This is a genomic window from Riemerella columbina DSM 16469 (assembly GCF_000374405.1).
Taxonomy (GTDB): domain Bacteria; phylum Bacteroidota; class Bacteroidia; order Flavobacteriales; family Weeksellaceae; genus Riemerella; species Riemerella columbina.
Window position 1 is genome coordinate 139,962 of record NZ_KB894217.1, and the last position, 57,671, is coordinate 197,632.

A 57,671-nucleotide genomic window follows, 5' to 3' on the forward strand; every position below is an offset into this window, starting at 1 on the left:
GCCCTCAGGAAGCGAAGGAACGAGATATTCAGGACAACGCGACTTGGAGAATCCATTGGCAGCTGTAATGATGGGATTGATTTATGTAAACCCAGAAGGTGTGGACGGAAAACCAGACCCACAGCGTACCGCTCACGATGTGCGTGAAACCTTCAAACGAATGGCGATGAACGATGAGGAAACCGTAGCCTTAACCGTAGGAGGACACACCGTAGGAAAATGTCACGGAAACGGTGATGCAGGAGCCTTACACCCAGAACCAGAAGCAGCAGGTGTAACCGACCAAGGTTTCGGTTGGATGAACCCTAACGGAAAAGGAAACGCAGAAGATACTGTAACCAGCGGATTAGAAGGTGCTTGGACAACCAACCCAACCCAATGGGATAATGGGTATTTGGATTTACTATTGAACTACGAATGGCAATTGACCAAAAGTCCAGCGGGAGCCCACCAATGGGAGCCTATCAATCTACCAGAAGAGAAAAAACCAGTGGACGCTTTCAACCCAAGCGTACGCAGAAATCCAATGATGACCGATGCCGATATGGCGATGAAAGTAGACCCTACTTACCGTGCCATTGCTGAGAAATTCTACAACGATTTTGACTATTTCTCAGAGGTATTTGCCCGTGCTTGGTTCAAATTAACGCATAGAGATTTAGGTCCAAAAAGCCGTTATTTAGGTGCAGATGTACCACAAGAAGATTTGATTTGGCAAGACCCAATTCCTACGGTAGATTACACCCTTAGTGCTGAGGAAATCAAGGAATTAAAAGAAAAATTATTAAACAGCGGACTTACGCGTACCGAGTTGATTAATACCGCTTGGGATAGTGCCAGAACTTTCAGAGGTTCGGATTACAGAGGAGGAGCCAATGGAGCGAGAATCCGTTTAGAACCCCAAAGAAGTTGGGAAGGCAACGAGCCAGAAAGATTGAACAAAGTATTGAACACTTTGGAGCAAATCCAGTCTTCATTGAGCAAAAAAATAAGCATTGCCGACCTTATCGTATTGGGAGGTTCTGCGGCAGTAGAGCAAGCTGCAAAAGAGGCAGGCGTAGAGGTAGAAGTACCATTCACACCAGGTCGTGGCGATGCTACGGCAGAGATGACCGACGAAGAATCATTCGAGTACTTAGAGCCATTGCACGACGGATACCGCAATTGGGTAAAGAAAAACTATGTGGTAACCCCAGAAGAAATGTTGCTCGACCGTACCCAATTGATGGGCTTAACCGCACCAGAAATGACCGTACTTATCGACGGAATGCGTGTCTTAGGCACCAATCACGGCGGAACAAAACATGGTGTGTTTACCGACAGAGAAGGCGTTTTAACCAACGATTTCTTCGTAAACCTCACCGATATGAACAACAAGTGGAACCCAACCGGCAAAAACCTTTACGACATCGTAGACCGTAAGACCGGACAAACTAAATGGACAGCCACTCGCGTAGATTTGGTATTTGGTTCCAACTCGATATTGCGTTCATACGCCGAAGTTTACGCCCAAGACGACAACAAAGAAAAATTTGTAAAAGACTTCGTAAAAGCGTGGGTAAAAGTAATGGACGCCGACCGCTTTGATGTAAAGAAATAAACAAATACTTTTGATTAATACCCAAAAACCATCTCACTCTGAGGTGGTTTTTTGCGTTTTGTTTTTCACTATACATTCTCAATTGTCCCTTGTTCATTGTCCATTATTTTTTGGGCGTGCCTCTCTGCCTTTTTTTTAGGAAAAGGCAGAGCGTCGGTCTACGGGCAGTCACTTCTCGGGCTTTTTTAGGAAAGCCCGAGAGAGTTCCAACAATGCCCTCCGCCCTCACGCGTAGCACCGAAAAAAACAACGAAAGAAATTTACAATTTCACAAAGAATAATTTCAGTAAGAACTTGGTTATTTGAATAAATAAGTTGTACCTTTGTTCCGCTTTTATGAAAAAAATATATTACATACTTATAATTTTTCTAATGACTATTCCTTTGAATAGGTTATCGGCATGTAATAATATTACCCCAACTAAAAGTGAAATTCCGTGTCATATAAATTCCAGCGAATCAGCTAACAAACAATCTTGTGATTCGCACGATAATGATAACAACACAAACCATTGTAATGGCAGTTGTAATAATAATTGTCATTGTCCTGCATCGGTAAATATTTCTATCCCTATTAACAATTTTACTACCCCTTTAAACTCGGTAGTTATTTATACAAAAGAAACAAATTGGGCATATCATAATAATATGCCTGAACCTGTTTATCTTCCCATTTGGCAACCACCCAAAATATAAGTTAAAACCTATCTATACAGCCATAGGTATATCCTGTTCACTACAAATAAATCTTCATTTGTAGACAATAACTTATATAATAATTTTAAAATTAAAAAAATGAAACCAATAATTAAATCTTTGGTAGCATTACTAATGCTATCCAACGCAGTATGCTATGCACAAAATATAAAAAATAAAAAGACAACAACTGTAAAAGTTTATGGAAATTGTGAAATGTGTAAAAGCAGAATAGAAAAAGCAGGAAATAAAAAGAGAGAAATCTTTATAGATTGGAACAAAGAAACCAAAATAGCTACTATTTCCTATGACAGTTTAAAAACAAATGAGAGCGAAATATTAAAAAGAATTGCTTTATCAGGGTATGATAACGAGCAATTTCTATCACCCAATCAGGCTTATGACAATTTACCAAACTGTTGCCAATACAATCGTGCAAAAAACTTTAGTTACAATAATTCAAATCACTCAGAGCACCATTCAGAGAAGAAAAATATCAAACAGAATGATTTGAAAGCAGTGTTTGATAATTATTTCAATTTGAAAGACGCCCTTATAGAATCAGATAAAGAATTAGTGTCCATTAAGGCTAAAGAATTAGGGAAATCATTAGAAAGTATAAAAATGAGTGAATTACAAACAGATATACATAAAGTTTGGATGAAAGTAATGGAAGCCTTAAAGACACAGACAAAAAGTATAGCTAATAGCAAAGATATACAAACACAGAGGATACACTTCATCTCACTTTCAGATGATATATATTCATTGCTAAAGACTGCAAAATATGAAGTACCCGTCTATCATCAGCATTGTCCTATGGCAAATAAAGGCAAAGGAGCAAATTGGTTAAGCACAGAAAAAGTAATTCAAAACCCCTATTATGGGAATACAATGCTTAGATGTGGAGAAACAGTAGAAACAATCAAATAGACAATGAGGGCGAAATGAAAGGTCATTTCGCCTACTCTAAAACAAAAAACAATGAAACATACATATAAAATTACAGGTATGACCTGCGAAAGTTGTGAGGCTAAAGTAAAATCAGCTTTGTTAATGGTAGAAAATGTAATATCTGTAGAAGTATCCAAAGAAAAAAATTTAGCAACTATTACAATGGACAAACATATACCATTGGCAAAATTAAAAGAAAGTTTAGCACCGAAATACAATATCATTGCAGAAGAACATAAAGAGAAAGCAGAAGAAGTAAAATCATGGTTACAAACTTACAAACCAATACTACTCATTTTTGCCTATATTTTTGGAGTTACTTTACTCATTCAGCTCAAAAACAAAAATATTGACTCGTTAGAATGGATGCGTCATTTTATGGCAGGATTCTTTTTAGTTTTTTCTTTCTTCAAAATGTTAAACCTAAAAGACTTTGCCAATACTTATCAGATGTATGATATTGTCGCAAAAAAAATTCCCATTTGGGCATATATCTATGCTTTCATAGAATTACTCTTAGGAGTTGCCTATCTTATTGATTTTAACCCCATAATTACCAATAGCAGTGCGCTTATCATTATGCTTATAAGTATTATAGGAGTAGTACAATCTTTATTAGATAAGAAAAAAATTCAATGCGCTTGTTTAGGAGCTGTTTTCAATCTTCCTATGAGTACCATTACAGTAATTGAAGATGGACTTATGATTGTAATGAGTGCATACATGTTATTTCAATTAACCTAAAAATAAAAGTAAAATGAATAATAAAGCACATAAAAGAATACTATCAATAGTAGCAATACTATTGATGATAACCACTAACATTTACGCGCAAAATGTAGTGCGTTATGAACTAACAGTTACAGACACCATCGTTAATTATTCAGGTGTAGAAAAAAGAGCAATTGCAGTAAACGGACAAATTCCAATGCCTACTCTCACCTTTACAGAAGGAGATATTGCAGAAATCGTAGTACACAATCAACTAAAAGAAAGTACTTCCTTACATTGGCATGGCTTATATGTCCCAAATAAAGAAGATGGCGTACCCTACCTTACACAAATGCCTATTGAACCCAACCATACATTTACCTATCGTTTCCCCATCACCCAAAATGGCACACATTGGTATCACAGCCATAGTGGAATGCAAGAACAATTAGGCATGTACGGCTCACTAATATTAAAGAAAAGGGAAAGCGACCCAACCTTTAGAAAAGGAATCGATGACTTACCACAAGTTCCCATAATCTTAAGTGAATGGACAGACATCAAACCCGAAAATGTACATAGAATGCTACACAATGCCAACGATTGGGGAGGAATTAAAAAAGGCTCTGTACAAAGCTACTCAGAAGCAATAAAAGCAGGACACTTCAAAACAAAATTAGAAAACGAATGGAAACGAATGTTAGCAATGGATGTAAGCGATGTATATTATGATGCCTTTCTAATAAATGGACTAAAGCAAAGCAGGCTATCACACCTAAAAAGTGGAGATAAAGTACGACTTCGTATAGCTAACGCAGGAGCATCATCATACTTTTGGCTTACCTATGCAGGAGGTAAAATAACAGTAGTAGCCAATGACGGGAATGATGTAGAGCCAATAGATGTAGACCGACTCATCATTGGAGTATCCGAAACCTATGACATTATAGTTACTATTCCAAAAGAGGGCTTAGCCTACGAACTTCTTGCTACACCCGAAGACCGTACAGGTTCTGCATCAATCTATCTCGGAAACGGCAAAATCCAATTAGAAAACAGACTTCCAAAGCTCAATTACTTTGAAGGTATGAAAATGATGAATAATATGATGAATTTAGATGGCAGTATGGACGATATGGGAATGAATATGAGTAATCAGAAAATGGATATGAACACCGTGATGTACCCCGAGATAACAACAAAAAAATCAAAACACACGAGCCATACACACAAAAACTCAGAAAATATCATCACCTTAAACTACGGAATGCTAAAAGCCACCAACCCAACCACACTTCCTAAAAATGCCCCCGTAAGAGAATTACGATTTGAATTAACAGGAAATATGAATCGGTATGTATGGAGTATGGATAATAAAGTCCTTTCCGAATCAGACAAAATACTAATTAAGAAAGGAGAAAATGTAAGAATCATACTATATAATAATTCTATGATGCGACACCCTATGCACCTACACGGTCATGATTTTAGATTACTCAATGGACAAGGAGACTACGCACCACTCAAAAATGTTTTAGACATACTACCAATGGAAACAGATACTATTGAATTCAATGCAAACTTAGAAGGCGATTGGTTTTTTCACTGCCATATCCTATACCACATGATGTCAGGAATGAATAGAGTATTTACCTACCAAGACCAAGCACCTAACCCATATCTGCCCGACAAAAAATGGGCTTATAAAAAACTACAAAAAGAAAGCAATCAATTTCACTTTATGTTTGAAAATGATTTTGCTACCAATGGCAACGATGGAATGATGATGATACAAAATACCCGTTGGAGTATAGGTACAGAATGGAGATTAGGCTATCACAAAGAACACGGATTTGAAGTAGAAACACACATCGGTCGGTATATAGGCGAAAATCAATTCTTTATGCCATTCATTGGCTTTGATTGGAGATACAGAAAACAAGACGGAGAAGTCGAAAAGAATATATTCGGTCAAGCCAATACAAAAGACCAACGAGCCGTAATAAGCATTGGAGCTGAATATATCTTGCCTTGGCTGATAACCCTACAAGGAGAGATATTCCAAGATGGGAAAATCCGTTTCCAACTAAAGCGAGAAGATATACCAATTACGCCAAGATTAAGATGGGCATTTATGCTAAATACTGACAAAGAATATATGTCAAGTTTCAAATACATCATAACCCGAAACATTGCTCTCTCTACACATTACGATAGTGATATGGGAGTCGGTATAGGGGCAACTTTCACTTATTAGAAAATATAATAAACAAAAAAGGTCTCTCAAACAGGAGACCTTTTTTCTACAATCATCTGTGGACATATATAAACAAATCGGAGCAATGCAAGAACGACTCGGAGCAATGCAAGAACGACTCGGAGCAATGCAAGAACGACTCGGAGCAACACAAGAATGGCTCGGAGCAACACAAGAATGGCTCGGAGCAACACAAGAACGACTCAGAATAATATAGAAATAGGTGTGTTTATAGTAGATATTAAATTTTTTTCATAAATTTACATCAATACTAATTTTAAAAACCAAATCCTATGAGAACAAGAAAATTATCAGAACTACAGTACCTCGAAAACTACCGAGTTTTATTTACCAATTTAGAGGAGGTAAAAGATTTAAAAACCGAATTAGTAGACTACGGCTACGACGATGCCAAAATCGCCGAAGGCAAAGCACTATTCGACCACACACAACAACTCTACGACCAAAACAAACAAGAAACCGCCGAAGAAAAAGAAGCCTACGCCCAATTTTCCGATGCGTTTAGTACCCTAAAGAAAGCCTACAGCAAGCATCGAAAAGTAGCCAAAGTCGCCCTAATGAAAAAGCCCGAACTTTGGAAAACCCTCGCCCTCGATGGCAGCCTATCCGCCGCTTACCTAAAAGCAATGCAAGAAATCAAAACCTTTTACCAGCAAGCCCAAAGCCACAGTGAAGCCAACCCCTTATTAGAAAAGTTTAAAATCAACAAAGAGGCAGTCGATACCCAAGTCGCACAAATTGAAAAAGTAGAAAACCTACGCGCCAAGTACGAAAAAGAAAAGGGCGAAAACCAAAACGCTACTCAACAGAAAAACAAAGCCTTTGCCGAGCTTTCCGATTGGGTGCGAGAGTTCTACGCCGTAGCTAAAATTGCTCTGGAAGACCGCCCACAGCTACTGGAAAGCATCGGCAAATTCGTAAGAAGTTAAAAAATCATTTAAAACCCATTTAAAAGGCCTTTCATATCTTTGCAAAGGTCTTTTTTAAATTAAAACCCATCAGAACAATAAAATAACTTATAGAAGTAAAAGATGCCCCCCCCAATCATAGACATCCACCGTGATTTACTAATTTACTTAACCGAATGAACTAAAGAACAACATCAGCCACAAAAATGTATAAACTTACTATCAAGACAATGGAAATAATGTTACAAAAAGAATATTACTTAGAAAATTCTAGAGTATTGCTAAAACCTTTATCCATAGAAGATGTAAATCATCTAGTGGACATTGCCATTAACGAACCCGAATTATGGAATTACACCTTAAGCAGACTCAACACCAAAGAAAAACTAACCGAATACATCGCAAAAGCCATCGCTGATAGAGAAAATGGAATCTCTTATGCTTTCAGCGTTTATGACAAGCAAAGTCAGGCTTATGCAGGATGTACAAGATTGTATGATATCAATTTTATTCACAAAACATGTGATATAGGCTTTACTTGGTACGGCAAAGACTTTCAAGGAACTGGGCTCAACAAAAACTGCAAATATTTACTGTTCGAGTTTACTTTTGAAAAATTAGTAATGGAAAGAATTCAGTTTAGAGCAGATAAAGATAATATTAGAAGTATAAATGCTATCAAAAGTCTCGGCTGCACAGAAGAAGGCATCCTTAGAAGTAATATGTATAAACCCGACGGAACCAGAAGAGATAGTATGATCCTGAGTATTTTAAAAAATGAGTGGAACTCTTGTGAGAAAGAGAAATTAAGAAATAAAATAGGAATGGGGAATTAATCTTCAATATTTTTTCTTGAAGGTCTAATAAGTATATAAATCTGAATTTGAGACATGAAGTTTTAACTTTTAGTTTTAATATCTTTTGAAGATTTCATAGGTTAGATTTAGCATAATATCAAAATTATTATTATATTTGTAATCAATAGATTTACGAATGAAACTCAATTTGCCAGAAAAATTATATTATTCCATTGGAGAAGTTGCTAAAGCATTTGATGTTAATACCTCTACCCTACGCTTTTGGGAAAAAGAGTTTCCTATTCTTAAGCCTAAAAAAAACAAGAAAGGGAATCGGTATTTTACCCCTAAAGATATAGAAAACCTAAAGATGATTTATCATCTAACCAAAGAAAAAGGCTACACTTTAGATGGTGCTAAAATTGCACTAACTACCAATGAAACGATTGGCGAAACGATAGAAATTATTGATCGCTTAGAATATGTAAAATCTGAGTTGCTAAAACTGAAAGAGGCCTTGATGGAAAAAGATCCAACTTAAAATGTAATGATATGAAACCCAAAGGTCCACAACTGCCTTTTAAAATCTATAAGAAACAACTTATAGGTTGGGGTACTATTGGGCTTTTGATTTTAGTACTTCAAATATTCTTTTATTTTTACAAAATCTATCAAACTACCGAAGTACCCAAAGTCACATTCGTAACAGAACCACAGGAAACTCAACCATTAAACTTAACCCCGTTCAATCCAAATGAACTCAATGCAGAAGACTGGAAAAACTTAGGGTTTTCAGAAAAACAAGTCCAAACCATTTTGAAATATAAAGATGTGGTGGGCGGTACATTCCAATCCAAAGCACAATTGGCAAAATGTTATGCCATTTCAACAGAAAAATTTGAAACACTTAGCCCATACATTCAACTACCAGAAGAACATCACTCAAAGTCCTATAGCACCTATCCACAGAAAGAATATGGTATAAAAGTGCATCAAGCATTTAACCCAGACCATTATCAAGTGAAAGATTGGATGGCATTAGGGTTTTCGGAAAAACAAGCCCAGTCTTTTATTAAATATAAAAACTATCTGGGTGGCAGTTTTATCAGTAAAGAAAAACTCAAGGAATGCTATACCCTTAGCCCAGAACATTACCGCAAATTAGAGCCTTATCTTATATTGCCAGATAAAATCCCTGAGCATGATACAAATTATAAAAAAAGTAATAATCCTCAATTTAAAAAGCAAAGAATTAATTATCAACCTTTTGACCCTAATCAACTAAGCTTAGAAGGATGGCAGGCTTTAGGGTTTTCCGAAAAGCAAGCCCAAGTGATTTTGAAATATAAAAACTACCAACTAAAAGGGCAAATTAAAACTTTGGAAGACCTACAAAAGTGTTTTGTAATTTCGGATGAAAAATTCTCAGAATTAAAACCTTATATTCAGTTAAACCCAATTACTAGTACAAAAGAAATGATAAAAACAGAGGTACCACAAGCCCCCAAAGTGGTTACCGACTTTTCAAAGGTGGGTATTAATGAAATCACTTACGACCAACTTATTGAATTTGGATTTTCACCAAAAGCCGCTAAAAGTTATCTTGGATTTCGTAAAATTTTAGGTGGTTTTGCCAAGCCTAACCAAATTTTTGACACCTATCATATTGATAAAAACTTAGCTCATAAATTAATTTTAACTTGTCCATTCGATGAAACCAAAGTCAAGAAATATAAACTCGCAACAGCACCCGAAGACTGGTTAAAAAAACACCCTTATTTTAAATATTATGCGGATAAAATCATCTATTATCGAATTTCTTACCCTGATGATAAAAAGATTTTAAAATTCATTAACCCTAAGCCTCAATATTTAGAAAAAATGAAATGGTATTTACAAGAAGATTAAATTTGTACATCTATTAAAAAAGAATTAATTTTACAGCCTATTTATTAAATCTTACAATGCAGAAGACATTTCAAATCGATTTCGAAGTTTTTGAAAACGAACACACATTAAACGATATTGAGCAACAACTCTTTAAAGCAGCTAAAGAAGCAAGAGCCAACGCCTATGCACCTTACTCGCAATTTTTGGTTGGTTGTGCTATTTTGTTAGAGAATGGCGAAATTATATCTGGAAGTAACCAAGAAAATGCAGCCTACCCTTCTGGACTTTGTGCCGAAAGAACTACAATTTATTGGGCTTCTGCTAACTATCCTAATGTAGAAATAAAAAAACTTTTTGTAATTGGAGCGCCAAAAGATGCTATTACTTCTACCGCTATTCCACCATGTGGTTCCTGTAGACAAAGCATTCTAGAGTATGAAGCTAAACAAAAAACACCAATAGAAATCTATTTTGCATCGGTAGAAGGCGAAATCTACAAAACCAAATGTATCAGAGATTTACTACCGTTTTCTTTCGATCAATCCTTTCTTTAACCTGAGTAAATTAAACCTCTAACCATCAATAGGTTTCAAGATTTTAAAAAACTTAATTTTCTCATTGTCAGTCAGAAAAAAAACAGTATATTTGCACCACTTTTTACGGATGATTTGAGCAAAAGTATTAACCCAAAATAACTAACATCTTCAAAACCCATTTTCCGTTTTAGCTCAAAAAAATGTGCGTTTTGGATACAAATTTTTAATTATGTCAGAACAGACAAAACAACAAGAAGAGGTTCTAATGAACCAAAATGTAGCTCCTGAAAACTTTGATTGGGATTCTTTTGAATCAGGTCTTAACGCAGAAGACAGAAGCGAAAAAAAAGAACTAGAGGAAATCTACAAAGGCTCTCTAAGCGACTTAGAAGAAGACGATGTAATCGTTGGTAAAGTCGTAAGATTAACAGACAAAGAGGCTATCGTAGATATCGACTTTAAGTCGGAAGGAGTAATCTCTCTAAATGAATTCCGTTACAACTCTGATCTAAAAGTTGGAGACGAAGTAGAAGTAATGGTAGACAGAAGAGAGGACAAAAATGGTCAGCTTCAATTATCTCACAAAAAAGCAAGAATGCTTAAAGCATGGGATAAAGTGAACCACTTCCACGAAACTGGAGAAGTAGTAAATGGCTATGTAAAATCTAGAACTAAAGGTGGTATGATTGTAGATGTATTCGGTATCGAAGCATTCTTACCAGGGTCTCAGATTGATGTGAAGCCTATTAAAGACTACGATCAGTATGTAGGTAAAACTATGGAGTTCAAAGTGGTAAAAATCAACCCAGAATTCAAAAATGTGGTGGTATCTCACAAAGCACTTATCGAAGCGGATATTGAAGATCAGAAAAAAGAAATCATCGCTCAGCTTGAAAAAGGTCAAGTTCTTGAAGGAACCGTTAAAAACATTACTTCTTACGGAGTATTCGTTGACCTTGGTGGCGTAGATGGATTAGTACATATCACCGACTTATCTTGGTCTAGAGTGAACCATCCTTCTGAAGTTCTAGAAGATGGACAAACTATTAAAGTGGTAATCCTAGACTTTGATGAAGATAAAACTAGAATCCAATTAGGTATCAAGCAATTGGAACCACATCCATGGGATTCTCTAGATGAGAATATGAAAGTGGGTGATAAAGTAAAAGGTAAAGTGGTAGTTCTTGCTGACTATGGTGCATTTGTAGAAGTTGCGCCAGGTGTAGAAGGCTTAATCCATGTATCTGAAATGTCTTGGAGTACTCATTTAAGAAGTGCTGGAGATTTCGTAAAAGTTGGAGACGAAGTAGAAGCTCAAGTATTGACTTTAGACAAAGAGGAGAGAAAAATTTCTCTTGGTATGAAGCAATTATCTGAAGACCCATGGACTAATATCCAAGATAAATACCCAGTAGGTTCTAAGCACACAGGTACTGTAAGAAACTTTACTAACTTTGGTGTATTCGTAGAGCTTGAAGAAGGTATCGACGGATTAATCTATATCTCTGACCTTTCTTGGACTAAGAAAATCAAGCACCCATCTGAATTCTGTAGCGTAGGCGACAAATTAGATGTTGTTGTTCTTGAACTAGATGTAGATGCTAGAAGATTATCTCTTGGACACAAGCAATTAACAGACAACCCTTGGGATAAATTCGAAACTAAGTATGCAGAAGGTACTGTACACACTGGTACTGCTACTGATGTATTCGATAAAGGTGCTCAAGTGAAGTTTGAAGATGCTGAAGTAGAAGCATTCTGCCCTTCTAGATTATTAGAAAAAGAAGACGGTTCTAAAATCAAAAAAGGAGAAGAAGCTGAATTTAAAGTAATTGAATTCAACAAAGAGTTCAAAAGAGTAGTCGTTTCTCACACTGGTCTTTTCCGTGAAGAAGAAAGAAAGAATGTAAAAGAATCTGCTTCTAAAGTGTCTTCTTCATCAGAAGAAAAGTCAACGCTTGGAGATATCGATGCTTTAGCAGAATTGAAAAAGAAAATGGAAGAAGGGAAATAATCTCGTCTAACATTTAATATATTAAAACCACTTCAATTAAGAAGTGGTTTTTTCGTTTTTAAGCCTCTGCAAAAAAATAAAATTGCTTAAATTTGTAACAAATTCTATATTACATCAACTAATATTTTAAAACAAATACTTATATAATGAAAAAAAGATTTTTTTCTTTAGCCATTGCCGCTTTTATAGGGTCTTGGCTAAATGCACAACAAATTAAATTTGAAGAATATGACCTTCCTAATGGATTGCATGTGATTCTTCATCAAGACAACTCAGTTCCTGTCGTTACAACTTCCGTAATGTACCATGTAGGGGCTAAAGATGAGCAAGAAGGTAGAACAGGCTTTGCACACTTTTTTGAGCACCTTTTATTTGAAGGTACCCCAAACATCAAAAGAGGAGATTGGTTTAAAGTTGTAACTTCTAATGGAGGAAGCAACAACGCCAATACCACTGGTGACCGTACTTATTACTATGAAACTTTCCCATCTAATAACGAACAACTAGGACTTTGGATGGAGGCAGAAAGAATGAGACATCCGGTAATCAACCAAATAGGCGTAGATACTCAGAGAGAGGTAGTAAAAGAGGAAAAAAGAATGAGAATGGACAACCAGCCTTATGGTAACCTTTTCGATAGTATCCTAAAAGCACTATTTAAAAACCATCCTTATAAGGGAACTACGATTGGTTCTATGGAAGACCTTAACTCTGCAAAACTAGATGAGTTTCAAAATTTCTTTAAAAAATATTATGTACCTAATAACGCTACATTGGTAGTAGCAGGAAACATCCAGCCAGAGCAAACTAAAAAGTGGATTAGCGAATACTACGGTTCTATTCCAAAAGGTGCAGAAATAAAGCGTAACTATAAAATGGAAACGCCTATTACCAAACCTGAAGAAGTAACGGTATACGATAATAATATCCAAATTCCTGCTTATATTTTTGCTTATAGAACGCCTTCTAACAAGATCAAAGATGCCTATGTACTAGATATGCTAGGTACTTATCTCAGTGGTGGTAAATCTTCTGTACTTTATAAAAAATTAGTAGATGAAGATAAAAAAGCCCTACAAGTACAAGCTGCAAATATTGGTATGGAAGACTATGGTGCATTTGCATTTTTTGCTTTGCCTATGGGGGACACTTCTAGAGATACTTTAGAAAAAGATATCAATGCTGAAGTGAAAAAACTTCAAACGAATTTAATTTCTGAAGAAGATTATCAAAAACTTCAAAATCAGTACGAAAATCAATTTGTAAATTCTAACTCTTCCATTGAAGGAATTGCCCATTCATTGGCAGATAGTCATGTACTAAAAGGAGATACCAACCTTATCAATAAGGAAATAGACATCTACCGTTCTATTACGAGAGAGGATTTAAGAGAAGCAGCTAAGAAATATCTTAATCCTAACCAAAGAGTTACCATCAACTATATGCCACAGAAAAAATAATATTGAATCATGAAAAATTTAAAATATATCGCTGCTGCATTCTTAATTTCAGGAATGATATCTGCACAAAAAATAGACCTTAACGCAATGCCAAAGCCAGGTCCTACCCCAACGATAAACATTGCTCAGCCAAAAACCTTTACCCTTAAAAACGGACTTACTGTAATGGTGGTAGAAAACCATAAACTACCGAGAGTGAATGTAAGTTTGTCTATGGACCACCCACCAATCTACGAAGGCGATTTAGTTGGTATCAGTGGAATTATGGCAGACCAGTTAGGTACTGGAACAACCTCCATGAGCAAGGAAGACTTTAATAAAAAAGTAGATTTCCTTGGTGCTAGATTAGGATTTAGCAGTAGTGGTGCTTATGCCAATTCACTTTCTAAATATTTTCCTCAAATCATGACTTTAATGTCAGATGCCATTATTAATCCTAAATTTTCGGCAGAGGAAGTTCAAAAATCTAAAGAAAGAACGCTAGAATCTCTAAAAGCAGATGAGAAAAACGCTAATGCTATTGCAAATAAAGTATCTGATGCTTTAACATATGGTAAAAACACAGCTAGAGGTGAGTTTGAAACAGAAGAAAGCATCAAGAAAATTCAACTGAAAGATGTACAAGATTTCTATAAAAAATACTACGCTCCAGATAATGCTTACCTAGTTATTGTGGGAGATGTAAAATTTGAAGAGGTGAAGCGCCAAGTAAAAAAAGAATTTAGTGCTTGGAAAAAATCTGGTGTTAAAATCACTGCTCCTACTCCAGCCAAAAATGTTGCTAAAACAGAGATTAATGTAGTTAATGTGCCAAACGCGGTACAATCTATCATTGAGGTGAACAATATTTCTAACCTCAAGATGAAAGATCCTTTATATTTTGCTGGTTCTATGGCTAACTACATACTTGGTGGTGGTGGTGAGGCAAGGCTATTCATGAACTTAAGAGAGAAAAACGGCTTTACTTATGGGGCATACTCATCACTTTCAACTAGTAAATACTCTCCTAAATTTTCTGCAGAGGCTAGCGTAAGAAATGAAGTTACAGATAAAGCTGTAATGGAGTTTATGAAAGAATTAAATGGCATTGCCATGGTAACACCAGAAGAGCTAAAGCGAACCAAAGCTAAGATGAAAGGTAGCTTTATTATGTCTCTAGAAAAACCTGAAACCATTGCAAGATTTGCATTACAACAAAAAATTCAGGATTTGCCAAAAGATTTCTATACCAACTATCTAAAATCTATTGATAATGTTACTGGAGCACAAGTTGCAAAAGTAGTAAAAGAAAATATTCTGCCGAACCAATCTAGAATTGTAGTAACAGGAAAAGCAACGGATATTGCTGATGGCCTAGAAAAATTAGGTTATACTGTAAAGTATTACGATGCCTATGCCAATCCAATCCAAAAGCCTACCGCCCAAAAAGTAGCTGCTGATGTAAATGTAGCCAGTATCGGGAAAAGGTACATAGATGCTATCGGTGGAAAAGCTAATATTGAAAAAGTAAATACTTTAACAACCAATGCCTCTGCCACAGTGCAAGGTATGCCTCTAGAAATGACCTTGGTACAAGCTAAAGGTGGAAAAATGATGATGGATATGAAAATGATGGGAAACACTATGCAAAAGATTGTATTTAACGGAACAGACGGCTACATCATGGCTCAAGGTCAAAAAATACCAATGCCAGAGGAAGCGAAAAAAGAAGCGGCTAAAAGTAAAGAAATCTTCCCAGAGTTAAACTTTGCTGATGGTGGTGATTATGCGTTAAAAGGTATTGAACAAATCAATGGTGAAGATGCTTATGCTGTAAAATCTGGGAAAACTACTTATTTTTATAGTGTAAAATCTGGGCTTAAAATCGGAGAAAATAAAACGGAGAAAATGGGCGATAAAGAAATGACCATCCCAACAGTATATTCTGATTATAAAGAAGTATCTGGAGTAAAACTACCATTTAAAATCTCACAAAATATGTCTGGTATGGACATTACTTTTGAAGTTAAAAGCTACGAAGTTAATAAAGCTAGTGATGCAGATTTTAAATAATAAATTTTAAACTTAATTAAACCGCCCAGTTATCAAAATTTTGATAACTGGGCGGTTTTGATTTAGCAAAATAACAGATTATTTTTGCATCTAATTAACATATAGTAGCTTTAGAGACTGTCATTTACCTACTTAAGATTACATATAAAGCACTGATAGAAATAAACAGCCACAGCAATACCGCTTGTAGCAATGGTTTTATACCTACGGTTTTTAATGCCTTTAAACTTAGTCCTGCACCGATAAGAAATAAAGTCAGGGTTAATCCTCTTTTGGAGAGTATTACAATCAGTTGATTAAATTCTGTCATGGCTGGGACGAAGGTATTAATCAACATGGCTACTACAAATCCAAATATAAAATAAGGAATTTTAATTTTTGGTTTAGGCAGATTTTTATCTCTAGTTTTTTGCTGCTGACGCCCCAAGAAAGCGTATCCTAGCGATAATGGAATAATCCATAACGCCCGTTCCAACTTAATAGTAGTCGCAATTTTAAGAGCCTCATTACCATATTTCTGTGCTGCTCCAACGACTGAACTGGTATCATGAATAGCTATGGCAGACCACAAACCAAAGTCTGCTTGGCTCATCTCAAGCCAATGTCCTACCAATGGAAAAATAAATAATGCCAATGAGTTTAAAATAAATATACTGGCTAGCGCTACGGAAGTTTCATTGTCATCAGAGTCTATAACGGGGGCTACCGCTGCAATAGCACTTCCACCACAGATGGCTGTTCCAGAGGAAATCAAAGTACTGGTCTTTTGTGGCACTCTAAGCCATTTTCCTAAGAAATAGCCTAATATCAAAGTCGTAGCAATAGATACAATGGTAAATAATAAGCCTTGTTTCCCTGCTTTAGCTGCTTCAATAATATTCATTCCAAATCCTAAGCCTATAATGGAATACTGCAATAAAAATTTCGTAAGTTTACCATTGTGCTTCATAAATGGGTGCCCTAGCAGCATACTGAAAACAAACCCTATAAATAATGCCTCTGGTGCATCTACAATAGGGGTACAGCAAAAAAGCCCTACAATAATGAATAGGATTTTTCTATATTGTAGAGTTACTTTATTTTCAAACATAATCGTATTTGGATTAGTCTAACATCACTTTATTTTGAACTTCTATCGATTCTTCGTGGATGGCTTTAAATATTTTTTCTATAAAATATTGTCCCATCCCAGTTTCTTCAGCTTTTTGAGCCGCATATTCGGTAATCACTTTCCAGCGTTCTGGTTGGAAAATAGCAATATTATTTTCTTTTTTTAGCGTTCCTATTTTTTCAGAAATTTTCATTCTATTGGATAGCAATTCCATCAACTGAAAGTCTAAATCCGAAATCAAAGCACGGTGTTTTTCCATTTCGTCTTTATAGCCAGAGATATCGGAAGTTCGCACTTGTAATCGAGCTATCATATCGCCAAGTACTTCTGGCGTTATTTGTTGAGCCGCATCACTCCAAGCTTTATCAGGAGTACAGTGGGTTTCAATCATCGCCCCTTCGTAGCCTAAGTTTAATGATTCTTGAGTAACATCAAACAGCCCTTCCCTATTCCCACAAATATGCGAAGGATCTACAAACATCGGAATATTAGGAAACTGATTTTTAAAGTCTAAAGCAATCTGCCAATTCGGAATATTTCTGTATTTTGTTTTTTGATAGGTAGAAAATCCACGGTGAATTACACCTATATTATGAATATCCTGCGCTACCAATCGCTCTACGGCACCTATCCAAAGCGATAAATCTGGATTAACAGGGTTTTTTACCAATACTGGTTTTTGCGTTCCTTTAAGAGCAATCGCAATTTCTTGAACTGTAAAAGGATTTACCGTAGAACGCGCCCCAATCCATAAAATATCCACATCGGCTTCTAATGCGGCATAGGCATGATGAGCGTTGGCGACTTCGGTAGCCGTTTTAAATCCAAATTCCTCTTTTACTTTTTTTAGCCAACTTAAACCAATGACTCCCACACCTTCAAAAGACCCTGGTTTTGTTCTCGGCTTCCAAATTCCAGCACGGAAGACTTCTACTTTTGGGGCATGCGTTTTAATGCGTTCTGCCGTTTCCAACATTTGGCTTTCGCTCTCTGCACTACATGGTCCGGCTATAATCATCGGCTGAGTAAATTCATTCAGCCATTCGTTTTTTAAATCTGTTAATGTCATGTATTTTATTAATTAAAATCGAAATTCATCATATCATTTAGGTCTTTTAGTAGCGGGTTTACTTTCATCATTTGCTTAAAAATCTCTCGCTTGGTATTACCTTTATTGATAATGATTTGTTGTTCATTTTTTTGATAGAAGAGTTGTATTCTATAATTTTTATATTTGTGTTTAAAGTGACTCAGGAAATCGTCCTTTACCTTATCAAACTCTACCCTTGCCGACTCCGAAATATATTCTAAAGTGATTTCATGCTCATCGGTTTTATGAAGTGTAAAGTTTTGAATGGCATGATAAGCCACAATATTTTCTTTTGATAACCGCTTAAGAAAAACCTTCCATTCATTCTCTACATCGGTATTGCTAAAATGACCGTCTGGTAAATCTTCCTCTACAATTTTATGGTCAGATTCTTCTTCTTTTTCAGTTTGGTTTAAGGCTTCATTAATGCTAAACAAAGATTGTACTTTAGCCTGTGCTATGGGTTTATCAGACACTTTAATCCGACTATGTGGCGCATCTTTTACAAGATTGATATGGTTCGTTTTATTCGATTGTGGTTCTGATGATGATTCTGCATGCTCTACCTTATGATTTGGCGGTAGTATTAAGAACTTTTTTTTTTAGAATCTTGAGTAGATTGCGTTAAACTAGACAGTTGCATCAAAGCAATTTCTACCGTCAGTCTTGGATTTTTAGAATTTTTATAATTGATATCGGCATGGTTGCAAATTTCAATGGCATCTACCAATTGTTGTGCCGACCACATTTGACTTTGTTCAGAAAACTTAGCTTTTGTATTCTCACCAATCTCTATTAAATCCAAAGTCATTGGATTCTGCGCCATCATTAAATCTCTAAAATGATTGCCCAATCCTGCTATAAAAATATGCGGATCAAATCCTTTTTTTACAACCTCATTAAAAGAAGTAAGGACTTGAGGAATTTCACCTTTATGTGCTAAATTTACAATGTTAATATACTGGTCGTAATCTAAAATATTTAAGATTTCCGCAGCCTTGGCTAGGGTAATATTCTTTTGGGTAAAAGTTACCAATCTATCAAAAATAGAAAGTGCATCTCTAAGGGCACCATCGGCTTTCTGAGCCACTAGGAATAAGGCATCATCTTCGTAAGCCACCCCTTCTTTTTCAGCAATATTCTTTAAATGATTTTGGATATCCTCAATGGTAATACGCTTAAAATCATAGATTTGACAACGCGATAAAATAGTCGGGATAATCTTATGCTTTTCCGTTGTCGCTAATATAAAAATAGCGTGTGCTGGCGGTTCTTCCAATGTTTTCAAAAAGGCATTGAACGCCGCAGACGACAGCATATGCACCTCATCTATAATATAAACTTTGTATTTTCCAATTTGCGGAGCATACCTCACTTGGTCGGTAAGTTCCCGAATATCATCTACCGAGTTGTTAGACGCCGCATCTAACTCAAAAATATTATACGCAAAGCCATCTTCACTGGTAGCCCCATCTTTCTCGTTGATTTTACGAGCTAAGATTCTAGCGCAAGTTGTTTTACCCACTCCTCTTGGACCACAGAATAATAAGGCTTGAGCCAATTGGTTTTCCTCTATGGCGTGCTCCAAAGTATCTGTAATATGTGATTGCCCCACAACAGTATCAAACTCTTGGGGACGATATTTTCGTGCAGATACAATGAAATTTTCCATTCGTCAAAAATAGGTAAAAATAGATAAACGATGCAAACTTTAATTAAAATTAACCGCTTAAAAATGCAATTTATTTTAAGCGGCTCAATTTATTATTACGAGTTACCAAAATTAGTTTTGTAATCCTGTAATGAAGCTTCTACCACTTTTTTAGCGTGTTCAGCACCATAAGTTTCATCAATTTTACAAGACGCCTCTTCGTAAGGTAAATTCTTGTAAGTCAAGAAATAATGCTTTAATCTTTGCACCTCTGCATCTGGCAATTCACTAATGTCTCGGATGTGTCCATAAGACTGGTCGCCTACCATCACGGCAATGATTTTATCATCCGCTTCGCCTTTATCAATCATTTTAAATCCACCAATTGGAATAGCGTCCATCAACAGATTTCCAGCGTGGATATGGTGAGAGCTAAGTACACAAATATCTAGTGGGTCATGGTCGCCCATTGTTACATCGGTAGCACCGCTTTCAATAGCCAGTTTTTTCACCTCTTCGTCGCAATAAGTTTGAGGGACAAATCCGTATAATGCGGGGATGATATTAGAAAACTTTTGCGGTCTATCCACTTTTAAATAGCCACTTTCCTTATCCACTTCATATTTAATCGTGTCCGAAGGTACAATTTCTACATATACCGTTACCACTTCTGGGGCTTTATCTCCAGCTGAAATTCCATGCCATGGGTGTGCTTTAAATTTTGGATTCATTTATTTAATGTTTTTGATTATTCTTAATTTCTTTTCTTAATAACTCTAATACTACTCCCACATGGTCTTCGCCTTCCATATAGTTCATGATGAAAATTGTTTTAAACTCGTCTAATGGTGTGGTAGTATTGAGATTTTCATAAGTTAATTTCAATCGTTTTATTACCTCATTTTTTACCATTACAATGGCATCCCAAGTATCTTTATTAAAATAAATTTGTTGAGAAATATTGTATTCAAATTCTTGATTGATAGACTTTTTCGTTAAAAACATAAACTCATGAGGGGCTAAATCCGCATCAAAATTTTTAATGATATTGGCGGGTTTTATACGCTCTAGAAAAATCGCCATGCGTTCATACGCTTGGGTGTTAATGACTGTTCCTTTTTGGGATAGCCTCCACTTCAACTCTTGCTCTTTAGTACGCATATAGAAATGTAGTCCTTGCCTCAATAAAATGAGAAAAGGAATTGCCAGTAATAAGGCAAAAGCATAAGGTAAATATGAACTATATATTGGCATTTTAAAGAAAAAATAGACGCAAATTTAAGAATTTAAATTGATTTTTGGAAAATTAAATTTTTAATCATCTCCAACTTGGAATTTTGCAGATAGGCATAGGTTTCCATTTTTGCACCAAAACGCTTGTAAAACATTTCTATTGAAGGAATATTACTCCCAAAACAACTAAATTCGGTATCCTCAATAGTATGTTGCAAAATATAATCTATAACCAAAGATGGAGCGTTGGATGAAATGGATTTATCATTAATAAAACCCAATAAATAATTTCGCCGACTACCACATAAAATCATAGCAACCGAGCATAGTTGCTGGTCTTTTTTCACCTCATAAATGTTAAGCCATTCCTGGTCATACAATCGCCTAAGAATTTCAAAATAATAAGATTTAAGCCGCTCTGTTTCTATGCCTAAAATATGTTGGTCAAAAAATGATTTATAATCGTTAATATTTTTGCCTTGCGATAAATTTAAACCTATATTATTTTTATCTTGAGGTCTTATATTTCGTCTTCTATTGGTAGAATATTGTTTTAAAACCTCCCTATATGGTGCTGATGGGATATAGTAATTTTTTCTTCTTTTTAATGAATTGGGCAATTGATTTTTAGCGTTAAATGCATAATAATATACATTGTAGTGTGTTTTTAAATCATGATAAAATGTTTCGTTCAACGACATATCATCCACTTTAGAAAAAACACCTAATTGCTGAATTAATGGTGGAAAAATCACGAATTTAAGACCTAACTTTCGCTTGATAGGCACAGGCATTACCGCCTCATAATTATTTAAAATAAGAAACTCCCAATTGTCGTGAGTGGTTTTTAAATACTCCAGTTCTGCTTGGAATTCATATTGTGCCGATGTCCTTAGACATTGGGTATAGCATACTGCATCTAAATTCTGGGTATCCACTTTTCTTATCATAACAACCCTTCATCTAAAAAACTAAAATACTGCTGCTTGGCAATGATGATATGGTCAAGCACTTTGATATTTAGAATCTGACCTGCCTTTACTATCTTTTGGGTAATGGTTTTGTCTTGTAGACTTGGCGTTAAACTGCCTGATGGATGATTATGCACCAATATGATTCCCGTAGCATAACGCTCGATAGCCAATTTAAACAGCAATCTTAAATCCACCACAGTTCCCGTAAGTCCGCCTTTTGATAAGGCTTCTTTATGAATTACCTGATTATTTTGATTCACTAACAATACCCAAAATTCTTCTACTAATAAATCCGAAAGCAAAGGTTGCATCAGTTCAAATACCATCTGGCTGCTTTTGATACTGGCGCGCTTTGGAAATTCTTGTAATGCTCTACGCCTTCCAATTTCTAGGGCGGTAGCAATGCTTATGGCTTTTGCTTCTCCTATGCCTTTAAACTTTTTTAAATCTTCAATAGAGGCTTCACTAAGCAGATGCCAATTGTATTCGTAATATTTCAAAATATCTCTTGCCAATTCTACTGCCGTTTGGGTTCTGTTGCCACTGCCCATAATAATTGCCAACAATTCCGAATCCGAAACCGCCCCCTTCCCTTTCGTGAGAAATTTTTCACGAGGTCTATCATCTTCGGAAAGGTGTTTTATAGACATAAGCGAATTTAATAAAGTGTGAAAATTAAATATTTAAATAATCATGCCATCTCTCATAACAAGTTTTCTGTCTGTACTATCTGCCAATGTATTATTATGTGTTACAATAACGAAAGTTTGATTGTATTTATCTCTTAAATCAAAAAATAATTGATGCAGTGCATCGGCATTTTTAGAATCTAAATTCCCAGTGGGTTCATCAGCAAAAATTACTTTTGGGTCGTTGATTAATGCCCTAATGACCGCTACCCTTTGGGCTTCCCCCCCTGAAAGCTGCTTGGGTTTATGATGTATTCTATCTATTATTTTTAAATCTTCAAAAAGTTGTGTGGCTTTATCTAAAAATGGTTTCTCATTTTTACCCGAAATTTTTATTGGCAACAATACATTTTCTAATGCTGTAAACTCTGGTAACAGTTGATGATTTTGAAATACAAAACCAATATTTTCATTCCTAAATTTAGAAATATCTTTATCTTTCATCGTTAGAAAAGACTGCCCATCTATACTGATGCTGGTTTTATAATATTGAATATCAGTGGGACTATCCAAGGTGCCTAAAATTTGTAATAATGTAGATTTACCCGCACCCGATTCCCCAACAATGGAAACTACTTCCGCAGGTTTTATTTCTATATCTACGCCTTTTAAGACTTCTAAATCGCCATAAGATTTATGGATATTTGTTGCTTTTATCATAACTTCAAAAATAGGATTAATTTTAGTTGTGTGCAAATACTCATACACAAAAAAAACCGCCCATAGAAATATGAACGGTTAAGATTTATCGTTTGATATTAAAATTCTATACAAATGGTAATTTTACCACTTTCGCAAGAAGGTTTTTATTTCTTACCTTAATGTAAACATCACTCCCTACTTTAAAATGAGGTTTATCAATATAAGCCAAACCAACGCCCACTTTTTTCATCGGACTCATGGTTCCAGAGGTTACTTTACCAATGGTATTGCCTTCCGCATCTACTATTTCATAATCGTGTCTTGGAATACCTTTTTCTTGCATTTCAAAACCTACTAATTTTCTAGTGATGCCTTCCGCTTTTTGTTGTGCTAAAAACTCTTTATCCACAAAATCCGTATCCAGTTTAGTAATCCAGCCTAGACCTGCCTCTAGTGGCGAAGTGGTATCATCAATATCATTACCATATAAACAAAATCCTTTTTCTAGACGAAGCGTATCTCTCGCAGCCAATCCACAAGGCAACAATCCAAATTCTTCCCCTGCTTTATTTAGGGCATCCCAAAGTTGTTCCGCCACTTCATTTTTAAAATAAATTTCAAAACCACCACTCCCCGTATAGCCAGTATTTGAGATAATGACTTCTGGAACACCATCTACTGTGCCCACAGCAAAATGATAATAAGGAATCTCCGAAAGATTAGTATCCGTTAATTTCTGAAGGGTTTCTACCGCTTTTGGACCCTGGATGGCGATTAGAGACATTTCATCTGAAGCATTCGTGAGTTTCGCCCCAAATTTATCATTGTATTTAGAAATATGCGCCCAGTCTTTATCAATGTTAGAAGCGTTGACAACGACAAAATATTTCTTATCGTTCATTTTGTAAACGATTAAATCATCTACAATACCGCCTTTGCCATTAGGTAAACAAGAATACTGTGCTTTGCCGTCTTCGAGAGTTTCTACATTATTAGAAGTAACATACTGAAGTAAATCTTTAGCTTTGTCCCCTTCGATAAAAAATTGCCCCATGTGAGATACATCGAAGATGCCTACCTTTTCTCTTACTACAAAGTGTTCTTCGGTTACGCCAGAATATTGCACAGGCATATCGAAACCTGCAAAAGGAACCATTTTTGCACCTAAATCTACATGCTTTTGATATAACGCCGTTTTTTTCATTTTTAAAAAGTTTTTATGATATTATGTTATTGAATTTAATTGTGTTCTATACGCCGATAAAATGATTTTAAACCATTCGGTATAATGCTCTGGATGCACTGCCATATCGTGTTCTAAAGTTTCTATCGAACAATATTTAACTTCGGAAACTTCATCTGGATTAAGGTTAAAATCCCCGTTGTATTCCCCTACGAAAACATAGTCCAATTCATGCTCCCAAAGCCCATCGCCTACATCGGCTTTATAAATAAAGTGAAATTGCTCTGTTAGTACTAGATTACTAATCCCAAGCTCTTCTTTTAGTCGGCGGTGTGCCCCTTCTAGATAAGTTTCGTTAGCTCTTGGATGTGAGCAAACCGCATTGGTCCATAGATTAGGGGAATGGTATTTAGTTGCGGCTCTTTTTTGTAGCAACATCTCCCCTTTATCATTGAATAAAAATACCGAAAATGCACGGTGCAGCAAACCATTTTCATGGGCTTGCATTTTGTCCATCAACCCTAAAATTTCATCGTCTGGGGTGACTAAAACTACTTGTTCTTTCATCCAATATATATTTTAGCGAAGATAACCATTCGCTCTTAATTCTTTATGAATTTCCGAGATATTTTCTGGAATTTCTCCACCTATAAGCCAATTCATATCCAAACCATGGTAAATGGTAGCTTTCATTAAATCATCATTTTTGGACATTTCCATACCCAAGACATTCAACGACTCTTTAAAATCGTATCTTTCGTCCTCATGCATTTTATCTATAAGTAAGAGAATTTTAAAAACCTTAGCAACAATATAAACATTAAGTTTTAGATTTTTACTTGCCGAAAACCTCAATAAATTTTCTCGGTTTTTTTTCAAGGTTTCTGTAAGCATAAAAATTAGCAACTCAATTTCTCCATATTTATCTTTAGTTGTTTTTAAATGCTCTGTAATTTCTCCACTCAAATCTCTTAGATTCATCAGTAACTCGCCTGGTGAATAGAAATATTCAGTAAAACGATTAATAGTTTTTAATTGTTTATTCTTCAAACGATCTCTCCTCTCTTCAACACTTTCATCACTAATTAATTCAAAATATAGTCTATTACATAAGACAAGATCCTTTTTCAGTAGCCTTAATATAAGTTTGGTTTTTTCTTTAGAAGGCAAAGCATCAATTGCTTCTTTAAATTCTTTTTCAAAAGTCATAATATTAGAAATATTTTAAATCCATTTCTGGCTTTATTTTCAAAAGCGTTTCGTAAATCAACTTAATGACATTTTGGACATCTTGTTGGTCCACCATCTCTACCGTAGTATGCATATAGCGAAGCGGTAGAGAAATCAATGCTGAAGGTACGCCACCATTAGAATGTGCAAAAGCATCGGTATCGGTTCCCGTAGCACGACTTGCCGCCGCTCTTTGGAACGGAATTTTTTTCTTTTTCGCGGTCTCAACTATTAAATCTCTAATGTGATGGTGTACACTTGGCGCATGGAAAATCACAGGACCATCGCCACATTTTTGGTCGCCTTCTTTCTTTTTCTCAATAAAAGGGGTAGAAGTATCGTGGGTAACATCCGTTACAATGGCTATATTAGGTTTTATCGTATCGGCAATCATATCCGCACCGTACAATCCCACTTCCTCTTGTACAGAATTAGTGATATACAAACCAAAAGGCAATTTCTTTTTATTTTCTTTAAGTAATCTCGCTACTTCCGCAATCATAAAACCACCAATACGGTTATCCAAAGCTCTACATACAAAATAGCGATCGTTGAGTTCAAAAAATGTATCGGTATAAGTAATCATGCACCCCACCGAAATACCTAAATCTTCTACTTCCCTTTTAGACCTAGCCCCACAATCGATAAAGATATTTTCAATCTTTGGCGTTGGCTCGTCTTGTTTTGTTCTAGTATGGATCGCTGGCCAACCAAACACCCCTTTTACAATACCTTTTTCCCCATGGATATTCACTACTTTAGAAGGTGCAATACTTTGGTCTGACCCACCATTTCTAATGACATAGATTAAACCTTCTTCTGTAATATAATTAACATACCAAGAAATTTCATCAGCATGGGCTTCAATCACCACTTTAAACTTAGCTTTAGGATTAATCACCCCATAAGCTGTACCATAGTGGTCTAGCCTTACTTCATCTACAAAAGGTTTGATATAATTGACCCATTTTTTCTGTCCTTCGTGCTCGTAGCCCGTAGGCGATGCGGTATTAAGGTAATCTTCTAAAAATGCTAAAGATTTTTTTTTGAATTTCATATGCGTAAGGTATAATTTTTGCTATCAGATTTAATTCTTTTTAAAGTGGTAAAAATAATGAAATTTAATATAATAACCTCAATTATTGCAGTGTTTTGTTTTACAGCAAATCTTTCTGCCCAAACCGGACAAGATACGATAGCCGTAAGTACCCTATCGCAATATCCAAAATCTAAACTCAAGAAAGATGAATTTGGTAATTGGTATTACTATGACGCTAAGCAACAAGCGAAAATATACGAAATAGAAGGAGAAACAGTAGTCGTGTTTGATGAAGTAAAGATTTTACATAAACCAAAATTTAATAACCAACTAGATAAAAATTATTATTTCTTTCTTAATAAAAAACTCAATCGCGTATATCCTTTATTTCTTACAGCTTTAGAACAATATCAGACGATAGAAAAACAAACTTCTCAAATGCAATATAAAGTAGAAATCAGAAAATTCACTAAGCAGAAACAACAAGAACTTGCTGCGGAATACGAATCTAAACTTCGAAATCTTACCACCTCTGAAGGTAGAATCTTTGCCAAACTAATGTGCCGTGCTACGGGAAAAACTGTTTATGAAATCATAAAAGAACTGCGCGGTGGGTGGAGTGCGTTTTGGTGGAATGTAAAAGGCGATATTGCCGATGTAGACATAAAAGAACCTTACAACCCACACAAATACCGCCACGACGAATATGTGGAATCTCTACTGCAATCTTACTGGAATAAAGGTTTGCTTCCCACCTACGAGGGTTACGAATCTTATGTCAAAAAATAAACTCGAAATTACATTTTTAATTTCTTAAAAATAAACTCAGGAATATTTCTGATAATCATCATAATTGCCCACCAAATTGGGCGTACATATATAGTGTTTTTCTGTTTTTTGTAGCCTTTATATATACAATCGGCGGCTTGTTTTGGCGAAGCCGTTAATTTAGGGTTTAATGGCAAGCCTTCCGTCATTTTAGTTGCCATAAATCCAGGTTTTACGGTCATCACATGAACTTTTCGATGATATAAATAATTCCTTAGTCCACTTAAATAAGCAGTCAACCCTGCTTTGGCACTACCATAAATAAAATTACTTTGTCGCCCTCTATCCCCTGCTACAGAGGACAAAACGATAATGTTGCCCACTCTTTTAGATGCCATTTTTTCTGCAAAATAGTTTAAAACTGGGACTAATTTGGCATAATTAATATTAATAATCGCTTCCGTGTTTTTATGACTGAGCAAGCCATCTTCAGTACCATTTCCTAGATATCCCGAAGCACAAAATAGCAAATCCGATTGGATATGTTCTAGTGCATGGAAATCCACAGTTTGCATTAAATCTAAATGAATAATTTCCGAAGATTGAAAATATTTAACATCAATATGTTTAGCAAATTTTTCTGTAGTTTCTACATTAGAAGTTAATAGATACAAATTCTTAAAGCGTTTACCCTCGGATAACACCTTCTCTACAAAAGCCTGAGCAACCTCAGAATTACTTCCTAATACAATCATGGTTCTTTATTTTACGACTCTCTTTTTAATAAATAATTGGCAAGCTCTATAAATGGAGTTTTATCCTCTTCTGGAAGGTTAATTTCCTTTAGATAATCTTGCCCTATTTGGTTGTGCTTTTGTATCAATCTAAGTACTTTTTCATCCACTTTGGTTCTTCGAAAAATCTTTTCTACCCCGTAAACTTTATCGATATTATCCGTTTTCTTAGAGTACCAATATTCTAGTTCCTTTCTTTCATCTTCGTTAGCATGTTCCAAAGCTAAAAGATAAAGCACAGTTTTCTTATTTTCAAAGATATCACCCGCGTGTTTTTTACCAAACTGCTCTTGATTTCCAAACACATCTAGGTAATCGTCCATAATCTGGAAGGCAATACCAATATGCTTTCCGAACTGATACAATGCTTCGGCTTCCTTTTCGCTAGCCCCAGCAATTAATGCCCCTATCTTGAATGAGGCGGCACTGAGTACCCCAGTTTTATAGGTAATCATCTTAATATAATCGTCGTAAGTGACATTAGAATCTGTTTCGAAATTCACATCCATTTGCTGACCTTCACAAAGGACACCACCAGTTTCAGAAAAAATGGTAATACATTTTTTAAACAATTCTGGTTCTAAATCCTCAAAAAACTGGTAGGCTTTTATCAATAATGCGTCACCAGATAAAATTCCTACATTAACGCCATGCAAAGTATGAATGGTCGGTTGTCCTCGTCTTAATGGGGCTTCATCCATGATATCATCATGAATCAAAGTAAAGTTATGAAAAAATTCAATCGCAAGAGCGGGTTTCATAGCCTTATTTAAATCGCCACCAAATAGTTCGCAACCCATCAAAACCATAATTGGTCTTAGGCGCTTTCCCCCATGAGAAATAATATAGTTAATAGGGTCATAAAGTTCCTTTGGCTGATTTAAAAATTCATTATTTTTAATGGCTTCTGCTACAAGCTCTTGGTACTGATCTAAGAATTTCATCATAATCTAAAAATAATTTTAGCCACAAAAATAGCGAAAATAGTTGAACTTTGGGTATAAAAATCTGATGTATAAAAGACCATAAGGAAAAAACTCTCCTACACCAACTTCAACGCAATTCTTTTCCTCGCTTCATCTACTTCCAATACTTTTACAGAAACGGGCTGATGGAGTTTTACAATATCATTGACATCGGCAACAAAACCATCGGCAAGTTGTGAGATATGAATGAGTCCACTTTCTTTGATACCGATATCTACAAAGCAACCAAAAGCCGTAATGTTATTGACAATACCTGGGACAATCATTCCTTCTTTTACATCGGAAAGGGATTTTACATTCGGGTCAAATTCGAATACTTTTACTTGTTGGCGTGGGTCTAATCCGGGTTTTTCTAATTCTTTTAAAATATCCTTAATTCCCAAGATTCCGATGGTATCGGTAGTATATTTTTCGGGTTGAATTTGCTGAATTTTGGCTTTATTGGCAATCAATTCTTCGGTTTGTAAGCCTAAATCTTTTGCCATTTTCTGAACAATTGCATACGATTCTGGATGCACTGCGGAATTATCCAACGGATGTTTGCCCTCTTTGATGCGAACAAATGCCGCCGCTTGTTGGTAGGCTTTTTCGCCCAATCGTGGAACTTTCTTCAATTGTTCTCTATTGGTAAAGGCTCCATTTTCCGAGCGATAATTGACGATATTTTCGGCTAATTTCTCCCCAATCCCCGAGACATAACTCAGTAACGACTGACTCGCCGTATTAAGGTTGACCCCAACAGCATTCACACAGTGCATCACGGTTTTGTCCAATTCTTCTTTGAGTTGCGTAGCATCAACATCGTGTTGGTACTGCCCCACACCGATACTTTTCGGGTCGATTTTTACCAACTCCGCCAATGGGTCACTCAGTCGCCTTCCGATAGAAACCGCCCCACGCACCGTAACATCGTAATTGGGAAATTCCTCACGAGCAATTTTACTCGCCGAATACACCGATGCTCCTGCCTCCGACACCACAAATACCTGTAAATTTCTATCAAATTGGATTCTTTTGATAAAAAATTCCGTTTCTCGGCTCGCCGTTCCATTTCCGATAGCAATTGCCTCAATGTTGTACGCATTCACCATCGAGCGGATTTTCTTCATTGCGATGGTTTGTTCCTTTTGTGGTGGATGTGGAAAAATGGTTTCGTTGTATAACAAATCCCCTTTTTCGTCCAAACAAACCACCTTGCAACCCGTTTTATACCCTGGGTCGATGGCTAAAATTCGTTTTTCGCCCAAAGGTGCTGCCAATAAAAGTTGTTTCAGATTCTCTGCAAAAACAGCAATCGCCTTGGTATCGGCTTTGGATTTGGCTTCGCTCAGCACCTCGTTGGAAATCGAGGGTTCTAACAAGCGTTTGTACGCATCTTTGCAAGCCTCTGCGATATAGTCGGCAGTTTCGTTATTGTTTTTGATAAAATTCTTCTCCAAAAAATCCAATACTTCATCTTTATCCACTTCCACTTTTAGTTTGATAAAGCCTTCATTTTCTGCCCGAAGCATCGCCAATAATCGGTGGGATGGCACTCTCGAAAGCGACTCATTCCAATCGAAATACTGTTGGTATTTTTGGGCTTCTTCCTCATTTTCTTTTCCTTTTTTGGTGATTTTGGTGACAATCATCGCCTTGCGTTGAAAGAGTTGTCGTAGGCGTCTTCGTACGAACAAATTCTCATTGATCCACTCCGCGATAATATCACACGCCCCTTGCAACGCCTCTTCAATCGTTGGCACCTCATCGGATAAATATTTCTCTGCTACTCGCTCAACATTATCATTGTTTTGAGCCATAATGATTTTCGCCAAAGGCTCTAAACCTCGTTCGCGAGCAGTATCGGCTTTGGTTTTTCGGCGTTTTTTATAAGGCAAATACAAATCTTCTAACTCCTGCAAATCAAAAGATTGTTGGATTTTTTGTTCTAATTCTTGGGATAACGCCCCTTGCTCTTCAATGGATTTTAGGATAGTTTCCTTTCGCTTTTGGATTTCTTCGTATTGCTTTTGTCCTTTTTGGATTTGCTCAATTGCCACCTCATCCAAGTTGCCTGTCATATCTTTTCGATAACGCGCAATAAAGGGAATTGTAGCCCCTTCATCGAGTAATTTTAGGGTGTTTTCAATCGACTTTTGTGGAAGTTGGGTTTGTTGTTGTAAGTATTGTGTAAGTGTCATTTTTTTGATTGTGGGTTTTGGCAAAGGTAAGAAGTTACAAAAGATTGTATGATATTTTGACTATTTGTAAAATGTATCTCTAATTTTTTCTTCCATTTTTTGAAACCAATACTCATCGCCCTCTAAATCTACTGCTATTTTAGCAAAAATACCCGAATACAAAAACAGCCAATAAACTAAATGCTTCCATTTAAAATCTTTAAAGCTAATAGAGAATGAATGTTTTTCTGTTATATTGGTTCCTTTTTCATTTTGGGTCAGGATTTTTGTAATGATATTTTTAACTCCCGATTGATGCCTTACTATTTGAAAATAATTGAAAGGTGTAATTTTAGTAATCTTATTCGAAACTACCTCTCCTTTACAATCTTCGCCTGTATGAATTTCCATCCATTTATTCCCTTTCTTCAGTTCAAAGTCCTCTCCTATTTCAGTATAATAGCAAGGTGACTTTGTGAACTCAACAGCATATTTCGGATGTACTAAGAAATCCCAAATCTCTTCTTGCGAATACGGACTCTGATAATCTACGACTATAGAAGTATATCCTTTTTTACAACTGATTTTTTTATTTTCCATAAAGTTTAAATTCTATTTCTTTCAAAAACAAAGATACTACTTCCCTCAAAAAAACCAAGCACCTCTACAAAAAGGTACTTGGTTGTATAATGGCTATCGTTTTACCACAATTCCCATGGCTTCGAGGTGTTGTTCATCGCTGAGAGTGGCTTTGGCGTAGGCGATAAGGTCGGCATAGTGTGGGTACAAATCATCAAAAGCTTTGTCGCGGGTTTCGGTGGCTTTTTGGGCTTCGGCAGTTTCCTTTTTCTGACTTTCTTTCAGGGTTGCTACCTCATTTAATAAGGTTTTTACCGCTTCCAAATCCGCTTCTTTGATGTTAATGGTCTTCACTTTTGCCAAGAACTCGGGTGTTTGTAGCAATTGTGCATAGAAATTGGAGACTTGCTGATACCACGCACTGTATGCTATTTTGCGTTTGCCGTTGAGATCTAATGCTGCCGTAGCTTTCACATCTTTTTTAAACAATATGCGACAAAGTGCCAAATGCGTTTTGTATTTGTCGTCAATTGCTTTGCGTTTCTCCTCCACCTTACTGGTTTCCTCGTACTGCTCGGCGTATTCCTTTTTTTGCTTTTGGTGTAAGGTTTCCAACTCGGTAACCTTTGATAGAAGTTCGTTGAGTTTGGCTTCATTATAGCCTAAAACGGCTAATTGCGGATTGATTTCGGCTAATTTAGCATTCGCAAAGGCGAGTTTCATTCGAGAAATCCATTCTTCAAGGCTTACTCGTTTTCTTTTGTTGTCTTTTTCTTCCATAATTATATTGTTTTTCAAGTTAAACATTTAATTTTCAATCTGTCAAATTTATTTTTTTTTCATTGAAAAACAAAACATTAAAAGCTATTTTTTAATCATTACCTGTTACTATTGGATTATTACAAGTCATCATTCATTTGTTACTGGTCATTATCCATTTGTTACTGGTCATTATCCATTTGTTACTGGTCATTATCCATTTGTTACTGGCAATAATAGATTAATGGCAGCTACCCGTCTTCCCTTATCCCGAGATACTTTACACAATCATAGAGGTTATGATTCTAAGGTCTTATCCATCGCCAAAAAGCGCCTCTACACTTAGTTCCTCTACATCGCCCATTTTTTTGAGGGTGGTAAAATCTAGGTTTTCCTTTTTACCTATCAATACCGTATTGTACTGGATTTGTTCTATATCTTTCTTATAAAACGCTGTAAGCTGCTCTAGGCTAAGCCTCTCTATCTCGTGGTAAATTGACTGGCGGATATCGCCATCTACTCCCCACTTTTTGTAGGCTTGGTGGGTAAAGAATAAATTCCTTCTGGACAACCGCTGTGCGGCAATCTGCTTTAGGGCAGCCTGTTTAGCATGATTAAACTGCAACGGTACTTGTGGCAAACTCGCTAATAAATCTTGCATAGCTTCTACGGCTTGGGCAAGTTTGTTGGCTTGTGTCCCTATATAATGGGTGATATAGTTGTGCCGACCCAAAACTGGTGGATAAGAATACGATACATAGGCAGAATACGCCAAAGACCGCGACTCCCGTATTTCTTGAAACACAATGGAAGACAATCCATGCCCAAAATACTCGTTGAATACATTGATAGTGCCTAAATCCTGAGGATTAAAGGATTGCCCACGCCCCAGCTTCATCAGCTCTACCTGCACCATATCATAATCGATAAAATAAACCTTTTGACTGGCTTCGGGTTCTGGGAAGATTTTTGGCACTGGTACAGAGCATATGGTTTCATTTGGCATTCTGGAAAGTCCAGTTTCAGCCATCAGCGTTTTAAAATGTTCTCGGTTTTGACCATAGAAAAAAAGGCTATAATCGTATTGTAACAGCGTTCTGGCTTTAGCAATCCATTCATCGGCTTGGGCCGTTTCTAAACGCTCTTGGCTAATGATAACCTCTCTAAAACGCGAGTCTTTGCCATATTTAGCATAATTAACCAATGCTACGCGTATTCTGTTTTTGTCTTTTTTGGCGACTTCCCTTGCTTGTAGCATCGTTTGCACCACTTGGCGGTAGATGCCCTCATCGGCTTTTACATGGTTTAGCCAATGGTTCATCAGTGCTATACCACGGTGCAGGTTTTCCTCCAAACCGCTAAGGCTTATAGAAGTTTGGTCTGTCCCTACGCGAATACTGTAACTAATGCCTACCTTGTAGAACTCCTGTTTTAGCGCCTCTGGGGTATAGTTATCCGTTCCCATATACTCAAAGAGCTGAAGCGCTACCCCCAGTTCCCTATCGTGGTCGGTACCCAAAGGAAAGAGGTAGTTCATCTGTGCGAGATTATTCTTTTTGTTCTTTACAAAATTGAGGGTTACCCCATCTACTACCTCTGTTTTTATTTCTTTATTAAAGTCTACAAACTCTGGTTGGATAGGCTCCGAAGGGGTTTCCAAAATAGCGGTTAAGAACTCGGATTGGTCTGTTTTGTTAAGACTAATAGGGGTAATCTGCGGTGGGTCTACATGCAGTAGTTTATCATTAATGCCTTTTTCCTTATACACAATGGCGTAATTGTCCTTAAAAAAAGATTGTGCAAATGCCACCACTTCTGCCTTGGTTATCTTTTCGTAATGTTCTATCTCGGTTAATTCTTCGCCCCAAGATTTATCTTTAATGTAAGTTTCGTAAAGGTTAGTAGCGAGTCCGTCGGCAGTTTCTAGTTTGCTTAGGCGGTTAGTTTTCATATCATTGATGATTGCCGTCATGAGCCAATCTGGAAACGCCCCCTCTTTTAAACGCTGGATTTGCTCTAAAAGTAAAGTTTTAGCCTCTTCCAAAGTTTGCTGCTCTTTCGGAATAATTGCCAAAGAAATATACCCATACGCCTTGAATGGAAGATGATATGCTGCCGCCCTCAGTGCCGTATGCTTTTGGTTGATGTTTAGGTCTATCAACCCCACCTCGCCATTATTCGATAGAATTTGAGCACAAAGGGTTGCCAATCTAGAATTTTGTGTACCATAACTATCCGTTCGCCACGCCAACTGTACCCTTGGGCTGGTAGGGCTTTTTACTGTACGCTCCACAATCGTGGTCATTGGTGGTTCTATGATAGGTGTTTTCTCTGGCAAAGGTTTGTATTGAAACTTTCCGAAATAGGTTTCTGCTAAACCGATGGTTTCCTCAAAATCCAAATCGCCCACCAAAACTAATGCATAATTGTTCGGCACATAGTACTCATTAAAATACTGATGAATGGCTACCATAGAAGGGTTTTTAAGGTGTTCCGCCTTGCCTAGAGTCGTCTGCTGACCATTCGGATGGTTGGGGAATAATGCTGCCATGAGTTCATAATTCACCAGACGATAATCGTTGTCTTGCGCTCTATTAAACTCCTCGTACACCGATTCTAATTCCGTATGAAACAAACGAAGGGCTAAGCCAGAAAATCGTTCGCTTTCAATTCTAAACCATTTTTCTAATTCGTTTTTGGGAATATTATTTTTATAAACCGTTTCGTCTAGCCAAGTATGGGCATTGGTGCCTGATGCCCCAAGGGAGGAAATTGCCTTATCGTACTCGTTGGCAATGGCATATTGCGCCGCCTCTTGAGAGACTTGGTCTATTGTTTTATAGATTTCTTTTTTCTTTTCGGGATTTTGTTCGGCTTTGTGTTGCTCAAACAAATCGGATAATTGTTCCAATAATGGCGCTTCTTTTTCCCAATTGGTAGTCCCCAACCGAGCCGTTCCCTTGAACATCATATGTTCTAAATAATGGGCAAGTCCTGTGTTGTCTTTCGGGTCGTTGTTGCTTCCCGTCCTTACAGGGATATAGGTTTGTATTTTTGGTGCCTCATGATTCTGGGCAAGATAGACTTTGAGTCCATTTTTTAAGGTATAAATCCGAACGCGGTTGGCATCGTTCTCGTAAGTTTGGTAGGTATAGCCGTGGTTGTCTGTATAGGTCTGTGGTTCGTTCTGCATAGGTACTTCTTTTTATGTAAATCAAAACGCCCTTCAATACGATATTGAAGGACTTTATATTGTGATTTTCCGAGCGCAAAGATAGTGAAATTATTATGGACGGAATTTATCAATTTCTTTCATCTTGGCTAAAAATTCTGCTCGTGCTGCTTTATGTTTGAGCATAGGTTCGGGGTAGTCTTTAGTGCCAAATTCTGGAATCCAGCGTTTCACATACGCACGGTTTTTATCAAATTTATCCAACTGCAAATCGGGATTAAATACTCTAAAATACGGGGCAGCATCTACCCCAGTCCCCGCTGCCCATTGCCAGTTGCCATTGTTCTGAGCCAAATCAAAGTCCAACAATTTATTAGCAAAATAAGCCTCACCCCATCGCCAGTCTATCTGTAAATCCTTAACTAAAAACGAAGCCACTAGCATCCTCACCCGATTGTGCATAAATCCCGTAGCGTTGAGCTCTCGCATCCCTGCATCTACTAAAGGAAAGCCTGTTTTGCCCTCACACCATGTTTTAAAATCTGCTTCATTATTTTTCCATTGGAATCCTGCGTATTTATCTCGGAAAGGTTGACTCACCACATTAGGGAAATGCCATAAAATTTGCATAAAAAACTCGCGCCAAATCAATTCCTTCAGCCATGTAAAATTGATTTTTTTAGCCTCTAAAACAGCAGTTCTTGGGCTAATGGTGCCAAACCTAAGATGGACACTCTGTTTGGAAGTGGCGTCTAGTGCAGGGATATTTCTTTTTTTATCATAATCCTCCAGTTGTTGATAAGGGATTTTTGGCGGCTGATAGTTTAGCTCCGTGCTTTTAAAGCCAATATCATCTAAAGTAAGGTGGCTGGGTTTTTCTGCCTTGTAGAGTTGGTCTAAGTGCTTTTCGGAAGGGTATTGCTGTATAAGGGTTTCGGATAACCGATTGAGCCATTGTTTAGAATAAGGCGTATAAACCGTGTACGGATTGCCGTCTGCCTTTAAGATTTCATCTTTGGCAAAAATCATTTGGTCTTTATAAGATTGAAACATGATGTTTTTACTTTCCAAAAAGTCCTTAACCTCAGTATCTCGTCTGATGGCGTAGGGTTCATAATCCTCATTACAAAACACAGAAGCGATTTTGTATTGAGATGTTAACTCTTTGAAAATTTCTAAAGGCTTTCCATAAAAATAATGAATATAAGGGTGCTGACTATTGAGATGCTCTAAGGCTTGGTAAATAAAATCGACTCTTCGGTCGTGCTGGTCTTCCAAATCATCTAAAATAGCGTTATCAAAAATAAAAATAGGTAGTACCTTATATCCCGAATCTAAGGCTTGAAATAAACCGTGATTGTCGTTCCATCTTAAATCTCTTCTGAACCAAAAAATACTGATTGGGGTGTCCATAGTTATATCAATTCGCCGATTTCTCTGATGCTGGATTTTTTATGATGATGGTATACCATAAAATGAAAATCGTTCATTTTTTTTAATAAGGTTAATAATTGTTTTTTTTCTGAAATCGACAATGTTGCTGAAAGTACCCTTGCCGTATGGGTAACCTCTTGAATAGACTCATTAAATAGTTGTTTGCCTTTGGGTGTTACACTAAGTCGTGTGGCTCTTTTGTCTTGTGGGTCTGCAAATTCCTCTACCAAACCACTATGGACTAAGCGTTTTATCATCATCATCCCCGTTTGTTTTTCGTGTCCATTTTTCGCTACCAATTCCATTTTGGACAAAGAATCATAAGCCATCAGTCGATAGAGATAAGTAAATTCTTCATTAAGCAAATCTGGAAAATCTGCCAATCCCCTACGAATCATTTGCTTGCTAAAACGATTAAGCAGTATCACCTGCTTGGCGATTTCATTTTCTAAATCATACACCTTTTGATTGGTTTCATCCAATAACACCGTGGGATTATCCTTTTGATAGGCTTGTTCATTAAGCCAATGCCTAAAATCTTCTAAAGAATTAGAATTACTCTGTTGATGAAATTCTGCGACTTTGTCAATCAAATCAGAAATGAGTTGATAATTCATGAGGGTTATTTTTTCGCAAATTTAGTAAAATAACCTTTACATCTGTTATAAATAGTATAATTGTTGACTAAAATAATAAAACCCGACTGCATTATCATTTGATAGGATAAAATTAAACAATGAAGCACCTCTGGTTTAAGCTAATTTTTCCGCGATATATTTGGCTGTTTTGGAATTTTTATCTTGGGCTAAATCCTCTGGCGTTCCAGAAAAAACCACTTCACCGCCGTGTTTTCCCGCTTCTGGACCTATGTCTATAATCCAGTCTGCCGATTTGATGATATCGGGCTGATGTTCAATAACAATCACAGAATGTCCTAGCTCTACCAACGCTTGTAATGAAGTGAGTAGTTTTTTAATATCGTGAAAATGTAAGCCCGTAGAAGGTTCATCAAAAATAAATAAGGTTTTGTCTTTGGTATTTCCCTTGACTAAAAACGACGCCAATTTTACCCTTTGAGCTTCGCCGCCAGATAGCGTAGATGAACTTTGCCCCAATTTCAAATAGCCTAAACCGACTTCCTGCAAGGGTTTTAGTTTAGTTACAATTTTATCTTGTTGATTATCCTCAAAGAATGCGATGGCTTCATCTACCGTCATATTCAGGACATCGGAAATATTTTTTTCATCAAACTTGACTTCCAAAATTTCGGATTTAAAACGCGTCCCTTTACAATGTTCGCATTCCAATTCTATATCCGCCATAAATTGCATCGAAATGGTAATAACCCCTTCGCCTTTACATTCATCACAACGCCCACCATCTACATTAAAGGAAAAATGTTTTGATTTTAATCCCATTGCTTTAGCCGTCCGCTGTTTAGAAAATAAATCTCGGATGTCATCATAGGCTTTAAGGTAAGTTACAGGATTAGACCTGGACGATTTCCCGATAGGATTTTGGTCTATCAATTCGATATGTTCTATGCTATTTTTAGGATAAGATACCTCATCATAATCGCCTTTTTTGCCGCCCATTCCCATCTGAATTTGAATATCATTGGCTAAAATATCCTTCATCAAAGTCGATTTACCTGAACCCGACACACCTGATACCACCACTAAACACTCTAAAGGTATCTCAACATCAATATTTTTAAGGTTATTTTGTCTCGCCCCTTTAATTTCGATAAAGAATTTCGGTTGCCGTCTTCTTTTAGGCACTTCAATTTCTAATCTTCCTGTTAGGTAATCCGAAGTTAAAGTATGCGCATCTTTTAAGGCTTTAAAGTCGCCTGCAAATACTAATTCACCACCCAAATAACCTGCCTCAGGACCAATATCGATAATATAATCGGCAGCCCGCATCACATCTTCATCATGCTCTACAACGATAACGGTATTTCCTAAATCTCTTAACTGTTTTAAAACTTCAATTAAATTTTCGGTATCTCTGGAATGTAACCCAATAGACGGTTCATCTAAAATATAAATAGACCCTACCAACGAACTTCCCAAACTGGTCGCGAGGTTGATACGCTGACTTTCCCCTCCAGATAAGGTGTTAGAAGTTCGGTTAAGCGTCAAATAACCCAAACCAACTTTTAGAAGAAATGTCAATCTTGTAGTAATTTCATAGACCAATCGCTTGGCTATTTCTTGTTCGTGTGGGGTTAGTTTTAAGCTTTCAATTAATGGCAATAATTCATCTAAAGGCAATTCTATAAGGGACTGGATGTTATGCCCGTCAATTTTTACCCATTCGGTTTCTTTTCTAAGTCTAAGTCCTTCGCAATCTGGGCAAATGGTTTTACCTCGGTAACGCGATAACATCACACGGTATTGAATTTTATACAAATTTTCCTCCAACATTTTGAAGAAATTATCAATACATGGAAAATTACGCTTACCAGTTCCTCGCCATAGAAACTGCTTTTGCTCTTTTGTTAATTCATAATATGGTTTATGGATAGGAAAGTGGTCTGCATTTTCCTTAATGAATTTTAGTTTCCATTCTCTCATGGTATCGCCACGCCAGCACGCTACGGCATCTTCATACACCGAAAGTTTTTTGTTGGGAATTACCAAATCTTCATCTATACCTATGACTTTTCCATAGCCTTCGCAAGTAGGACATGCGCCATAAGGGTTATTAAAACTAAAGAAATGAACATTAGGCTCCAGAAAAGTCATCCCATCTAATTCAAACTGGTTGGAAAACGATTGTACTTTTTCTGTATCTATATTTTTAAGGTTACAATATCCCCTACCTTCGTAAAATGCTGTTTGTATAGAGTCTGCTAGACGCTGTAAAAAAGCCTCGTCCTCTTCATAAGAAAATCGGTCAATGACCAGCTGAATATCCATCCCCTTTTCAGGAATAAAATTGAAACTTTCTAAATCTTCAATTTCGGCTAAATTACCATTAACCGATACTCTTGTAAATCCTGAAACTTTAAGACTATTTAATGTTTGTGAAAAATCTTCCACCTCGTAAGTGAGCGGTGCAGAAAGTAAAAATGGCGTGTTTGGATGTTGTTCAATAAATTCTATCACATTAGTCACCGAATCTTTTTTCACTTCCTTACCAGATTTGGGCGAATAAGTCCGTCCAATTCTGGCAAATAGCAATTTTAGATAGTCGTAAATTTCCGTAGAAGTCCCTACCGTAGAGCGTGGATTAGAAGAAATCACTTTTTGCTGTATGGCAATCGAAGGAGCCAACCCTTTGATATCGTCTACTTTTGGTTTTTCTAAACGCCCTAAAAACTGCCTTGCATAAGAACTAAGGCTTTCCACATATCGCCTCTGCCCTTCCGCATATATGGTATCAAACGCCAATGACGACTTGCCACTTCCCGATACGCCCGTAATGACGACCAACTTATTTTTAGGAATGGTGACATCAATATGTTTTAAATTATTAAGATGTACGTTTTTAACGAAAATATTCTGTTTGATATCCATAGGTAAAGCAAAAATAGGCTTACAAAATTAATATTTTATAGATTTAAGAAATAAGAAACTCTTCCAAACTTAAAGTCTGTTGCTCGCCAGAAACTAAATCTTTTACGCTTACCGTTTGATTTTCTATTTCTTGTTCGCCTACAAACACCATTTTGGGAATGCCTTTTTTCTCTGCGTAAGAAAATTGCTTTTTCAGTTTAGAAGATTCGGGATAAAGTTCTGCGGCAATGCCCTGCGTTCTAAGTTGTGTGATGATTTTCAGTGCGTAAAAGGCTTCTTTATCGCCATAATTTGCAAAAAGATAGTCGGTGTTATGTTCGGATTGTTCTGGGAATACGCCCAATTCTTCCATCACGAGGTAGATTCTATCTAATCCAAATGATATCCCAATCCCAGGGATATTTTTAACGCCAAAAACTTCGGTTAAATTATTGTATCGACCGCCGCCGCCAATAGAACCCATGGCAACATCGTTAGCTTTCACTTCAAAAATAGCTCCAGTATAATAGTCTAGTCCGCGCGCCAAAGTAATATCAAATACCAAATTCTCTTTGGAAACACCTAGATTAAGTGTATTTTCAAGGACAAATTCTAATTCTTCAATCCCTTTTTCGCCAATATCAATCCCTTTAAATTTTGATTTTAAATGGGCAATAGTTTCAAAGCTATCTTTAGAAGGGTCAAATAAAAAGTCTAATTTTTCTATAGCTTCATCTGAAATTTGCTTTTCTCTAAGCTCTTTAATCACGCCTTCTTTACCAATTTTATCCAGCTTGTCTAGAGCCACCGTAAAATCAATTAATTGATTAGAAATACCAGCATATTCAGCTAAACCAGTTAAAATTTTTCGGTTGTTGAGATGAACCGTTACGGGAATTCCTAAATCTGAAAAAGATTTTAAATACAATTGAATTAATTCTACTTCTTGCCAAAGGCTTTCGCTACCTACCACATCGGCATCACACTGATAAAATTCTCTAAATCTTCCTTTTTGTGGACGGTCGGCACGCCATACAGGTTGAATTTGATAGCGCTTATACGGAAAATTCATTTGCCCATGATTCATCGCCACATATCTAGCGAATGGCACCGTAAGGTCGTAACGAAGGGCTTTATCAGAGATTTTTTGCGTAAGAGCCGCAGTATCTTTTTGAACCAATGCTTCATCCGAAACTTTAGAAAGGAAATTTCCAGAGTTTAGAATTTTAAAAATTAAGCGGTCGCCTTCGTCGCCGTATTTCCCAGTTAAAGTCGAAAGGTTTTCAAAACTCGGTGTTTCCAAAGGGGAAAAACCAAACAATTCAAAATTGTTCTGTAAGACTTCAATGATATATCTTCTTTTATAAACTTCTGCTGCTGTAAAATCTCTTGTACCTTTCGCTAAATTGGGTTTCATATTGTAAGTTTAAAAGTGAATTAAAGCTTCAAAATTAAGATTGAATTGTATTTAATATTAAATTAATGGATATGTTTTTCGGCGTGGTAAGAACTTCTTACCAATGGTGAACTTTCCACATGTCTAAAGCCTAGACTTCTTGCAAAATCGCCATATTCGTCAAACTCTTCTGGGGTGATGAAGCGTTTAACGGGTAAGTGTTTTTTAGTCGGTTGTAGGTATTGTCCAAGGGTAATTACATCTACATCGGCATTTCTAATGTCTTCAATGGTTTGGAAGACTTCGTTTTTTTCTTCGCCTAACCCTAGCATAATTCCCGTTTTAGTACGGCGTTGCCCCGCAGTTTTTAAGTATTTTAAAACCTCTAAACTTCGTTCATATTTGGCTTGGATACGCACCTCTCTGGTCAGGCGTTTTACGGTTTCTATATTATGAGAAATTACTTCTGGCGCTACCTCTACCATACGATCGATATGTTTGGTAATCCCTTGGAAATCTGGAATTAGAGTTTCCATTGTGGTTCCAGGGGAAATCCTTCTTACCGCATTTACCGTTTCTGCCCAGAGGATAGACCCCATGTCTTTTAAATCGTCTCTATCTACGGAAGTAAGTACCGCATGTTTTATCTTCATCAGTTTAATGGAACGCGCTACTTTTTCGGGTTCATCCCAATTAACATCCATAGGCTTCCCAGTTTTTACTCCACAGAATCCACAGCTTCTGGTACAGATATTACCTAAAATCATGAAAGTAGCCGTCCCCTCGCCCCAGCATTCGCCCATATTAGGGCAAGACCCACTTTGGCAAATGGTATTCAGTTTATATTTATCCACCAAAGAACGGAGTTCTCGATAATTTTTCCCCGTAGGAAGCTTTACCCTAATCCATTTTGGCTTTTGTGTCACAGTATTCGTATCCATTAATGTATGTCTCGTCTTTTATTTTTTATTTTTAGATAGTAATTGTGCCAAAAGTTTTTTAGCCCGCATAATTCTAACCTTTGTATTAGAAATGGAAAGCCCCAAAGTTTCTGCCACTTCTTTAATGCTTTTTTCTTCAAAAAACCTTAGTCGAATAATCTCTTGATAATTAGCATCTAAAGAATCTATAATTTTAATAATGCTCTGTTCCTCTTCATCAGAAATTAATAATTCTTCTGGGGATTTCGCCCATTCGTTTTTGAAGTCTTCTATGTGTTCTGTAGTGGTCTCATTGGTTCTGTTTTTCTTGCGCCAATAGTCTATAATGGTATTTTGTGCAATGGTAAGCACCCATGTTTTAAACTGAAAATTGGGGTCGTACAAATCCAACTTTGACAACACTTTTGAAAACACACGCACGGTGAGTTCATCGGCTTCGGTTTCATACTTCACTTTCTTCATGACGAAAGAAAACACGCTTACCCAATAGAGATTAATCAATTTGGTTTGCGATTTTTGGTCCTTATGTTTGGCTTTTTCTATAAGGATTGAAAGGTCTTCTTTTGCCACAATCTACAAAAATATTTGACAAAGATAATGAAGAATTTTCAAGAAAAAAATTATCAGAGCAATATCTCAAGCTGTTGGGCATTTAGTTTGTTTAGTTTCAATTATTTATCTACTTTTGCCTTCTTAATATCAACTTTACCCTCATCTATTATGAATATAGGTTTTCTCGGTCCTGAAGCGTCCTTTACACAACTGGTCACTTGCTCATCATTTGATGGTACATCCTAAAAATCAATCGGTGGAACATATTATTTCGCATCCTCAGGCGTTAGCTCAAACTTTTCATTTTAGAATGGCACATTATCCCTCTTGTAGTACGCAAGATTATAGTTCCACCGCAGCGGCGGCAAAGTTGGTTTCAGAGCATTCCGATAAACCTTGGGCGGCAGTTGCCAATGCGTATGCGGCAAAATTATATGGGTTAAAGATTTTAAATTCGTCAATCCAAGATTTTGAGCAAAACCATACTCGGTTTATTGTGATTTCTAAACAACCAAAACAACTTTCTCTGAACTATGAAAATTTAGGGCAAAAAACCAGTCTTATGGTGACCTTACCCAGCGACTATGCAGGAGGTTTACATCAAGTGTTATCGGTATTTGCATGGCGTAGAATGAACCTTTCAAAAATTGAAAGCAGAACGCTAAAAACGGGATTAGGCAACTATTTTTTCTTTATTAATGTCGTAGGCGATTGGGGAAATATTTTATATCAAAATGCCATTGACGAATTGAAATCCCTTGGCGTTTCCGTTCGATATTTAGGAACTTACCTTGAGTATAAATTGTAACTATTGAATTAGAAGTTATAAATGAAGAATTATAAGTTATAAATCTGCTAATATAAAAAAGGAACATTATGGTCATCACTTTAGTTCTACTCATTTTGGATTTCTTTTTAGGAGGCTTTCCGAGAAGAAATGGTTGAGTGAATTTATTAAAATCATTACAAAATTGGCTACGCTGAACCTTCGGTTTCATCTATAATACAAAAAATATCCGTAATTTTGTCGTAATTAATCATGAGAAATAGTTGTTAAATATTTAAATTTTAGAAACTTAAAAATACAAATATTTCTCTTTTTATAATCGAACTCAGGTTATCAAATTCTATTTATAATGCCAGAAAATACCAAAGTCCGTAGGAGTCCATAGTGCGGCTCTTTGTCCGCAAGCTTTCAATCCATCATTCGCCCAAGTATTGCAAGTTTCTAAAAAACTATAACTGCCCTTGCCTTCATAGAACGCATCGTTGTCGCCATAGATAGCATCGGTAGGAATAGGAATAAAATGATTTTGGCTATCGCGCTCAAATTTATCCGATATAAATTGTACCAACTTTAAATACTGAGACTCACTCAGCATAATTTTTTTGCAGTCCTCCCCTTCTTTCATTTCAGGATAATAAGTGCAATGCATCGCCGATTCTCCCAACCAAAATGCGGCTTCTACCGCAGTAGAAAATTTTAAATCTGCCCATTCTGGCGTATCCAGATAAAACCCTTTATCTCCCCAACCTATTGCCAAATAAGGCATATTGGTAGTTCCAGATTTTGTGTTTTTATAAGGGATTAAAGGACGCCAATCCATTAACTTATTTTCGGTAGGGACTACCAAATCGGTATGGACGCCATTCGTATAGATATAAATTGGAATAGTTTGGGGTTCAGGGATTACTTCTTTAGGGACAGGAATAAGGGGCAATACCAGACCTAGTACCACATAAGTCAGCACCAAAGCCAATAGTCCTAAAATGGTTTTTATAATGAGTTTAAAAGCATTTTTCATCTGAATATTTTCTGGCTAAGATAATTCTTTTTCTTCAATTGCCTCACTGATGAAATTAATATTGCGTGTAAGCCCAGAAAATTTGGTTCTTTTAACGGGGGATTTTCTAAATATTTCCGAAAATAATTCTTGGGTTAATTCCTGCCAATCTTGCTTTTTATAAGTCTTAAGAAAGTGATTGGGTACAAATAGTGGTTGCTGGTGTGGCTTAGAAAACCGATTCCAAGGGCATACATCTTGGCAAATATCGCAACCAAACATCCAATCTTCCATATGGTCTTTAAAGGTACTTGGTAATTCGTCTTTGAGTTCAATCGTCGCATAAGAAATACATTTGCTGCCATCCACAATTTTATTGGATACAATAGCATCGGTAGGACACGCCTCAATACATCGGGTACATTGTCCACAGTGGTCAGTCGTGGGGCTATCTTCCACTAAATATAAATCGCAAATAATTTCTGCTAAAAAGAAAAATGAGCCATGTTTTTTGGTAATCAGATTGGCATTTTTACCAACCCAGCCAACCCCTGACCGTTTAGCCCAAGCCCTCTCTAATACAGGTGCTGAATCCACAAATACTCTAAAACCAAATGCCCCTATTTCCTCTTGAAGTTCTGCCACCATATCTCTTAAAATCTCTTTTATTACCTCGTGATAGTCTTTGCCATAGGCATATTTAGAAATTTTAAAATTATCTAGACTAGAAAGTTCTTCTTCAGGATAATAATTATAAGATAGCGAAATTACAGAACGCGAGCCTTCCACCAAAAGTCTAGGGTCTAGCCGTTTATCAAAATAGTTTTCCATATACGACATTTTGCCGTGGTAGCCTTTTTTGAGCCATTGTTCCAGCGGTTTTGCTTCTTCTTCTAAAAAGGTCGCCTTAGAAATACCACAAGATTGAAAACCAAATTGCTTGGCCTTCTGTTTGATGAGTTGTGTATGGTGTTCTGGTAAATTCACGATGCAAAAGTATAAATTTAATCCTAAAAAATTTTGTTATTCTTGATATCTCTGCTATCTTTACAGCAAAAATGATTATGATTGAAGGTATTTTAAAATCAGAAAACTACCATTTAATTGATGTAAGAGAAGAAATGGAACTGATGATGGATGGCGAAATAGATGGCGCCATTAATATTCCTTTAGGAAGTTTAGAAGAACGCAAAGATGAAGTAACGGCTCTAGATGGTGCCAAAATATTCTTTTGCAGAAGTGGTAATAGAAGTGGCAAAGCCGTAGAATTCTTTAAAGCCGAAGGTCTAGAGGATATTTATAATGGTGGAGGCTATGCAGAGCTAAAATCAACTTTAGAGCAGTTATAAAATAGGATAAATTATATCAAGCTAACTTAAAAAACATCGTTTATACGGTGTTTTTTAGTTAATACCATGGTTATGCAAAAATTAGTTTATAATATCAAAGAATTATCGGAAAGGATTAGCAACAACATCATTTTTATTCCCGCCCTATTTGGTATCGGTGGATTTGTATTAGGTATGGTGATGCGGGAACTTGAGTCGATGGGTATCTCGTCTTATCTGATTGAAAAGTTTCCATTTTTAGTCATCAATAATTATGATACGGCGACTACACTACTCAGTTATCAGTCGAGTGGAATTATTTCTATTATGGTATTTAGCTTCTCTATGGTGATGGTACTGCTGAATCAAGCGGCATCTAAATTTTCCCCTCGTGTACTGCCTGGTCTTATCTCTGTAAAAAAGCACCAATATATTTTGGGTTTATATTTACTATCGTTTTTTTACAACACTTTTACCATGATTGATATTAAACCTACATCTGACAAATATCAACTCCCAGGGTTTTCTGTATTATTAGGTATTGTCATTACTACGATGTGTCTGTTTGCATTTGTCTATTTTATTAACTCTATTTCGCAAGCCATTCAGCTCAATAATATTTTAGATAAAATTAGCCATGAAACCATTAACAAAATTGATGAACTATCTAAAGTCGATACTAACGAGCACGCTCCTTTAGAGATTGAAGGGGACTGGTTTAAAATTTCCAACCATAAAACAGGCTATTTCCGAAAACTAAAAGAAGAATTATTACTAGACTTTTGCAAAAAAAATGAGGTAAAAATGTTTATAAAACCTCTAGAAGGTACATTTCTAATCCCTGGTACAACTGCGATATTATGCAATAAAAAACTAGATAAAGACTTACAAGAAGAACTTGCCAATTGTTTGGAAATCAGCAGAGCGGGTGAAGATGTAAAAGAGAACTATTTGCTAGGGTTTAAACAAATTACGGAAATTGCAACGAGAGCCTTATCCCCTGGCGTGAATGATCCTGGCTCTGCAATTTCTGCGATTGATTACCTTACCGAAATGTTTGCTCATAGAATGCAAAGAGATGACGAACGCTATATTTATGACGAAAACAAAACCCCTTGGGCTAAAATTTCTATTGCCACTTTCGAGGAAACGCTATATCAAGTGATGATTCCCTTTAGAACTTATGGCAAAACAGATCTAAGCGTGAGCCAAAGACTGGTCATTATGCTTCAACAACTTTATGAACATCCCCATACAAACAAAAATTACAAAAAGATTATCAAAAATGAAATTGAAAATTTGAAACACGATGTGCTTGCCAAACTAGAAAATGAGCGGGATATTGCCTATTTTGAATCTTTATGTAATAATCTGTAAATCAAATATGATTATACATTTCATAAGATTTTGTATCTTTGAAGTATGAATCAATCTTACAAAGGAAAACTATTAATTTCTACACCCGACATCTCTGGTGATATATTTTCACGAGCGGTGGTGTTCATCACCAGCCATGATGAGTCTGGTGCTTTTGGATTTATTTTGAATAAAAAAGACCCAATAAAAACAGAAGAAATTCGCCATAAAATCAATCAAAACCTAGAAGTTTATACTGGAGGTCCTGTGGAACCGAATGAATTTTTCTATATGTTTAAAGGCTCACTCACAGATACCAAAACCATAGATTCTGATGAATATATTGTCACCAATAATAGTTCTTTAGTCACTGAATTGCTTAAAAAGGATATTTTTGAACATCAACCATTCAAAGTTTTTGCAGGCTATTCTGGTTGGGGTGCACATCAGCTAGACGCAGAAATCAATAATAAACTATGGACGGTAGTTGACCATTATAAAATCGACTTATCTGGAAAAATCCATGAAGAGCTTTGGAAAAATATCAAACAAAATCTTGGTGGTAGACACCTCATTTGGGCAAACACTCCAGAAGATCCACGATTGAATTAGAGGAAAAAAGAGTCATTAAAAATTCACACGACTGGCTTTATCAATTTACAATACAAGGTTTTATCATAATCAATATAGTTAAAACTAAACATAAATATTTAGATTCATTTAGGCTTTAAAATTATCAAAATTTATGTAGTTTTGCAAAATGTTAATAGAAGTTTTTAAATCTAAAATTCACCGTGTAAAGGTGACTGAGTCCGACCTTAATTATGTTGGAAGTATTACCATTGATGAAGACTTAATCGATGCTGCAGGATTGGTAGTGGGCGAGCGTGTCTATATCGTAAATGTGAACAATGGCGAACGCTTTGATACCTATGTCATCAAAGGAAAAAGAAAATCTGGGGAAATTTGCCTTAATGGTCCAGCCGCTAGAAAAGTTCAGAAAGGTGATATCATCATTATTATTTCTTATGCCCAAATGACCCCAGAAGAGGCAAAAAACTTTCAACCTAGAACTATTTTTCCAAACGAAGACACCAATCTTCTTACTTAAATAAGCCCGATGTCTAAATCTAAAAAGAAAAATGGTAAAACCATCATTACCATTATCGTATCTCTAATTTTTGCAGGGGTATTTATGTACCTGGCTACTAGAGGGCTACAATGGGAAGAAATTAAAAAATCGCTAGCTAAAGCCAACTATGCATGGGTACTAGGTGCTGCATTTTTTGGTATTTTGGCTTATTGGGTTAGAGCCATCAGATGGAATCTATTGCTTGAACCTATGGGCTATCGCATTTCTAACGCCAATGCCTTATGGTCATTATCTTTTGGATATCTAATGAATTTAACCATTCCTAGAAGTGGGGAATTGGCAAGGTCTACCGCATTATATAGTGTGGAAAAAGTACCTGTAGACCAGTCTTTTGGTACCATAATTCTAGAGCGTGTCGTTGATTTACTCTGCATGATGGTATTTCTCGGGCTTACACTATTATTTAAATACGATGCTATTATCGCTTTTTACCAAATGGCATCCGACCAAAAACAAGATACGCTATCTTCCCAAAATACTACTTGGCAGTGGGTAGTTTCTATCGTTTTGCTTGTTTTAGTATTACTATTTTTAGTATTTAGAAAAAAACTACAAGCCACTTCGATTTATAAAAAAATAGCGAATATATTGCATGGTATTTTAGACGGATTGAAATCTATCCTTAAATTGAAACAAAAAGTGAAATTTATCTTCCTCACAGTAGGAATCTGGGTGTGTTATTATTTGGCTACTTATTTGGTGTTTTTTGCTCTACCAGAAACCAGTCAACTTACCATTGTCGATGGTTTTTTTGTAGTTGTAGTAGGGACTTTAGGAATGATGGTTCCTGCTAGTGGAGGTATTGGGGCTTTTCATTTTGCATTAAAACTGGGCTTTATGGCCTTATTTTTTTCTATGGGACTTTCGCCAGAAGCTGGAGGTAATATAGGACTATCATACGCCTTTATTGCTCATACCATGCAATTGGTCATCATGCTCGTTATGGGTTTAATCTCCATTCCAATGTTGGCAAAATCAAGGCGGGTGACATTATAATGTTTTTCTAAAAAATATTTTCTAAAAATTTTTACCAATATCAATCATAATTGGAATAACTTTTGTTATTTTACCAAACTTTATATTCCATAAAATCTAAGTCTTATGAAAGAGGTAAAAATTCCTTTTATTATTAAACTTGCCATGGTATTGGTGAGCATTGTTATATTAGGTTATTTAGCAGTGCTAGGTCAGGCTATATTAGCTCCTCTATTTTTTGCGCTATTACTTGCCTTACTCTTTGTACCTTTTGCCAATTTTTTAGAACAAAAACTAAAATTTCCTAGAGCACTTTCTACCTTTTTCTCATTACTGATTATGCTCACAGTAATTTCTAGTATTGTTTACTTCTTTACTACACAACTAAGTGATTTTGCTAAAGATTTTCCAAGTTTGATGACCAATATTAATACAGCTTTCCATCAATTACAAACTTGGATTTCCGAAACTTTTAGCGTTAATCTAAATCAACAGATGGATTACCTAAACCAAGGTCTAGAAAAACTACTTTCATCCTCTGGGGTAATTTTAAGCACAACGGTAACGATGTTTTCCTCTATTATGGCATTTTTCCTATTTTCTGCCTTGTTTCTAATTTTTATTCTTAATTATAGACGCGTACTTTATGCTTTTATTGTTTCGGTATTTAATGAAAAACATTTTAGAAAAGTAAATGAAATTATCTTCGAGGTCCAGAAAATCATTAAAGATTATATCACAGGATTAGTCATTCAAATTATATTAGTCACCACATTTACAAGTATTTTATTAACTGTTTTAGGTGTAAAATACGCTTTATTGCTAGGTTTACTTACAGGACTACTCAATGTAATTCCTTATATCGGTATTGTTATTACAGGGCTTTTAGCCGCTTTGATTTCCTTTGCTACGGGAGGCGGACATACTCTAATGGTGTTAATAGGCTATGTGATTATCCATGCGATAGATGCCAACATTGTTCTACCATTAGTTATTGGTTCTAAGGTAAAAATCAATGCCTTATTCTCGTTCTTAGCGTTATTAGTTGGGGAACACCTTTGGGGAATTTCTGGAATGTTTCTCTGCATTCCGTTTCTAGCTATTATTAAAATTATTTTTGAGCGTGTAGAAGGCCTAGAACCGTGGGGTTTAATCTTAGGTGAAGATATTTCTAAAAGAAAAAGAAAGCGTAGAAGATATAAGATTACCAAAAATATTACTTTAGAAGAAAAAGAATAATTTTAGGTTATATTGCCAATAGTGTATACGCCCAATACATCAGTACAAACTGAAACACTAATCGCAACCATAATCCCCATTGGGGTAATTTACCTTCAAAAGAAGGTGTTAGCATATAGATATGCACCCATAAAAAAGCAATAAGTATCCATATAATACCCCAAACCACATAGTAACGCGTAGTTTGGAATAATAGACCGATGCCTAAAACAATTTCTGCCACACCACTTAGCAAAACCCAAAATTTTGGATTTTCGGATAATGGCGGCGGTAGTATCTTATAGTAGAATTTCGGTTTCACAAAATGCCAAATACCTGCTAAGGTATAGAGAAAGGCTTGTAAATAGAGGGATAGCTCCATTGAGGTTGTTTTTATGTTACAAAACTAGCTAAAAATTATCTGATCATTTTATTTTTAAACCAATATATTATCCCAAGCAATTTACCAAAATATCTATTCACTCCTTCCCTGCCAAATGATTATAATCTTTCAACACTATTTTTATAAAATCAATAGATGAAGTGCCTTGCTTAGGTTCTGTTTTTATTGTAGAAGAAATTTTATCTGCTAACTTATTTATTATAGTATTATCTTTTTGCTTTAAAGCGCGTTCAAGATTGGTTTTGATAATCTGAACATCCGAATCCGAAAGAAGCAATACATTTGGATAGGTGACTTTGTAATCATTTTCTATGTTCTCAAAAATAGTTTGATTAATGCTGATATTATTTTTCAGATTAATAACTGTAGTTCCACTTGCCAAACCTCCTAACCGCTGTCCTTTTTTACTAACAATAATGGATATAATGGCCACTACTCCACTGCTAAAATAAAAATCTACTAATGCAAAAAACCAACGGATAAAATAATCTGAAAAATGGGCTTGATAACCATCAATTTTCACCACTTTAGTTTTTGTAATTCGCCTACCTGGAGTCTGACCTTCCATGATAGATTCAAAAAATAAAGTATAGAAATACACCGGCGAAGTGATAATAGCAAATAAAGCAAAGTAAGAATAAGCATCAGAAGCTACGCTTATATCAATTGAATCAAATAGCCAAATTGCCAACAATAAATATGCTACCTTAATGAGTGTATCAATAAAAAAAGCTAATATTCTTAATGCTATACTCGCCTGCAGTAATTTAATTTTTACATTTTGGCTCGTATTTATTTGTATATATTCCATAAAAAATCCTAATTTTACGCAATTATGAGAGAGGTTGTATTTATCCGACAAAATAAGTCTAAATGGTTAGAAACCGAAAAAGTTATCTCAGGGAATATTCATAAAAACCCTGATGAACTCTCTTCTCTGTACATTAATCTTATTAATGATTTATCATACTCTCAAACTTATTATCCGAAAAGTAAAACGACGGAATACCTCAATCATCTCTCTTCGCAAATCTACCAAAAAATTTACAAAACAAAGCGTATTGAGCAGAATCGTTTTCTACATTTTTTTAAAACAGAAGTTCCTTTGTTAGCGTATCAATATCGGAAATATCTCTATTTTTCATTTATCCTATTTGCAATATTTACATTTTTTGGAGCGATCTCTACACATTACGATGAAGATTTTGTAAGGCTTATTTTGGGAGACAACTATGTGGACATGACTTTAGAAAACATAAAAGAGGGAAATCCTATCGCTGTCTATGGCACGGGAAGCAATTGGGCTACCTCTGTATTGATTATCAGAAATAACCTTTTCGTGGGGGCAAATATGTTTTTTTATGGTGTTTTTGCAGGGTTCGGAACATTGTATATTTTAATGAAGAACAGTATTATGCTGGGGAGTTTTCAATATTTTTTCCAAACGCAAGGGGTATTAGGTGAAAGTATGCGAGGAATTTGGATTCATGGTGCTTTTGAAATCAGCGGGATGATTATTGAAGCAATGGCAGGATTTATCTTAGGTGCTTCTATACTTTTTCCAAAAACTTATTCTAGACTTAATTCTTTTAAAATAGGTTTTAAGGATTGTTTTAAAATTTTTATAAGTACCATTCCATTTACCACTATAGCAGGAATTTTTGAAGGTTTTGTGACCCGCCATGCTTTAGATATGCCTTTAATATTAACATTATTCATTAGTCTAGGATCCTTTGGCTTTATATTTTTTTATTATGTAATTTATCCAATATTTGTCTATAAAAAACAACTGAAATATGCAGATTTATAAAAAACGAGATTTTGGCGCTTTAATTTCCGACACATTTTTATTTCTAAAACAACACGGAAAAAATTATTTTAAAAACTATTTAGTAATCAATGGAGGCTTAATGTTGCTATTATTAATCATTGCCGTTATAGGATTTAGAGATATTATATCTCAACTATACCAATCCAATATGAACAATGCAAATCAAATCTTTGAGCAGTATTTAGACCAAAATTTTGGAATTTTCATTACCATCTGTATATTAATTTCTGTGGTTGGGTTATTCGTATGGCTTATGAATTTTGCATTTCCCATTATATATTTAGATAAAATGGGAAAAGAAAAGCGAAGTGATTTTACCGTAAGTGAAATTGTAGAAGTTCTAAAGAAAAAAATGGGTAGAATTTTTATTTTCTTTCTCTTTTCGATGTTTATTTTGCTTCCTATGATGATGGTTGTGATGGGGGTTACTATTGCTTCAATACTATTGATTATCGGTTTTCTTTTGATATTTATTGTATACCCTACCATGGTGAACATTTTCAATTTCAATATGTTCGACTATCTTGTTACGGATAATGGCGTTTTTAAGTCTTTTTCTAATGCATTGAGTATTCAGTTTTCAAAGAAATTCTGGGTATATATGGCGACTACTTTGGTCATGTATATCATAATCCAAGTTATTGTTTCTGTATTTGCCATGGTTCCAGGAATGATGCTTGGTGTTCAAAGCACGGTATCTGCCAATACTTCTGATGACTTTTCAGTGTTAATGATTATTACATTGATTCTCTATGTTTTAAGTATGCTTGTTTCTATCATACTTTCTAACGCTATCTATATCTGTACAGGGTTAATGTATTTTGACGCTCGTACGGATTTACACCGAGAAGAATACTACAAGGAAATTGATGAAATCGGCAAATTATAATGAGATTAGCACTACTTTATATTAGTTTTTGGTTAAGTATAACTTGCTATGCTCAGGAGGCTCCAACAGAAGCGCCTCCACCTCCTATGGATTCTATAGTTTCTACTGTAAAAGAAGCAAGTAATGATACAAATAGTATTTCCACCGACTCTTTATTAAATAGAAATTACACTACGGATAACGAACTCAACCCTAGAGCTTTTGAGCCTAATTTCCAACAAAAATACCAAGGCGAGGAATATGATTATACCAAAACTAAAGCCCGCCGCTCTTTATGGGATCGTTTCATGGATTACATTAAAGAAACTATTAGCAGTTGGTTGGGTTATGATGAAATAAAACACATTAATAAATTTACAAAAAATATCGGCTATATACTAGCAGCTGTGGTAATAGCACTTCTCATCTATTTCTTATTCAAATATGGAAGAGATAAAGAAGGTAATTGGTTTTTTTCTAAAAAAGTTAAAAATATCAATCCCAAAGTCAATCCTTTGGAAGAAAACATCCACGAAATCAACTTTCAACAGACCATTGCCCAATACGAGCGAGAAAAAGATTTTCGCTCGGCTATTCGCTATCAGTTTCTTTGGTGTTTAAAGTTTCTTTCTGATCATCAAAAAATTGATTGGCATCAAAAAAAGACCAATTCGGACTATTTAAAAGAACTGAAAGGAAAAGACCTTGTAAACTTTGAAAAAGCCGTTTATATCTTTGACCATATTTGGTATGGCGAATTCCCAATTGATGAGGCTAAATACCAACAACAATTGCCTATTTTTCAACCCTTAAAATCCGTAGAAAATGAATAAGGCATTGAAAACATATGGTGTATTATTGGTAATAGTCTTAGTGGTGTTAAGCATTTTAGAACTGAATAAATCTAAAATGATTGATTGGTCGCTGAATTATAATATTGAGAAAAAATCGCCTTTTGGCTTATACATATTCGATAAAGAAGTAGACAGTTTACTTGGGGAACAATTGATAAGAACGGACGAAAACCCTTATACCTATTTAGAAAAGGATAGCCTACACACTCCTAAGAATTATTTTTCCTTAGAGAAAAACTTTACTGATGAGGGAATCAATTATCTTTTAAACGAAGTTGATAAAGGTAGCACTGCAATGATGTTTTTTTCCAGTAATCAGTTTTATCAAAAACTAACAGACTCTTTGGGCGTAAATTTGGATACAGACTATGGTATTAAATATGATGAGAACCTCCATTTTTATTTTACAGACAAAGCACTAGCCTCGGATAAAATCCTCTTATCCGAATCTCATAATAACTATTATTTTACAAGTTTTAATAAAGAGGCAAACATTCAAATTTTAGGCTATATAAAAGACGAAGTTGGTCATAAGAAGAAAGCAGTATTCATCAAAGTAAATTATGGAAAAGGAGCGTTTTACCTTTGTACCCAACCTATTCTGCTGACCAATTATTATCTGAAAGAGAAAGAAAATCAAAAGGCAATAGAAGGATTATTTTCCTATTTACCCAAACGCAAAACGGTGTGGTTTCAAAATAATTTGTCCAAACAATCTACCTCAGAGATGCGCTTTATTCTGTCTAACCCATCTTTAAGGTCAGCATGGTATTTAATATTGGTTGGGTTACTCCTCTTTCTATTTTTCCACGCCAAACGCCGCCAACGCATTGTGCCTATCATCGTTCCGAAAAAGAACAAATCGGTAGAGTTTGTCAAAAATATCGGAAATCTTTATCTTCAAGAGGGAAATCCGCAGGATATGGCAGAGAAAAAAATCACTTATTTCTTGAACAAAGTCCGTAATGAATTGTACATTACCACAGACCTTTCCGATGAAGATTTTGTACGAAGATTGCAACAAAAAACAGGAAAAGATACAGAAACTATCGAAAAGGCGGTGCAGAGAATGCGACTTATCCGAGCAAGGAAAGTTCGTATCACAGAAACTCAACTTATAGAACTGAATCAATTATTAGATAACATTTACCAATAATAATTATGGAACATTCATCAGAATTCAAATCTCGATTAGACCTCACGCAACTCAAACAGAGCGTAGAAAATATTAAAAGTGAAATCCGAAAAGTCATCGTAGGACAAGACGATATGGTAGAACACCTCATCGTCGCCTTACTTTCGGGTGGGCATACCCTACTCGAAGGGGTGCCAGGGGTGGCGAAAACGGTAACCGCCAAACTTCTTGCAAAAACGATAGATGTAGGCTTTAGCCGTATTCAGTTTACACCTGATTTAATGCCTTCGGATATTTTGGGGACTTCTATTTTCAACCTTAAAACCTCAGAATTTGAGTTTAAAAAAGGCCCTATTTTTTCGAATTTTATATTGATTGATGAGATCAACCGTTCGCCTGCGAAGACGCAAGCCGCCCTCTTTGAAGTGATGGAAGAACATCAAATCACAATGGACGGCACTCGCTATACGATGGAAGAACCTTTCTTTGTGATGGCAACCCAAAACCCGATTGAGCAAGAGGGAACTTACCGCCTGCCCGAGGCTCAGTTAGACCGTTTTCTTTTCAAGGTAAATGTGAATTATCCTACTTTGGAGCAAGAAATCGAAATCATCAAAAAACAGCACGAATCTAAATTTGAAAACAAATTAGAACCCGTGCAAACCATTCTCAAAGCCTCAGATATCATCGCTTACCAACGACAAATCAGAGATATTTTGGTAGAACCACATTTGATAGAATACATTGCCAAAATTGTGGTCAATACTCGCGAGAATCCATTCCTATACTTAGGGGCATCGCCAAGAGCCTCTTTGGCTTTACTAATTGCTTCTAAAGGCTTTGCTGCCATTCGCGGTCGTGATTTTGTTACGCCAGAAGATATCAAGCATTCGGCATTTGGGGTACTTCGCCACCGTGTGATGGTTTCGCCTGAGCGAGAAATGGAAGGACTCTCAACCGAAGAAATTATCCGACAAATTTTGGA

General features: G+C 36.0%; 53 protein-coding genes and 2 pseudogenes (2 of these 55 cut by a window edge). 26 read left to right on the forward strand and 29 right to left on the reverse strand.

All coding sequences use genetic code 11. The features are described 5' to 3' along the window. The 13 genes and pseudogenes from katG to C237_RS0100795 form a co-directional block, all read left to right on the forward strand. Positions 1–1,600, forward strand: a pseudogene (gene katG / locus C237_RS13550) (catalase/peroxidase HPI); it begins 569 nt to the left of the window's first position. Between the two features lie 795 nt (positions 1,601–2,395). Further along, on the forward strand, positions 2,396–3,229 hold the full coding sequence (locus C237_RS0100740) for a DUF3347 domain-containing protein (RefSeq protein WP_018674569.1): 834 nt from the start codon (positions 2,396–2,398) through the stop codon (positions 3,227–3,229). Positions 3,230–3,280: 51 nt separating this feature from the next. Continuing rightward, complete coding sequence (locus C237_RS0100745) at positions 3,281–3,994, forward strand: heavy-metal-associated domain-containing protein (protein WP_018674570.1); 714 nt, start codon at positions 3,281–3,283, stop codon at positions 3,992–3,994. Between the two features lie 13 nt (positions 3,995–4,007). Beyond that, positions 4,008–6,218 carry a multicopper oxidase family protein gene (locus C237_RS0100750; RefSeq protein WP_018674571.1) on the forward strand — a complete coding sequence of 737 codons (2,211 nt, stop codon included), beginning with the start codon at positions 4,008–4,010 and terminating at the stop codon, positions 6,216–6,218. Between the two features lie 58 nt (positions 6,219–6,276). Beyond that, on the forward strand, positions 6,277–6,435 hold the full coding sequence (locus C237_RS14420; protein ID WP_018674572.1) for a hypothetical protein: 159 nt from the start codon (positions 6,277–6,279) through the stop codon (positions 6,433–6,435). A 76-nt stretch (positions 6,436–6,511) separates the two neighbouring features. After that, the gene (locus tag C237_RS0100760; protein WP_018674573.1) at positions 6,512–7,168 is read left to right on the forward strand and encodes a PQLLE family protein; all 657 of its coding nucleotides are present in this window, start codon (positions 6,512–6,514) and stop codon (positions 7,166–7,168) included. A gap of 209 nt (positions 7,169–7,377) precedes the next feature. Beyond that, positions 7,378–7,983: a GNAT family N-acetyltransferase gene (locus C237_RS0100765; protein ID WP_033398506.1), complete on the forward strand. Its 606-nt coding sequence runs from the start codon at positions 7,378–7,380 to the stop codon at positions 7,981–7,983. 157 nt (positions 7,984–8,140) lie between these two features. Beyond that, entirely contained in the window at positions 8,141–8,485 is a 345-nt protein-coding gene (locus C237_RS0100770; protein ID WP_018674575.1) for a MerR family transcriptional regulator, read from the forward strand. Between the two features lie 11 nt (positions 8,486–8,496). After that, positions 8,497–9,852, forward strand: coding sequence for a ComEA family DNA-binding protein (locus C237_RS0100775; RefSeq protein WP_018674576.1), 1,356 nt, complete (start codon positions 8,497–8,499; stop codon positions 9,850–9,852). 56 nt (positions 9,853–9,908) lie between these two features. Next, complete coding sequence (gene cdd, locus C237_RS0100780; RefSeq protein WP_018674577.1) at positions 9,909–10,388, forward strand: cytidine deaminase; 480 nt, start codon at positions 9,909–9,911, stop codon at positions 10,386–10,388. Positions 10,389–10,599: 211 nt separating this feature from the next. Then, positions 10,600–12,384, forward strand: a complete 1,785-nt coding sequence (gene rpsA / locus C237_RS0100785; RefSeq protein WP_018674578.1) for a 30S ribosomal protein S1 — start codon at positions 10,600–10,602, stop codon at positions 12,382–12,384. Between the two features lie 146 nt (positions 12,385–12,530). Then, positions 12,531–13,844: a M16 family metallopeptidase gene (locus C237_RS0100790; RefSeq protein WP_018674579.1), complete on the forward strand. Its 1,314-nt coding sequence runs from the start codon at positions 12,531–12,533 to the stop codon at positions 13,842–13,844. 9 nt (positions 13,845–13,853) lie between these two features. Beyond that, positions 13,854–15,896, forward strand: coding sequence for a M16 family metallopeptidase (locus C237_RS0100795; RefSeq protein WP_018674580.1), 2,043 nt, complete (start codon positions 13,854–13,856; stop codon positions 15,894–15,896). A 124-nt stretch (positions 15,897–16,020) separates the two neighbouring features. Here C237_RS0100795 and C237_RS0100800 read toward each other — a convergent pair whose 3' ends face one another. The 13 genes from C237_RS0100800 to C237_RS0100860 all read right to left on the reverse strand — a co-directional run bounded on the left by C237_RS0100800 (position 16,021) and on the right by C237_RS0100860 (position 26,756). Continuing rightward, positions 16,021–16,986 (reverse strand): YeiH family protein, encoded by a 966-nt coding sequence (locus C237_RS0100800; RefSeq protein ID WP_018674581.1) that lies wholly within the window; start codon positions 16,984–16,986, stop codon positions 16,021–16,023. Positions 16,987–16,999: 13 nt separating this feature from the next. Beyond that, positions 17,000–18,076, reverse strand: coding sequence for a chorismate mutase (locus C237_RS0100805; RefSeq protein WP_018674582.1), 1,077 nt, complete (start codon positions 18,074–18,076; stop codon positions 17,000–17,002). Between the two features lie 8 nt (positions 18,077–18,084). Further along, positions 18,085–18,573, reverse strand: coding sequence for a hypothetical protein (locus C237_RS12585; RefSeq protein ID WP_018674583.1), 489 nt, complete (start codon positions 18,571–18,573; stop codon positions 18,085–18,087). A gap of 110 nt (positions 18,574–18,683) precedes the next feature. Next, positions 18,684–19,769 (reverse strand): DNA polymerase III subunit gamma/tau, encoded by a 1,086-nt coding sequence (gene dnaX, locus C237_RS0100815; RefSeq protein WP_018674584.1) that lies wholly within the window; start codon positions 19,767–19,769, stop codon positions 18,684–18,686. Between the two features lie 95 nt (positions 19,770–19,864). Then, positions 19,865–20,479 (reverse strand): inorganic pyrophosphatase, encoded by a 615-nt coding sequence (locus tag C237_RS0100820; protein WP_018674585.1) that lies wholly within the window; start codon positions 20,477–20,479, stop codon positions 19,865–19,867. A 4-nt stretch (positions 20,480–20,483) separates the two neighbouring features. Continuing rightward, entirely contained in the window at positions 20,484–21,002 is a 519-nt protein-coding gene (locus C237_RS0100825) for a DUF7935 family protein (RefSeq protein ID WP_018674586.1), read from the reverse strand. 32 nt (positions 21,003–21,034) lie between these two features. Then, positions 21,035–21,931, reverse strand: a complete 897-nt coding sequence (locus tag C237_RS0100830; protein WP_018674587.1) for a hypothetical protein — start codon at positions 21,929–21,931, stop codon at positions 21,035–21,037. Continuing rightward, on the reverse strand, positions 21,928–22,605 hold the full coding sequence (gene radC / locus C237_RS0100835) for a RadC family protein (protein ID WP_018674588.1): 678 nt from the start codon (positions 22,603–22,605) through the stop codon (positions 21,928–21,930). Before radC ends, C237_RS0100830 begins: the two co-directional genes overlap by 4 nt. Before the next feature lie 33 nt (positions 22,606–22,638). Then, on the reverse strand, positions 22,639–23,304 hold the full coding sequence (locus C237_RS0100840; protein ID WP_018674589.1) for an ABC transporter ATP-binding protein: 666 nt from the start codon (positions 23,302–23,304) through the stop codon (positions 22,639–22,641). Positions 23,305–23,410: 106 nt separating this feature from the next. Then, the gene (gene gcvT / locus C237_RS0100845; RefSeq protein ID WP_018674590.1) at positions 23,411–24,490 is read right to left on the reverse strand and encodes a glycine cleavage system aminomethyltransferase GcvT; all 1,080 of its coding nucleotides are present in this window, start codon (positions 24,488–24,490) and stop codon (positions 23,411–23,413) included. A 21-nt stretch (positions 24,491–24,511) separates the two neighbouring features. Beyond that, on the reverse strand, positions 24,512–25,036 hold the full coding sequence (idi, locus tag C237_RS0100850; RefSeq protein ID WP_018674591.1) for an isopentenyl-diphosphate Delta-isomerase: 525 nt from the start codon (positions 25,034–25,036) through the stop codon (positions 24,512–24,514). A 12-nt stretch (positions 25,037–25,048) separates the two neighbouring features. Further along, the gene (locus tag C237_RS0100855; RefSeq protein WP_018674592.1) at positions 25,049–25,678 is read right to left on the reverse strand and encodes a hypothetical protein; all 630 of its coding nucleotides are present in this window, start codon (positions 25,676–25,678) and stop codon (positions 25,049–25,051) included. Positions 25,679–25,682: 4 nt separating this feature from the next. Beyond that, positions 25,683–26,756: a M42 family metallopeptidase gene (locus C237_RS0100860; RefSeq protein WP_018674593.1), complete on the reverse strand. Its 1,074-nt coding sequence runs from the start codon at positions 26,754–26,756 to the stop codon at positions 25,683–25,685. Between the two features lie 57 nt (positions 26,757–26,813). On the opposite strand from C237_RS0100860, the gene C237_RS0100865 reads away from it, so the two are divergent. Beyond that, complete coding sequence (locus C237_RS0100865; RefSeq protein WP_018674594.1) at positions 26,814–27,527, forward strand: DUF4294 domain-containing protein; 714 nt, start codon at positions 26,814–26,816, stop codon at positions 27,525–27,527. Between the two features lie 8 nt (positions 27,528–27,535). On the opposite strand, the gene C237_RS0100870 is transcribed toward C237_RS0100865, so the two are convergent. The 12 genes from C237_RS0100870 to C237_RS0100925 all read right to left on the reverse strand — a co-directional run bounded on the left by C237_RS0100870 (position 27,536) and on the right by C237_RS0100925 (position 43,799). Continuing rightward, positions 27,536–28,261 carry an SDR family NAD(P)-dependent oxidoreductase gene (locus tag C237_RS0100870; RefSeq protein WP_018674595.1) on the reverse strand — a complete coding sequence of 242 codons (726 nt, stop codon included), beginning with the start codon at positions 28,259–28,261 and terminating at the stop codon, positions 27,536–27,538. An 11-nt stretch (positions 28,262–28,272) separates the two neighbouring features. Then, on the reverse strand, positions 28,273–29,244 hold the full coding sequence (locus C237_RS0100875) for a polyprenyl synthetase family protein (RefSeq protein ID WP_026315405.1): 972 nt from the start codon (positions 29,242–29,244) through the stop codon (positions 28,273–28,275). 98 nt (positions 29,245–29,342) lie between these two features. Beyond that, positions 29,343–31,466 (reverse strand): Tex family protein, encoded by a 2,124-nt coding sequence (locus tag C237_RS0100880; RefSeq protein WP_018674597.1) that lies wholly within the window; start codon positions 31,464–31,466, stop codon positions 29,343–29,345. Positions 31,467–31,526: 60 nt separating this feature from the next. Further along, positions 31,527–32,045: a hypothetical protein gene (locus C237_RS0100885; protein ID WP_018674598.1), complete on the reverse strand. Its 519-nt coding sequence runs from the start codon at positions 32,043–32,045 to the stop codon at positions 31,527–31,529. A 93-nt stretch (positions 32,046–32,138) separates the two neighbouring features. After that, on the reverse strand, positions 32,139–32,804 hold the full coding sequence (locus tag C237_RS0100890) for a PQLLE family protein (protein WP_245539681.1): 666 nt from the start codon (positions 32,802–32,804) through the stop codon (positions 32,139–32,141). Positions 32,805–33,096: 292 nt separating this feature from the next. Beyond that, a complete protein-coding gene (locus C237_RS0100895; RefSeq protein WP_018674600.1) occupies positions 33,097–35,976 on the reverse strand; it encodes a M16 family metallopeptidase in 2,880 nt (959 codons plus the stop codon). A 93-nt stretch (positions 35,977–36,069) separates the two neighbouring features. Continuing rightward, positions 36,070–37,368, reverse strand: coding sequence for a cryptochrome/photolyase family protein (locus C237_RS0100900; protein ID WP_018674601.1), 1,299 nt, complete (start codon positions 37,366–37,368; stop codon positions 36,070–36,072). A gap of 2 nt (positions 37,369–37,370) precedes the next feature. Continuing rightward, positions 37,371–38,006 (reverse strand): MarR family winged helix-turn-helix transcriptional regulator, encoded by a 636-nt coding sequence (locus tag C237_RS0100905; protein WP_018674602.1) that lies wholly within the window; start codon positions 38,004–38,006, stop codon positions 37,371–37,373. Positions 38,007–38,141: 135 nt separating this feature from the next. Continuing rightward, positions 38,142–40,913: an excinuclease ABC subunit UvrA gene (gene uvrA / locus C237_RS0100910; RefSeq protein ID WP_018674603.1), complete on the reverse strand. Its 2,772-nt coding sequence runs from the start codon at positions 40,911–40,913 to the stop codon at positions 38,142–38,144. Between the two features lie 43 nt (positions 40,914–40,956). Then, positions 40,957–42,309, reverse strand: coding sequence for a histidine--tRNA ligase (gene hisS, locus C237_RS0100915; RefSeq protein WP_018674604.1), 1,353 nt, complete (start codon positions 42,307–42,309; stop codon positions 40,957–40,959). Between the two features lie 62 nt (positions 42,310–42,371). After that, a complete protein-coding gene (gene lipA / locus C237_RS0100920) occupies positions 42,372–43,229 on the reverse strand; it encodes a lipoyl synthase (RefSeq protein ID WP_026315407.1) in 858 nt (285 codons plus the stop codon). Positions 43,230–43,247: 18 nt separating this feature from the next. Then, positions 43,248–43,799: an RNA polymerase sigma factor gene (locus C237_RS0100925; RefSeq protein WP_018674606.1), complete on the reverse strand. Its 552-nt coding sequence runs from the start codon at positions 43,797–43,799 to the stop codon at positions 43,248–43,250. 199 nt (positions 43,800–43,998) lie between these two features. On the opposite strand from C237_RS0100925, the pseudogene C237_RS12590 reads away from it, so the two are divergent. After that, positions 43,999–44,589: pseudogene (locus C237_RS12590) on the forward strand (prephenate dehydratase domain-containing protein); the annotation flags it as partial. Positions 44,590–44,908: 319 nt separating this feature from the next. Here C237_RS12590 and C237_RS0100935 read toward each other — a convergent pair. Together C237_RS0100935 and queG are read right to left on the reverse strand one after the other, a co-directional pair. Further along, positions 44,909–45,586: a TIGR02117 family protein gene (locus C237_RS0100935; protein ID WP_018674608.1), complete on the reverse strand. Its 678-nt coding sequence runs from the start codon at positions 45,584–45,586 to the stop codon at positions 44,909–44,911. Positions 45,587–45,601: 15 nt separating this feature from the next. Next, the gene (gene queG, locus C237_RS0100940) at positions 45,602–46,552 is read right to left on the reverse strand and encodes a tRNA epoxyqueuosine(34) reductase QueG (RefSeq protein ID WP_018674609.1); all 951 of its coding nucleotides are present in this window, start codon (positions 46,550–46,552) and stop codon (positions 45,602–45,604) included. Positions 46,553–46,629: 77 nt separating this feature from the next. Between queG and C237_RS0100945 the strand changes: the two genes are divergently transcribed. From C237_RS0100945 to C237_RS0100970, 6 genes are all read left to right on the forward strand, one after another. Beyond that, positions 46,630–46,914 (forward strand): rhodanese-like domain-containing protein, encoded by a 285-nt coding sequence (locus tag C237_RS0100945; protein WP_026315408.1) that lies wholly within the window; start codon positions 46,630–46,632, stop codon positions 46,912–46,914. A gap of 72 nt (positions 46,915–46,986) precedes the next feature. Next, entirely contained in the window at positions 46,987–48,270 is a 1,284-nt protein-coding gene (locus C237_RS0100950; RefSeq protein ID WP_018674611.1) for a DUF2254 domain-containing protein, read from the forward strand. A gap of 45 nt (positions 48,271–48,315) precedes the next feature. Next, positions 48,316–48,861: a YqgE/AlgH family protein gene (locus C237_RS0100955; RefSeq protein ID WP_018674612.1), complete on the forward strand. Its 546-nt coding sequence runs from the start codon at positions 48,316–48,318 to the stop codon at positions 48,859–48,861. A 148-nt stretch (positions 48,862–49,009) separates the two neighbouring features. Then, complete coding sequence (gene panD, locus C237_RS0100960) at positions 49,010–49,360, forward strand: aspartate 1-decarboxylase (RefSeq protein WP_018674613.1); 351 nt, start codon at positions 49,010–49,012, stop codon at positions 49,358–49,360. Between the two features lie 9 nt (positions 49,361–49,369). Beyond that, positions 49,370–50,398, forward strand: coding sequence for a lysylphosphatidylglycerol synthase transmembrane domain-containing protein (locus C237_RS0100965; RefSeq protein WP_018674614.1), 1,029 nt, complete (start codon positions 49,370–49,372; stop codon positions 50,396–50,398). Positions 50,399–50,503: 105 nt separating this feature from the next. After that, the gene (locus C237_RS0100970) at positions 50,504–51,616 is read left to right on the forward strand and encodes an AI-2E family transporter (RefSeq protein WP_018674615.1); all 1,113 of its coding nucleotides are present in this window, start codon (positions 50,504–50,506) and stop codon (positions 51,614–51,616) included. Between the two features lie 7 nt (positions 51,617–51,623). Here C237_RS0100970 and C237_RS0100975 read toward each other — a convergent pair whose 3' ends face one another. Next, positions 51,624–51,977 carry a DoxX family protein gene (locus C237_RS0100975; RefSeq protein ID WP_018674616.1) on the reverse strand — a complete coding sequence of 118 codons (354 nt, stop codon included), beginning with the start codon at positions 51,975–51,977 and terminating at the stop codon, positions 51,624–51,626. Between the two features lie 97 nt (positions 51,978–52,074). Further along, positions 52,075–52,809, reverse strand: a complete 735-nt coding sequence (locus C237_RS0100980) for an RDD family protein (protein ID WP_018674617.1) — start codon at positions 52,807–52,809, stop codon at positions 52,075–52,077. Positions 52,810–52,833: 24 nt separating this feature from the next. Here C237_RS0100980 and C237_RS0100985 point away from each other — a divergent pair, with 24 nt between their 5' ends. The 5 genes in view from C237_RS0100985 to C237_RS0101005 are tightly spaced (at most 5 nt apart) and all read left to right on the forward strand, a layout consistent with a single transcriptional unit that may run on beyond the window. Further along, entirely contained in the window at positions 52,834–53,808 is a 975-nt protein-coding gene (locus C237_RS0100985; RefSeq protein WP_018674618.1) for a stage II sporulation protein M, read from the forward strand. Continuing rightward, positions 53,795–54,718, forward strand: a complete 924-nt coding sequence (locus C237_RS0100990; RefSeq protein WP_018674619.1) for a hypothetical protein — start codon at positions 53,795–53,797, stop codon at positions 54,716–54,718. Before C237_RS0100985 ends, C237_RS0100990 begins: the two co-directional genes overlap by 14 nt. Continuing rightward, complete coding sequence (locus tag C237_RS12595) at positions 54,718–55,530, forward strand: DUF4129 domain-containing protein (RefSeq protein ID WP_018674620.1); 813 nt, start codon at positions 54,718–54,720, stop codon at positions 55,528–55,530. The genes C237_RS0100990 and C237_RS12595 overlap by 1 nt, the downstream gene beginning before the upstream one ends. Then, positions 55,523–56,707: a hypothetical protein gene (locus tag C237_RS0101000; protein ID WP_018674621.1), complete on the forward strand. Its 1,185-nt coding sequence runs from the start codon at positions 55,523–55,525 to the stop codon at positions 56,705–56,707. Before C237_RS12595 ends, C237_RS0101000 begins: the two co-directional genes overlap by 8 nt. A 5-nt stretch (positions 56,708–56,712) precedes the next feature. Continuing rightward, a protein-coding gene (locus tag C237_RS0101005) for an AAA family ATPase (protein ID WP_018674622.1) crosses the window boundary here: on the forward strand, positions 56,713–57,671 show its 5' portion. The gene runs 22 nt beyond the window's last position; 959 of the gene's 981 nt are visible here — the first part of the coding sequence; its start codon is at positions 56,713–56,715; its stop codon lies beyond the right edge, outside the window.

Coding starts and splice junctions, on each gene's coding strand:
- C237_RS0100890 (WP_245539681.1), bottom strand. CDS start 32,804: ATGGAAGAAAAAGACAACAAAAGAAAACGAGTAAGCCTTGAAGAATGG.
- C237_RS0100935 (WP_018674608.1), bottom strand. CDS start 45,586: ATGAAAAATGCTTTTAAACTCATTATAAAAACCATTTTAGGACTATTG.
- gcvT (WP_018674590.1), bottom strand. CDS start 24,490: ATGAAAAAAACGGCGTTATATCAAAAGCATGTAGATTTAGGTGCAAAA.
- C237_RS0100825 (WP_018674586.1), bottom strand. CDS start 21,002: ATGCCAATATATAGTTCATATTTACCTTATGCTTTTGCCTTATTACTG.
- C237_RS0100745 (WP_018674570.1), top strand. CDS start 3,281: ATGAAACATACATATAAAATTACAGGTATGACCTGCGAAAGTTGTGAG.
- C237_RS0100760 (WP_018674573.1), top strand. CDS start 6,512: ATGAGAACAAGAAAATTATCAGAACTACAGTACCTCGAAAACTACCGA.
- uvrA (WP_018674603.1), bottom strand. CDS start 40,913: ATGGATATCAAACAGAATATTTTCGTTAAAAACGTACATCTTAATAAT.
- C237_RS0100905 (WP_018674602.1), bottom strand. CDS start 38,006: ATGAATTATCAACTCATTTCTGATTTGATTGACAAAGTCGCAGAATTT.
- C237_RS0100950 (WP_018674611.1), top strand. CDS start 46,987: ATGCAAAAATTAGTTTATAATATCAAAGAATTATCGGAAAGGATTAGC.
- C237_RS0100830 (WP_018674587.1), bottom strand. CDS start 21,931: ATGATAAGAAAAGTGGATACCCAGAATTTAGATGCAGTATGCTATACC.
- C237_RS0100980 (WP_018674617.1), bottom strand. CDS start 52,809: ATGGAATATATACAAATAAATACGAGCCAAAATGTAAAAATTAAATTA.
- C237_RS0100805 (WP_018674582.1), bottom strand. CDS start 18,076: ATGACATTAACAGATTTAAAAAACGAATGGCTGAATGAATTTACTCAG.
- C237_RS0100895 (WP_018674600.1), bottom strand. CDS start 35,976: ATGCAGAACGAACCACAGACCTATACAGACAACCACGGCTATACCTAC.
- C237_RS0100965 (WP_018674614.1), top strand. CDS start 49,370: ATGTCTAAATCTAAAAAGAAAAATGGTAAAACCATCATTACCATTATC.
- C237_RS0100775 (WP_018674576.1), top strand. CDS start 8,497: ATGAAACCCAAAGGTCCACAACTGCCTTTTAAAATCTATAAGAAACAA.
- C237_RS0100990 (WP_018674619.1), top strand. CDS start 53,795: ATGCAGATTTATAAAAAACGAGATTTTGGCGCTTTAATTTCCGACACA.
- rpsA (WP_018674578.1), top strand. CDS start 10,600: ATGTCAGAACAGACAAAACAACAAGAAGAGGTTCTAATGAACCAAAAT.
- C237_RS0100865 (WP_018674594.1), top strand. CDS start 26,814: ATGAAATTTAATATAATAACCTCAATTATTGCAGTGTTTTGTTTTACA.
- C237_RS0100795 (WP_018674580.1), top strand. CDS start 13,854: ATGAAAAATTTAAAATATATCGCTGCTGCATTCTTAATTTCAGGAATG.
- C237_RS0100975 (WP_018674616.1), bottom strand. CDS start 51,977: ATGGAGCTATCCCTCTATTTACAAGCCTTTCTCTATACCTTAGCAGGT.
- C237_RS0100970 (WP_018674615.1), top strand. CDS start 50,504: ATGAAAGAGGTAAAAATTCCTTTTATTATTAAACTTGCCATGGTATTG.
- C237_RS0100885 (WP_018674598.1), bottom strand. CDS start 32,045: ATGGAAAATAAAAAAATCAGTTGTAAAAAAGGATATACTTCTATAGTC.
- C237_RS0100770 (WP_018674575.1), top strand. CDS start 8,141: ATGAAACTCAATTTGCCAGAAAAATTATATTATTCCATTGGAGAAGTT.
- lipA (WP_026315407.1), bottom strand. CDS start 43,229: ATGGATACGAATACTGTGACACAAAAGCCAAAATGGATTAGGGTAAAG.
- radC (WP_018674588.1), bottom strand. CDS start 22,605: ATGTCTATAAAACACCTTTCCGAAGATGATAGACCTCGTGAAAAATTT.
- idi (WP_018674591.1), bottom strand. CDS start 25,036: ATGAAAGAACAAGTAGTTTTAGTCACCCCAGACGATGAAATTTTAGGG.
- C237_RS0100800 (WP_018674581.1), bottom strand. CDS start 16,986: ATGTTTGAAAATAAAGTAACTCTACAATATAGAAAAATCCTATTCATT.
- hisS (WP_018674604.1), bottom strand. CDS start 42,309: ATGAAACCCAATTTAGCGAAAGGTACAAGAGATTTTACAGCAGCAGAA.
- C237_RS0100875 (WP_026315405.1), bottom strand. CDS start 29,244: ATGAAATTCTTAGATCAGTACCAAGAGCTTGTAGCAGAAGCCATTAAA.
- C237_RS0100900 (WP_018674601.1), bottom strand. CDS start 37,368: ATGGACACCCCAATCAGTATTTTTTGGTTCAGAAGAGATTTAAGATGG.
- C237_RS12595 (WP_018674620.1), top strand. CDS start 54,718: ATGAGATTAGCACTACTTTATATTAGTTTTTGGTTAAGTATAACTTGC.
- C237_RS0101000 (WP_018674621.1), top strand. CDS start 55,523: ATGAATAAGGCATTGAAAACATATGGTGTATTATTGGTAATAGTCTTA.
- C237_RS0100790 (WP_018674579.1), top strand. CDS start 12,531: ATGAAAAAAAGATTTTTTTCTTTAGCCATTGCCGCTTTTATAGGGTCT.
- dnaX (WP_018674584.1), bottom strand. CDS start 19,769: ATGGAAAATTTCATTGTATCTGCACGAAAATATCGTCCCCAAGAGTTT.
- C237_RS0100750 (WP_018674571.1), top strand. CDS start 4,008: ATGAATAATAAAGCACATAAAAGAATACTATCAATAGTAGCAATACTA.
- C237_RS0100840 (WP_018674589.1), bottom strand. CDS start 23,304: ATGATAAAAGCAACAAATATCCATAAATCTTATGGCGATTTAGAAGTC.
- C237_RS0100880 (WP_018674597.1), bottom strand. CDS start 31,466: ATGACACTTACACAATACTTACAACAACAAACCCAACTTCCACAAAAG.
- C237_RS0100860 (WP_018674593.1), bottom strand. CDS start 26,756: ATGAAATTCAAAAAAAAATCTTTAGCATTTTTAGAAGATTACCTTAAT.
- C237_RS0100870 (WP_018674595.1), bottom strand. CDS start 28,261: ATGATTGTATTAGGAAGTAATTCTGAGGTTGCTCAGGCTTTTGTAGAG.
- C237_RS0100765 (WP_033398506.1), top strand. CDS start 7,378: ATGGAAATAATGTTACAAAAAGAATATTACTTAGAAAATTCTAGAGTA.
- C237_RS0100955 (WP_018674612.1), top strand. CDS start 48,316: ATGAATCAATCTTACAAAGGAAAACTATTAATTTCTACACCCGACATC.
- C237_RS0100820 (WP_018674585.1), bottom strand. CDS start 20,479: ATGAATCCAAAATTTAAAGCACACCCATGGCATGGAATTTCAGCTGGA.
- C237_RS0100855 (WP_018674592.1), bottom strand. CDS start 25,678: ATGACTTTTGAAAAAGAATTTAAAGAAGCAATTGATGCTTTGCCTTCT.
- panD (WP_018674613.1), top strand. CDS start 49,010: ATGTTAATAGAAGTTTTTAAATCTAAAATTCACCGTGTAAAGGTGACT.
- C237_RS0100945 (WP_026315408.1), top strand. CDS start 46,630: ATGATTGAAGGTATTTTAAAATCAGAAAACTACCATTTAATTGATGTA.
- C237_RS0100985 (WP_018674618.1), top strand. CDS start 52,834: ATGAGAGAGGTTGTATTTATCCGACAAAATAAGTCTAAATGGTTAGAA.
- cdd (WP_018674577.1), top strand. CDS start 9,909: ATGCAGAAGACATTTCAAATCGATTTCGAAGTTTTTGAAAACGAACAC.
- C237_RS0100740 (WP_018674569.1), top strand. CDS start 2,396: ATGAAACCAATAATTAAATCTTTGGTAGCATTACTAATGCTATCCAAC.